Below are 57,671 nucleotides of genomic sequence, written 5' to 3' on the forward strand. Positions count from 1 at the left end.
TTCATAGTAATAGCTCCTCTCGTATTATAGCTCTGATTTGGGTTTCCTTTGTTTAATACACTATACCCAAATTAACCTACGTTTTTACGAGTAGGGGCTAGTTTCGTTCATAATAACTCCTGTGGGAGGCTCACCAGCCGCCGCAGGATGCGCGAATTATATTTCCGGAGCGGATTATTTTCGTCAATCATGTTCGGAGTTTATGTGATAAAAACACTTTTGTCTCAGTCTCTACATAAAGGAAAAAATCATTATCTTCCCCCTACCTTTAAATAAGGGATTATATAAACATATTATTTAAGAAAGTCCTCCAAACAGCAGAGACCAATCAGGTCATTTGCACATATAGTACTTCGAGGGGGGATCATATTGGATTCAACGTTGAATTTCCTGCAAGAGATGATACAATTGTACAGCATTGCACTGCTTGGATTTTTAGTCAGGAAATTTGGGATTTTTAATGAAAATACCAATCATGTACTGACACAGCTTATTTTATATATCACCTTACCAGCACTCATCTTATACTCTTTAAATATGCCGTTTTCCTATCATTTAATGAAAGATTTCCTTTGGCTTATTGCGATGTCCTCCTATGCCCTTCTTTTATCCATTTTTCTTGCTATTTGGATGCGGAATCGCTCCCAGCTGAACGAAAATCAGAAAAGCGTTTATGAGGGACTTATCATTTTCGGCAATCAAGGATATATTGGTTTCGCAGTTATTTTTGCTATTTTCGGGGAGCAAGGAATCGTTTATTTGACGATGTATAATATTGTTTTATTCATTCTTATCTGGACATATGGAATCTATTTATTTTCACGTTCGAAAGCAACGATCAATTGGAGCAAAGTATTCTTGAATCCTGGAACTTTTTCTACATTCGTCGGATTAATTATCTTGTTTCTTCCCATCAGTATGCCAAGTGGGATCGCAAACACATTGGAAAGTCTCGGAAAAATGACTGTGCCGCTTTCCATGATTTTAATTGGCAGTTTAATCGCAGATGTGAAATACAACGATTTTCCGTTACTACTTAAAAATAAATACATTTGGAAAGCAGCGCTAGCGAAGCTGCTTATCGTCCCACTCCTTCTACTCCCTTTTGCTTTTCTTTCTGTACCATTACCATTACTAACCATTGCCGTTCTCGTCGCTGGGATGCCTTCTGCGCCTACTATTTCAATTTATGCTCAAGAATACAATGGCGACACGCTTTTTGCATCGATTGGGGTTATTGTTTCAAGCTTATTGTGTGTAATTACGATTCCATTTTTATATTTTATCCTATCTCTTTAAACATCCTAATGAAAAGGAACAGCTAAATTACAACTGTTCCCTTTGTTGTTTTTTTAATTCTAAGCGATACGGTCAATTTCGTTTTTCATATGCTCATCAGCAAATTCCTTTCCATACTTGGCCATTGACACATTATACAAGATGATTCCTAAAACAGACCATACACCGATAATAATCCACTCAGGACCACCAAGTGCTGATGGCATACCTGGCATATAAAGGGTGGCGATTCCGCCTGCCATCACAGCTGCAACCCAGCCTAGTGTTGTGCCACCAGGTAGTTTAAATGGCCGTTTCATTTCTGGATCTTTTTTACGTAAAATAATGAAGGATATGGCTACCATAAGCCACGCTACGACCAGTCCAAGTCCTCCTGCATCCACAAACCATACTAATGCAGGCCTGCCTAATAATGGTGCAGCAGTTGACAGGAATGCAATTAACAAAATAGCTTTATGCGGTGTTTTATACCTAGGATGAAGTTCACCTAAACTTTTTGGAAGCATGCCGGCATTAGCAAGTGCATAGATAGCGCGACTTCCTCCTACATAGAAACCAATCCAGCTTGTCAAAATCCCGCCAATACCACCGAGAACAAGAATATTAGACATCATTTGACTGCCTCCAAATGCCTTACCCATTGCATCGGCAGTGACCAGGGTCGATTCATTTAACTCTGCAGGCGTTAGAATACGTGACACACCAAATATAACGGAAACATACCAGACAATCGCAAGCACCACCGAGAATATTAGTAATTGTCCAATTCGCTTTTGTGGTAAATTAATTTCTTCAGCTGATTGCGGAATAACATCAAATCCAACAAACATAAATGGCGTCATAATGAGTACTGTTAATAGCCCTGCCATCCCATTGTCAAACAAAGGCTCCATATTTTGCGTACTTCCGCCAATCGTACTGCCTGTAATCAGCAAGATACCTGCAATAATAATTAACAATGTTAGAATGAACATAATCGAGGTCGAGAACTTTATTCCTCGATAATTTACCCAAGCAATTAAAATAGACCCTAGAATCCCAACACCTGCCCATGTAAGTGTGACATCCCACTCTGCAATTGTGTACAAATAGCCCTGACTGTAATTTGGAATTAAATATTCAAAAACAGTAGGAAGGGCAACTGCTTCAAATGCTACAACAGAAACATATCCAAGAATAATTGCCCATGTTGTAATAAATGATGCCATCCTCCCCATTGCTTTAAAACTGTATACATGTTCACCTCCAGCTAAAGGTAGTGCTGAAGCTAGCTCTGCATAGGTGAGCCCGACAAATATTACCATCAATCCACCGATTGCAAAAGCAAGAATTGCCCCTAACGAACCTGCACCCGTTATCCACAAGCCAGCAGTTACAACCCATCCCCAGCCAATCATAGCTCCAAATGCAAGTGTAAGTACATCTCGATTCCCTAGTATCTTTAACAGCTTCTGTTCATTTTCCAACATGCATCCCCCATTTACTTCGTGATTTCAACACGCATTAACCAGCTGTAATGCCCCCTGCATCAGGTATAAAAAAGACATGAAGGTGGGGGCATTATAGCCCGTAAATCTCTGATTCTGCTAAAAGTTCTGCGGTTTTCCCTTTTGGTGCCAGGATTTGCAGGTAAGGAAAGGATTTCCTGCTAAATAAAATTTCATTTTATGTTAAATCTTAATGCATGAGCTATTTGCTATTATTCATTCACCATATGAGGAATAAGTTGTTTTTGAACAGATAAAATAGCATCATATAATTTTTCTACCATGCTATCAATTTGTAATTGATCCATAATTAAGGGTGGTGAAAAACAGATAATATCCGTATTTTCATACGTAACAGCCCGGCAAATTACACCTCTTTCATGTAAAGCTTCTACGACTTTCGAAGCCACTTGCAATTTTGCAGAAAAGCGCTTATTGTTAGCCGGATCTTGAACTAGCTCGACTGCTCCTAATAAGCCAATTGCTCTTACATCACCAACAATTTTTAATTGTTCTTTTATTTTTTTAAATCCTTCGAGTAAGTATGCCCCCATTGCTTTAGCATTAGCTACCAGCCCTTCTTTTTCGATAATATCAATATTTCTCAATGCTACAGCTGCTGCTGTCGGGTGTCCGCTATAGGTAAAACCATGGAATAATGTCCCTTTTGATTTATCCTTCAATACGTTGTGGATAGAATCGGACACAATTACCCCACCCATTGGGATATAGCCACTTGTAACTCCTTTAGCAAACGTAATTAAGTCTGGTGTTACTCCCCAATTTTCAATACCAAAGAATTTTCCAGTTCGTCCAAATCCAGTAATCACTTCATCTGCAACAAACAAAATCCCATATTCATTACATAAATTACGGACTTCTTTAAAATAATTGGATGGGGGAATTAATACACCACCCGCACCTTGTACTGGTTCGGCAAAAAAAGCAGCAATATTCTCAGCTCCTTCTTCTTCAATCACAGAACGAAGCGATGCAATAGCCTTCTCTGTTCCCTCCCAGTAAGGGGTGTCTGCATGGAGAAAGTCATTCATTAAATGGCCAGCCATATCCCAAAACTCAGGAATTCCTGTGACACTTGTTGAAGCCGCAGCAACTCCGTGATAACCTCGCTTTAATGCTACAATTTTCCTGCGTTGCGGATGTCCTTGTATTTTCCAGTAGTGGCGCACTAATTTAACAGCAGAATCATTGGACTCCGAACCTCCTGACGTAAAGAAAACAGCATTTAAATCTTCTGGAGCAAGTGAAGCAATCTTTGCTGCTAGTTTAATAGCTGGTTCATGGCTAAATGTTGAAAAGGCAGAGCTATATGCCAGTTTTTTCATCTGGTCTGCAGCAGCTTCCGCAAGTTCATTTCTGCCATGACCAATATTTACATTCCATAATGATGACATCGCATCTATGAATACGCTTCCATTTATGTCAGTTAAATAGATCCCCTCTCCCTTTTCTACAATCAATTTAGCTCCCTTTTCCTGTTGCTGCTGGATAGATGAAGTTGGGTGAATGAAATGTCTTTTGTCCAGTTCGATTAAATTTTTCATTATGATTCCTCCCTGATTTGTGCCCATTTTGGAGACTTCTTCATTTTGTCTTGTATAAAAACGAAAAAACCAGAAATATGGACAGATTTATAAGTTTAGACTGTCGATATAACTGGTTTTCACCTAGGTAGTGCGTCGCTTCGTCAACAACGTCATTTAGGTGAAGCAGTTATTTATTATCTTATTATTTTTAATTTAACAAAAACTACACTAATGGTCAACTTCGAATTTTAGATTGATTACCATTATAACGAAATCGATCATGACAAAACTTCTTAACTATATTAAACTTTGAAATTCGATAACCCATACGATACATATTCCGTCAACGTATTAATATCAAAAATTGGCAAACTCGTAACCTCTCTCAACGCACTTTTGTATGGTGGCATATTCGTACACTCTAAAACAATTGCCTTAACCATCGGGTTTTCAGCTAGCAGACTTGACGCTACCTGCTGCATTTCGCATGCTATTGCTTTTCTATCTAGATCAATTGTTTCCTTCACAATGGCATTTGTGAATGCTGGCATATCGTCCATACCAGCAATTGCAATTGGTGTGTGATGAGCTTCAACACCTTGTAAATGCGTTTGCGTCAGACTTGTCCTGCGAGCCGTAATAACCCCTACTATCCCGCCAGTTATTTGCTGTACCATCGGAATTTGAATTAAGCTTGATGAATAAAACGGTACGCGCAATTCACGTTGAATCTCTTTTTGAAATAATGCAAGAAAACCACAGCTCGTTGTGATTGCTTTTACCCCTTTATTTTCTAATTCCTTAGCTCCTATAACAAAGGGTTCAATTAAACGCGTATCACCCAATTTAACAACACGGTCTGTTGTTGCATGATCAACAACTTGGTATGCAACTGGAAAAGAATATGTCTCTGGATTACCAATATCACCCTTTAGTCTGTAAAAATTTGTATTCAACATCAGTATGCCAATAAGTGGTTTCTCACCCATTAGATAAACCACAAGATTAAACCTATTATTAAAAAATAAAAGGAGTTTGGTAATGCTAATGTCATCACTTTAATCGGATCCACCTTTTTATTTAATATCCCACCAATTAACCCACACACAACAAATGCGGTTAATCCTACCGGCGGCATGTTTTGCCCAGCTGCTGCAATATGGGAAGCACCCAATGCAATTAATGTTGGGTCAACATGCATTGATTCTAGTATCGGGCCCAAGAATGTAACAACGACAGATTGAGCAGTAGTTTGAGAACCAGTTAGCATCCCGACAACTACCATAGCTATAGCTCCTCCCACTTTTATCATCGAAGAAGCTAACCCTTCTGTCATAAGTTCAACCTTTTCAATTAAACCTGAAGCATAGAACACTCCTACCATAACGCCGGCAGAAAGTTGGATTTGGACGGTTTGGTTCACTTTTCCTAGTCCGTTTTTAATTACACCTTTTGTTTGCTTTCTAACAGACGGGAATAAGAAACCGACAAGCAGTGCGATAATAATTGCTGCTACAATTTGATTGGTTAACCCCTGTAAAATAGGTATCCCGATAAGCGGTTCGAGAATATAAACAAAAATTGCGATTTCAGTAAAAATATTATAGTCAAATAAGGTGTTTGCGATAACAATGGCAATTAGAACAAAGAGAGGTATGAGCGTCTTCCAGTTTTCTTTCAGGATTTGGAAAACAGATTGATTGGGAATTAATTCTGGTGGCATTTTTTTCCCGCGGACAAAACGAAATGATTCTAAAATTGCTAGAATTCCACCAATGGACACAGTTATATACGCAAGCTTGGCAACTGGTCCTGGATCGATACCGATAAGGGATGCAGACAAGAAAACGCCTTGTGTAATAGGTGGCATAATGGAACCAATAGATGCGCCAATCAAGATAATCATTCCGATTTGCTCAGGCTTTAGTTTCAATTCAGTTAGTGCGTGGATTACGAGAAATCCAATAACCGCAGCTGCAGCGATAGCATCTCCAAGAAAAGACCCAGCCAAAATTAAAGTTATAAACACGGCGGCAATCAAACCTTTTGGAGAATTACCGAATGCAGCTCGTAAACTATTCAATGTTGTATCCATTGCACCTAATTTCACCTGTGATTCAGCATATAAACTGCCAAATATAGAAAGCATAATAACCCAAGATAAACGATCAATTCCATCAATAAATGCAACAATCATTTCATTAAAGTTCAAGCCTGAAATAAATGCCGATGAGAGTGCAGCAACGAGAAGCGCCGCCCTTATATCACCACCTACTTTGGGTATTTGTTTAACAAAAACAATGGTAAAAAGCAACACTAAAGGTATTATTATTTCCAACATCTTTATCACCCCTGTTTAGGTGAAGCATGGGACGCATTAAAACGATCGAGTTGTAATTGATCCAGAAAATCCTTGTACTTCAAATCTTTATTTACCAAGCTGGCAACTAATAAACCGGTAATTGGAGCAAGTGCAATTCCATCTCCTTCATGGCCTGCCGCAATAATAAACCCTTTTAAATGCGGCACTTCACTAATAATAGGAAGCCCGTCACTAGTAAATGGACGAAACCCTACCATTGCACGAATAATACGGACAGGTTCTAAGGATGGTGCTATTCGGCGAGCATGCATTGCAACAGCTGATAATATTTTCGGTTCAACCGCTTTATCATATCCTTTAAACTCCCTGCTTCCACCTATTAATAAATTTCCACTTTCCGTTTGTCCAAGTGAAAGTCCAATTCCATAAGATGGGACGTCTGTGTTATTGGATAGATGCTTCGCAGCAATGTACTGTGAACATAAAATATTCCCATGAACAATTGGTTTTACTTTTTCTGAAATTAGAATCACTCCGCGGCGCGGTATAATCGGCAGTCCAATCCCGACCATTTCCGCTATTTTAGGAGCAAAAGGACCAGCAGCATTGATAACAAGTTCCGTTTCGATTCTTCCATCATTAGTTTGTACTGCAATTACTCGACTATCCTTTGTTACAATCCCGGTTACTTCGGTATGCCTGCGAATGATTAACCCCTTTCGTTTTGCAGCTTCAGCAAAGGCTCGTGTTAATAGCAGCGGATTGACTTCTGCATCTACCGTACTATAGGTCGCACCAACAATTCCCGGGGATAAACATGGCTGAAATGCCAATGCTTCTTTTTGATCTACTAATTTTACATTTATATCTGCCTTATTTTGTTGCTTTACAAATTTTCTCATAAAATCAAGGTGGCTTTCATTCTCAATAACAATCATGCCGCCATTTTTTTGAAATTCAATATTCATTCCTAATTCTTCTTCCAGATTCTCATATACCATTCGGCTCTCCTGAGCTAGTTTAATAGGAAATCCAGGCTTTTTGGATTGTAAAAAAATTGCTTTGTCACAGGAACCAGAAGTCTCGGCACCAATTTCTCCTTTTTCGATTAACACTACCTTGCGATTTCCAGCAAGCCTGTAAGCAATCGATGTACCGATTACCCCGCCTCCAACAATTACAACATCAGCTGTTTCCATGAATCTCAACTCCTCAAACAGCTTTTTCATTCCATAAAGTGAAACTTCATTCAGTAATGATTTACCTCACTGATCCGGGATAAACGCTCTAGCTTTTCCCTGCCGTTTTCAAGCCCTGGGTGAAATTTAATAACAGCGTTCTTTCGCTCTAGGCTAACTTTTTCTTTTGCCTTTTTTATTAATTCTGGTCCGTCCTTTACTAATCCTATTTGATCACTAATGACGGTACCTACTAGTTCCCCTTGTGCCATGGCAACCTTTGCCCCCTCAATACCAGTGCTGTTTCCTGCCACAAAAACACCTGATTGTGTTGTTTCCAATTGGTCATTATACAAAGGTATAAGACCACCCAATTCCTCGATATGAACACACTCACAACCAGCTGCACTCGCAAGCTCCACTAATGGAAGGAGCCCTCCAGATATACAAACACAATCAACAGAGATTCGTTTTTCTTGTTTTCTTCCAAGCTGTCCATTTCGATCCACTGTTGCTATCTCAATTTCTTCCACTATGTCATTGCCAGTAATTTCAACTACTGCCTTTCTTAAATGTAACGGAATCCCCCATACTCTCATGCCAAATGGCGGATAGTAGTTTACCCCAAGTTTTTGCACAGATTCTTTCTGTCCTATCTTTCCAAGTAATTTAAGCATTGGATTTGGAGCTAAATGCGATAAACTAGAAAGATAGGCAATCATCTTTAATGGATTCGATTTATCCGATGAAAATGCATTTAATGGCGGAAGATAGATGCCAACAACATCAACTCCAGCCATTTTAAGGTCATAGGCAATTGTTAAAGAAAGTACATCAAGTCCGATGATGGCAACTCGGTTTCCTGGTTTTACACGCTGAATATTTGCCAATACTTGTGCTGCTCCAATCGCCATAACTCCTGGTTTTGTCCAGCCTGGAATTGGGATTGCTTTTTCCGCAGCACCTGTTGCAATTAAAACAAAATCTGATTCTAATTGTTCTCCATTATTCAACATCACTTTCCATTTTGGATAAATTCCCCAAACCTCACACTCGAGGAAACATGGAACACCTAATTGTTTTATTTTATTTTCCATGTTTCGTGCAATTTTCTCGCCAATCCACCATCCCGATTTAGGTTCTTTATAGATCTGACCTCTTAATTTTCCACCGGGAACTGGATTTTCATCGACCAATGCTACTCGTGCACCGTGAGATGCTGCAATAATGGCTGCCCCCATTCCTGCAGGACCAGCACCGATAACTACTAAATCATATTTCATCAGCATCTATCCCTTGAGAAATGATCTTCATCTGATCTTTTACACCTGTTACACATGCTCTTACACTTCTTTCACCATCAACTGTTACACGACATTCATAACAGTGACCAATCCCGCAATAGATTCCCCGTGGTTTTTTTCCCTTTTCTGAATACCGTAAAATCCGTATATGATTAGCAAGTAATGCTGCTGCGATTGTTTCTCCTTCAAATGCTGGGTAATCCACACCATTGTACGTGATTCGTACTTCTTTTTTGTCGATATAACCAAGGATGGGATGTTTTTCTATTCTCATTACGAAGGATCCTTTCTACTTTGAGATAGATCAGCTAAACTTATTGGACGTACTGGGTTCTTATATGATACATTATTGAATTCTCGGATATCTATATTTGTATAAAAAGTCATAGCCTGCTCCAACAACACGCGACACGTACGCCCTTGACAGATTCCCATTCCAGCTCGTGTTTCCATTTTGATTGCTTTTAAAGTTTCTGCTCCGTTTTGAATGGAAGTGATAATGTCACGTAACAATACTTCTTCACATCTGCAAATGATCATGTTTGAATCATCAACTCCCTCCATCAGCTTTCAATAAAGTGAAGCTTCATTCAGTGGTTTTTTTCATCTCCACAGAATGTTAGCACCACAAGGGTATGACTAAAGGCCCTTGAACAGAATCGGATTTTTACGGGCGGTTAATCCCCCATTTACATTGTTTTGATTACCTCACATTCTTGATGTGTGAGTTTTACTGCCCGTAAACTCGGAATATATGAGCTTCTATTAGTTCAATTTATGAAAACGGATACTAATTCATACATGAATAACAACAGATTACATTTAAAATTTGTTCCTTTTCGCGAGAGAAGAGAAGGTAATACTTATTGCAGAAGACTATATTTTCTTTACAAAGTAAGCGCCGTACCAACTCCTTTATCCATAGCCTTTTGATAGATTGTATTCGCAACGACTACATCAAATAATGCCATTCCAGTTGACTTAAATACAATTGTATTTCCAAGAGTTGGTTTTGGTTCACTTCGAATATAAGTAGAGATTTTTTGTACAGCGTCAGGTTCTATCAAGCCTTGAGCTAGAGGATAAATCAGGTCACCCGATTCAGCTATTGCATGTTCCGTATCTACTAAAATGGTGTCTGTAAGTTCATAGAGCGCTTCCGGAAATTCTTGCATGGATGGTTGATAGGAGCCGACCCCAATGATAAGCTTATTTCGAAGAAGATGCTTTTTATTTGGAAGAACGGGTTCACTTGAGCTTGTGGAAGTAATAATAATATCAGCGTTCTTTATCGCTTCTTCTGCAGTAACCATAGGATGCAACTGAATCGATGTACCGATCCAGCCCTCTAGCTGCGTGATAAAATTGGGAAGCTTCTCTGCACTCCGATTATAAAGGTAAATATCCGTAATCGACCTTTGGGAGCAGGCAGCCACAGCCTGGTAAAGACCTTGTACTCCTGTTCCAATAATCGCAAGTCTTGCAGCATTCTTTTTTGCTAAATGGCGCACTGCCGAGCCACCAACAGCGCCTGTCCGTAAACCAGTTAAAAAAGATCCTTCTAGAATACCTTTTACCTCCCCTGTTTCACTACTATTTAGTATGACAATCCCTTGAAGCATTGGTACATGCTTATTATTTGGAAAAAGTGTCACGAGTTTCGTTCCTATTGCTCCTGTAGTTATGCAGGGCATTAACAATAATGTGTTTTCCTTTTCTGAAACATGCATTCTATGCGGCATTTGAAATTGATTTTCTTCATATAATTGATAAGCTGAATCAACCGCGTCAACTACATCATTCATTGTAACTGCTTTTTGTATATCCTTTTCATTTAGAAATAACATACACATTCGTCCTCCTGCCTCCATTAGGTCTTTTTAAACATTTGAAAGCAATCCTAATTTCCTCTTCCTAATTCAACATTTGAATTGTTACATTTATATTATTTCTAGAAGAGATAAGACATTATATCTACTTGTTAAAATGATGTGGATTAAAAACAATCAGGAGCCTGATGCTGGTCAAGCTCCCAATCCATCCATGTTTATTCACATAATGCAATTTGCCACATGTATCGTTACTTCCTCATACATCAATCTGCGCACGCTGAAGTGTTCCACTATAATCAACATACACTGCCTTCCATTCTGTAAATACGTCGAGAGCCTGGACGCCAGAATCACGATGACCATTCCCCGTTCCCTTTGTTCCCCCAAACGGCAAGTGAATTTCTGCCCCAGTTGTACCTGCATTCACATAGACAATTCCTGTATCCAGATCCCGCTGTGCTTTAAATACACGATTGACATCATTTGTGAAAATTGAACTGGATAGACCATACTCGACTCCATTATTTACTTCAATTGCCTCTTCAAAGCTTTTTACAGGTATCAAGGATACAACAGGACCAAAGATCTCCTCTTGTGCAATCCGCATATCTGCTGTTGCATCGGTGAACAATGTTGGAGCAAAATAGTTTCCTTGGCGGTATTCTCCTTCCGTTAATTCATAGCCGCCAGCAAGCAGTTTAGCACCTTCATTTTTTCCAGTTTCAATATAGCTTTTTATCTTATCTATTCCGGCTTTGTTAATAATTGGACCAACCTTAATGGACTCATTTAAACCATTACCAATCGTTAAATTTTCCATCGCTGCTAGTAATCGTTCTTCCAATGTTTCTTTGACAGCTTCATGCACAATTACTCGGCTGCATGCTGTACAGCGTTGACCGCTTGTGCCAAATGCGCTCCATAAAATCGCTTCTACGGCAAGTTCAAGATCTGCATCATCCATAACAATCACAGCGTTTTTACCGCCCATTTCTAATGAAACCTTCTTCAATTGCTTTCCGCATGCTGCAGCAATATTTCGCCCCGTATCATTTGACCCTGTAAACGAAATAACCCGAATGTCTGTATGATGAACGAATGCATCACCAACTGTAGATCCAGAGCCAAATACAACATTTATTACACCTTTTGGCAAACCAGCTTCTTCAAAGATTTTGGCTAATTCATACGCCATAATTGGAGTTTCCGTTGCAGGCTTCCATACTACTGCATTTCCAGCGATGATTGCCGGAAACGATTTCCACGTAGCAATTGCAATTGGAAAATTCCATGGGGTAATAATTCCAACAACACCAACTGGTGCTCGCTGACTCATCGCGAATTTATTCTTTAATTCTGCTGGTGTCGTTTGGCCAAAAAGCCGGCGCCCTTCCCCAGCAATATAAAAGGCCATATCGATTCCTTCTTGCACTTCTCCACGAGCTTCTTCAATGACCTTCCCATTCTCCTGAGTTAAAAGCTGCGAAAGCCTTTCTTTCCGTTCTTTCAAGAGATAACCAACACGATATAGTACTTCAGCCCGTTGTGGTGCTGGAACTAGCGCCCATTCCTTTTGCGCTTCCTTAGCTGCCTGCACTGCTTTCTCTACATCGCTAGTATTAGAGAGTGGTACTTGAACAATTTCCTCACCTGTCGCTGGGTTAGTAACACCAGTAGACTCGCTTACTTCTACCCATTCACCATTAATGAAGTTTGCTAGTTTTCTTGTTTCTAATTGTATTGCCATTTTGACACTCCTCCCTAACTATTCATTTTCCACGTAATCCCGTAATTGTCTGTGAAACAGAGATTTGTTCCTTTTCGGTCATAATTTCAATCACAGCTACTCGCCCTTTCGTTAACGCTTTGTCAAAAGCAGATGCAAATTCCTCTGGAGAATTAACTACATATCCGTCTGCTCCCATACTGATGGCTAGATCTTTAAAAGAAACCTGTCCTAAATCTGTACCAATTACTTTTTCTGGGTAATGCATTTCCTGGTGCATCCGGATTGTTCCATACATATTGTTATTAAACACAAGGCAAATAATCGGAATCTGATAGCGAACCGCTGTCTCGAGTTCTTGCACTGTCATCATAAATCCACCATCACCTGATAAGGAGACCACCTGTTTCGTCGGAAAAGCAAGCTTTGCCCCAAGTGCTGCTGGCATGCCATATCCCATTGCACCCGATGTTGGTCCAATGTATGTATGCTTTTCCTTAAATGTATAAAATTGGTGCAGCCAGCCTGCGAAATTACCTGCGTCATTCGTTAATAAGGCATCATTCGATAGTTTGTCCTTCAAGATTTCGATTACTTTTCGATTAATCACGTCATTCCGACGAGCTTTTAAATCAGTTGCTTTTTCATAAGCTTGCCGTCTTGCTAATGTCCAATCCTCCCAATTTATAGGCATCGATAGTTCATTTAGTAAGCGTAAGGTCTCCTTCGCATCAGCTACAATCCCAACTTCTGGTGCATACACCTTGCCAATCGTGTCATAGTCAATATCAATATGGATTAATTTTTGGCTGGAGCTTATAATCGTGTAATCCTGTGTGGTCACTTCTGATAACCTTGTTCCTAGTGCGAGAATAACATCTGCTTCACGAACGGTTTCAAGTACTTCTTTTGGCGCACCTAGTCCAAGATGACCAGCATAATATTTGTTCTGATTTGGAAAGACATCATGCCTTCGAAATGCTGCAAGTACAGGTAGTTTGTTTTTTTCCGCAAAATCAATTAATAACCTTTCTGCCCGTGCGCTCTTTATACCACCCCCCGCAATGATGATTGGTTTTTTTGCCTCTAAGAGATGTGCCTTCACCTGGCTCAATTCCTGATTAGATGGTGCAGGTAAGGGCGGCGCTAGCTTCGGACCAAATTTCATGAGCGCTTTTACGGGAAGAATGTCTTCTGGTAAAGAAACAACAACGGGTCCTGGTCTTCCAGTTTGTGCGATTCGAAAGGCCCGGCTAACGATTTCCGGTGTCCGTTCCGGATCTGTAATTTCAACAGCCCATTTCGTAATTGGTTGAAAATAGCGATCTAAATCAACTTCTTGGAAGCCCTCTCTTCCTCTGAACTTACTGCTGACCTGACCAAGGAAAACAACCATTGGAGTTGAATCCTGATAAGCTGTATGCACACCTATCGCCAGATTACTTCCACCTACAGCTCTTGTTGCTAAAACAACGCCTGGCTTTAATGTTGCTTTCGCATATCCTTCTGCCATAAAAGCGGCACCCCCCTCATGCCTAGCAGAAATAAGCTGAACGGATTGTTCATCGTAGAGGGCATCCAGCACTGGCAAGTAGCTCTCACCAGGCACACAGAAAACCTTTTGTATTCCTTCTCGTTTCATACATTCAACAATCGCCCTAGCAGCCGTCATGTTTTCTTCTTTCCTAATCAAGATGGGTTCACTCCTCATCCAGCTAAGTTTTTCATTCGCTTGATTACTTCATCTAAACGCTCTTCTGATACGGACAAAGATATTCGAAAATGCCCTTCCCCACCAGGACCAAACGCAGTTCCCGGAGTTACAATGATACCTAATTCGTCTAATAGCTTATCGGCAAATCCAGCTGATGTAAATCCATCCGGAACGTCTACCCAAAGAAAAATCGTGCCTTTTGGCTTATATGCTGTCATCCCCATTTCAGCCAGAGCGTTGTAGAGTTTTTCCATTCTCTTTTTAAAAATTGCACTGTTTTCTCTAACCGTTCGATGATCACTTTGCAATGCAGCAGCTGCAGCTAACTGGATAGGAAGAAATTGACTTGTGTCAATATTGCTCTTTAATGTTGCAAGCGCTTGAATAATTTCTTTATTGCCAACAACATAGCCGATTCTCCATCCAGTCATGTTATAGCTTTTGGATAATGTACCAAATTCGATCGCAATATCTTTCGCATTCGGAACCTGAAGCACACTAGGTGATTTATACGTATCAAATGTTATAAGATCATAGGCAGCATCATGAGCAAGCAGGATATTATTTTTAGCAGCAAAATCAACCGCCTCGGTAAAGGTCGATAATTCAACCGTAGCTGCTGTCGGGTTACTTGGATAATTTAAAAAAAGTAGCTTTGCAGCTTCTCGCTCGCTCTTGGTTAGTGCATCATATTGTGGAACATAGCTGTTTTGCTTATCAAGTGGTAAAGATACTGCATCTCCACCAGCTAGATGAACGCCCATTCGATAAACGGGATACCCCGGATCAGGGATAAGCACTGTATCACCCGGATTGATTACTGCCTGAATAAGATTCACAATTCCTTCCTTTGTACCAACGAGTGTTAACACCTCGGTATTCGAATCCAGCTCGACACCATAATGTTTTTTATAAAAGGAAGCAACCGCTTCTTTAAATTCCTGATTCCCGCTGTATGGAGAATAACGGTGGTTCGCAGGGTGCTTTGCTTCTTTTACTAAAACATCATAAATAAACTCTGGTGTTGGTAAATCTGGTGCACCAATTCCTAAATCAATCACATCGACCCCTTTTTCTTGCAAGGCTTTTTTCTTCCTATTAAGCTCTGAAAATAAATATGCCGGCATATTCTTCACGACGTCGGATACAAAATCGTTCATTCTGTCTCCCCTTTTTAATACCATCATTTTTCACTGTTACAAATTCTTTTTAAACACAAAATAACCATCATACAATTGCCTCTTCAACAATCAATTTATTGTTGGCAAATCTTTCGAAACATAACGGAGTTAAATCTAGTGTTTCATAAGCACCAGTAAGAATGAGCTCTGATAATCCTTTACCTACCGCTGGAGCTTGTTGCATGCCATGCCCGCTAAATCCACATGCCAAATAATATCCTTGCAGCTCAGGATGACCTCCTATAATAGCGTTCTGATCAAGTGTGTTATGGCTATACATCCCTGCCCAGCCTCGAATTATTTTTGCGTTTTCAAAGTTTGGCACCCGATGGCTTAATACCGCCCATAAATGTTCATAAAAAAAATCGCGTGACCATTTGAAGTCAATACCCGGCTTTACTTTTTCGGAATAACCCGCGATCAGGAATTTACCTTCATGCCGGAAATAAACACCCGTTGGATCAATGGTTAAAGGCAATTCATTCGTTAAGGGTTCCGAAATATCAAATTGAATAATTTGGCGCTTTAATGGGACAACAGGAATCGGCAAACCAATTGTTTCATTTAATGCTGGTGCCCAAGGACCTGCACAATTTATAACAATTGGTGCATGGTATATCTCATTATTCTTTAACTGAACACCCACAACTCTGTTTCTTTCTTTAATAATTGTTTCAACTTCTACATATTCGTACACTCCACCAAGCTGCCTGGTTTTGCGAATGTATCCTTGCATAACAGAGTAAGGATCTAAATATCCATCCTCCTTACAATAAAGCCCTCCTTGTAAATCATCGATATGCAACTCAGGAATAATTGTTTTCAGTTCTTCACTTGATAACAGCTCGGATGGCACACCATATCTCGCTTGTAATTGCTGTTGCTTAATTAGTGGATTTCTATTTTCATTAGTTGATAGAAACAGGTAACCATTTTGCTTAAAATCAATTTCTGCTTTTTCAGAGTCAACAGCCATGTCTTCCGCAAATGTCACATACTTCTTTAAGCTATACCTGCTAATCTGAATATTAATTGCTGTCGTAAACAATTGCCTAATACCTCCTGCACTTCTTGGTGTAGAGGCAAATTCATACATCTTATCTTTCTCAAACAAAGTAATTTCTCCTTCAAACCCATCGTTTAAAAGGTTAAATGCGATACTTGATCCAATAACCCCGCCACCAACAATAATGATATCTGTCTTCTTAACCAAATCCGCACCTCCAAGCCCATTTAAAAATCATATAATTTATTTATAGCTTCGTAATATCAATAAATCTATAGGCAAGATGTACAAAAAATTAAGTTTTCTATATTTTCTTAATTATGTTACTGTGTTAATATGGTGTTAAATAAATCAAAAGAAAGGAGGTGGCGATTATTAAAGGTTTCGTGCAATTTGCACAGAAAATAGTTAAATCGACTTCAGATATATTACCTTTTCCCATCAGTTTAATTGATGAAAATGGCTGGATCATCGGATCAACCAACCCCGACCGGATCGGAACAGTTCATCCCCCTTCCAAAGAGGCTTTAAAGAAAAATACTGTATTAATATATGATGAGGAAAAAACAAAAAATATGAATAATGTTCTTCCTGGTGTCGTCATTCCACTGACATTTGAGAATAAAGCTGTTGGAGTACTTGGTATTATCGGTCCACCAGAACAAGTAAAGCCATATGCATACCTAGTGAAAAGCTATGTAGAAATAATGTGGCAGGATGCAATTCATCGACAAACAAAAGAACTAAGTGTGAAAGCGGCCGAAACATTCGCACAATATGTTTTATTAAATGATACACATAATCAGCAAACACTGGAGCAGTACTGTGACATGTTTCAGATAAATTATAATTCAAATTGGTTTTGCATTGTTATAGACATCGGAAATGCTTTATTAAAAAATACATCGATACACCATAATGTTGGGGATATAAAAGCAGAATTGCTGGAATCAACACGTCGAGTATTCCTATGCAAGCAGGATAGTCTTTGTACATTTTTAAACTCGGAAAAGATAATTTTATTAACTTCGGTCCTAAGCAAAGAGGCATATATAGATAAGCTTCGTTGTTTTGAAAAGCTAAGTTTAAAATTAATGACTGTTCTACGATCCTTTCAAATTATGCATACCTCTATTGCAATTGGCAGCCTATCACAAACAATTGCAGGAATATATCAATCATTCCGAGAAGCAAACAGCTTAATTCAATATGGTGGCCAATTGGACATCACACCTAAAATTTACAGTTACCATGATTGGAAAATGCTACTCGGTTTGCTTCCAGAACAAGTGAATGCTATTTACAATGATAAGCTTGCATTCAGGTTATCACCATTATTCCAGGATAAATCTGCTTCAGAGCTCGCAAAAACATTTATGACTTACTGTGAGGCAAATATGAATACGAGTAAAGCAGCAAAAAAGCTCTTTATTCACCGCAACACACTTATTTACCGGTTACAAAAGATTGAAGAAATAACATCACTTGATACAAAAAGCTTTGAACATTGTATGCTTCTATACTTAGGGTTAAAGAAACATTTTTCTTAACCACCCAACCCACCATTTAATGAAGGTGATTATTGTAATCGCTTTCATATCTTTTTGTGCAATTTATATAGATACATTAATTACCCTTAACCTCTTACCTGCATAAGCATGTTATCCATTTATTTATACATTCCAAATATATCGGTGGAAATGGTATAAATTTTTTGTGCAATTATGCTGTATTTTTTATTCTCTCATTCTTATATAAATAGAATAATATTATTAATCTATTTTCATAAACAAAATAACTCGTTCATCTATTGCAATCAACAGAAACGATTGAGTTACAGTTCCCTCAACACATGTTCTAGAAAAAAATATGCAACAGGAGTTGGTATATGACCAATAAATAGTACTGATTTCAACTTTTTGCAGTATTTGAATTTAACATTTGGAGGTTGTTATGAATACGATTATTTTAGTTGAATTTATTCTTTACTGTATTGTAATTGTTTGGATAGGCTACTATTTTAGTAAAAAAACGAAGACTCAAGCTGATTATTTATTAGGTGGAAAAAAACTGCCTGGCTGGGCTTTAGCCTTTTCTGAGCGTGCAACAGGAGAATCTGCTTGGCTACTATTAGGTTATACCGGCTTTGTATTTATGACTGGTTTATCAGGTATATGGGTGGCTGTAGGAATTGCATTAGGAATTATTTTTGCTTGGTTAGTTTTAGCAAAAAAATTTATGGCAGAAACAGATAAATATAATGTGATAACACTTCCCGATTATTTAGCTGTTCGCTTCGGTGAAAAAGCAACCATAATACGCTGGTTAACAAGTATTTTAATTGCTGGATTTTTAATGTTTTATATTAGTGCTCAGATGGCTGGTGCTGGAAAAATGTTATTTACAACATTTGATATCCCTCCGGTCATTGGTATTCTAATAGCAACAGCAATTATTATTTTAACGGCTTTTGCTGGTGGGTTTATTTCGGTTGTTTGGACAGATATGGTACAGAGTGTGATGATGTTAATTACATTGGTCGGCTTACCGATTGTCGCACTCGTTTACATTTATACAAATGACTTATCAATTAGTCAATCCCTAGCTGCTTCAGATCATTCATTTAATTCTTGGTTTGGTGGATTGACTGGGTTTTCATTAGGTGTTCTTTTTTTCAATAATTTTTCCTGGTTCTTCGGTTTTTTAGGTGGGCAACCACAACTTAGTGTACGCTTTATGGCCCTGAAGAATAATAAAGAGGCAAATCAGGGTAGTCTCGTTGCGATTGTCTGGACATTCCTTGCATATGGAGGCGCATTTTTAATTGGTCTAGCTGCAATAGCAATATATGATCAAGGAACATTCACCGATGTTGAAACCCTTTTGCCTGCAATGGTGCTTCATTTAATGCCACCGTGGATAGCGGGGCTTTTACTAGCCGGTGTATTAGCAGCAATTATAACGACTGCAAATTCACAGTTATTAGTAGTTACGAGCTCTGTTACAGAAGATATTATCCATAAAGCATTAGGTATTAAGCTTACGGATGGGCAACTTGTATGGCTATCCCGGCTGTCAGTTGCATTTTTTGGGCTTGTCGGTATGGTCATTGCGTTGGTATCAGAATCATTAGTCTATCTTATAGTCAGCTGGGCATGGGCTGGTGTTGGCTGTACCCTTTCTCCCGCTATTCTAATGACATTTTTCTGGAAACGTTATTCAAGTGCAGGGGTTATTGCTACAATTTTGTCTGGATTATTCGCAACAATCATTTGGATAAGTACACCACTTGAAGGAATCGTTACATCACGTTTTACAACATTCTTCATCGCAGCTTTCTTTGGAATTGTCTTTAGCCTTATAATTCCAGATAAAAAAGAAAACACATAAGCACTCCCTGCACTAAATAGTAGATTCAATTAATATTGATCAAACTATAGCATAATGACAACTAATATATTCCCTACACAAAAATGCTTGCAACATTTCAGCTGCAAGCATTTTTTCTATTTCTCTCTAGTGACTCACACCACTCCGCTTATAACCTGTATTTGCCTTCACCTTCACTTCTGCATAACGTTTCTTATCCGTTTCTTTCGATAATATCGTTCCTAAATATCCTCCCAGAAACCCAAGTGGTACCGATACAAGTGCTGGATTTGTAAGCGGGAAAATTGGTTCTCCTACAAATAATGCTGCACCTTCAACTGGTGAAAAAACACTTGGGCTAATCGATACAAGAAGTAATGCAGATAGTAATCCCGTCAGCATTGCTGTAACTGCCCCCGCAGTATTGAATCTTTTCCAATATACAGTATAAAGAATAACCGGTAAGTTTGCACTTGCAGCAATACAAAAGGCAAGTGAAACTAGAAATGCTACATTTAAATATTGTGCAAATAATGCTAAGACTATAGATAGAACAGATACGGCTAATGATGCGTAACGAGCTGCTCTTACTTGCTCTTTTTCCGTTGTTTTCCCTTTTTTTATAATTTGACCGTATAAATCATGAGCGAATGCCGATGCACCGGATAGTACAAGACCGGCCACTACCGCTAATATAGTGGCAAAGGCAACTGCCGAGATAAAGGCAAACAAGAAATCTCCACCGATTGCTTGTGCGAGTAGCGGTGCAGCCATATTCCCACCAGGGTTTGCTGCAATAATTGTGTCATAACCAACAAATGCCGCTGCTCCAAAACCGAGAAACAGGGTGAGAACATAGAAGATACCAATCACCCATGTTGCGATAACAACTGAACTTCTTGCTGTTTGCGCATCTCTAACCGTGAAAAACCGCATAAGAATGTGTGGTAATCCTGCTGTACCAAGAACTAACGCCAACATAAGTGATAATGTACCAAGTGGTTCTGTATACTGTAAACCAGGCATTAAATATGCTTCCCCATGTGCCGTTACAGACTTTACATCGGTAAACATCTGTCCAATATTAAAATTAAACTTCAATAATACGAGAAATGTCATGATGACCATCCCAGCCATTAGTAGTACAGCTTTTACAATTTGAACCCAACTCGTTGCAATCATACCGCCAAATAATACGTAGATTGTCATCATGACACCAACAATGAGTACAGCCATCCAGTAATCTATGCCAAACAATAGCTGGATGAGTGCCCCAGCACCAACAAGCTGTGCGATCATATAGAACGTACTAATAGTAATTGTGTTCAGCGCAGCCGCTCCTCGAACCTTCCTGGCATCAAAACGAGAATTAATCATATCAGCAAGTGTGTATTTACCAAGATTACGCAACGGTTCAGCAACTAGGAATAGCACAACTAAATATGCAATTAAAAATCCAATGCTATAGAAAAACCCATCAAATCCAAATAGTGCAATGGCACCCGCAATTCCTAAGAAGGATGCCGCTGACAAATAGTCACCTGCAATTGCTAGGCCGTTTTGCATGCCAGTGAGTCCACCGCCGGCAGTATAAAAATCACCAGCCGTTTGCGTCCTCCTGGCTGCAAAAAAAGTGATGATAAGTGTTAATAGAACAATTGCGAGAAAAAGTATTATGACTGTAGGGCTCATCGACCATCTCCCCCTTGATCCATTTCTTTTATAATTTGGTCTGCTTGCTTATCAAAGGAAGCAGCTTTTTTCACATAAACTGTGCATAACACCCATGTCATCACAAATTGAGCCAAAGCGAACAGCCATACCCAAGAAATATCTCCAATCACTGGTGTATTTAAAAAGGTCGTATAAGAAGTTAAAATTGGCAGTAAAAAGTAAAATACTAGGAAAAAGATTGTTAATGGTACAATAAATTTCTTCCGATCATGCATTAGCTTTTTAAAAGATTTACTTTCGGTTACTTGAACATAGTCTACCTCTTTTGTAACCTTTTGCTTATATTCTTTTTCTGCACCCATATGCATCCTCCTCGGATTTTGAGCTAGGAGGTTTTCTAAGCTCCCTGTCTTAGAAAACCTTTCCATCCCTAAAATAGTTTACTAACCTCTATTCTTCCATCGTTGATAAGTCACCTGTTGGCAAACCGAGATCCCATGCTTTTAAGACACGGCGCATAATTTTTCCACTTCTTGTTTTTGGTAAAAAGTCCCGTATTTCAATTTCCCTAGGTGCAGCATGTGCCGCAAGCCCTTGCTTAACATATAATCGAAGCTCCTCTTGCAATTCATCTGTTTTCGTATAGCCATCCCTTAAGGCAACAAATGCTTTAATAATTTCGCCGCGGACCGGATCAGGCTTTCCAATTACGGCCGCTTCTGCAACAGCAGGATGTTCAACGAGCTTGCTTTCGACTTCAAATGGCCCAACACGTTCACCTGAAGTTTGAATAACATCATCATCCCTGCCACCAAACCAAAAATACCCATCTTCATCCATTGAAGCCAAGTCCCCTGACTCAAACCAACCATCTACTGGAAAATATTGATTAAAGCGTTCTTCATTTTTCCATACCGCTCGAAGCATGGATGGCCATCCAGCTTTTACACAGAGCTTACCCATTTGCCCTTGTGGAAGTTCATTGCCTGCATCATCTAAAATTGCAGCTTCAATACCTGGAAATGGTTTGCCCATCGAACCTGGCTTCATTTCCATGGAGCGATAATTGGCAATGATAATGCCACCTGTTTCTGTCATCCACCAATGATCGTGAATCCTCAATTTATAAACTTTCATTCCCCAATGTACGACTTCTGCATTTAACGGTTCACCAACACTTAAAATATGCCGCAATGAACTTAGATCATATTCTTCTGAAACATTATCACCTACAGACATCAATCTACGAAATGCTGTTGGGGCACTTAGCCACACCGTGACACCGTACTTTTCAATCGTTAAATACCAATCTTCCGGACTAAAACGCCCACCACGAATGAGGTTGGATGCGCCGTTTAACCAAGGTCCAAAAATCCCATAGGAGGTACCAGTTACCCACCCAGGATCAGCTGTACACCAATAAATGTCCTCTTCCTGCAAATCCAATACCCATTTAGCGGTTTGATAATGCTGAATCATTGCATTATGAGCATGTAAGATCCCTTTCGGCTTTCCAGTTGAACCAGAGGTATAGTGTAAAATCATTCCGTCCTCACGGTCTACCCATTCAATTTCTAAATCACGCGAGGCTTTTTTCATTTCTGTTTCGTAATTGTAAAACTTAATATCTTCCGTGTTATCTGGCAGCTCATCTTCACCAACTAAAATAATCTGATTCAAATGAGCAAGCTCTTTATATGGCACACGCGGCAAAAGATCCTTCGTTGTAATCAACGTCGTCGCATCACTATTTTCTAACCGATCCCGTACAGCCTGCTCCATAAAAGCTTCAAATAATGGGCCAACGATGGAGCCATTTTTCAATATCCCTAGCAAACTAATATAAAGCTCGGGTGATCGTGGCATGAATAAGAAAACTCGGTCACCTTTTTCGACTCCAATAGTTCGCAATACATTCCCAAATTGATTGGATCGTAATTTCAAATCCCGGAATGTATATTTTTCGTCCCGATTTTGATCACTGTAATAAAGTGCAACTTTGTTCTTTCTCCAGCTCTCTGCATGGCGATCAATTGCTTCATAAGCCATATTTACTTTTCCAGTTTCGTACCAAGAAAAGTTCTTCTCTACATCTTTCCAATTAAACTCCTGATATGCTTGGTCATAATCTGGCATATTTACTTTCTCTTTAACGGCTGCAAATGTCTCAGTCACTCTGTATTTCCTCCCTTTATTATATTTCCAGCTTTTTGTAAGCGCTTACCGAGATTATAAAGGAAGTTGACATACAAGTGAGGAAATCCGCTTCAATGGTTTAAATTTACGATTGAATTGTTTTAATAGTGTTATTAATGGTTAATTTCCAAATAGATCAAAAAGATGTTTCCTCGCTGCCCGACTAACGGGAATTGTTGTTTGTTTTTTATCTTTTAATGTGACATTACTTGTTCCGTTGAACCAAGGTGTAATCTCCTGGACATGATTCAAATTGACAAGGTAACTGCGATGGGTCCGAAAGAAAGCATAGCCCTGAAGCTTCTTTTCCAGCTCTTGTAATGTCATCCTGCTGTGAATTATCTTATCCTCTGTATGTATCTCTAACATCCGCTTGAATGGAACGGCATAATAAATTGCATCCGGAGACAAAACAACCGTTCGATCGTTATCATCTATCAATAATTTCGTCGCCTGAGTCCTGCCTTGAATTGATAAATCCTGGCCATTTCTCTCTACTTGCTGCATTCGTTTGCGGATACGATTCATTGCTGTTTGAAACCGTTCTGTATCATATGGCTTCAGCATATAATCAATCGCTTCTATTTCGAAGGCTTCTACTGCATATTCATCATACGCAGTGGTAAAAACAAATAATGGGACTTTCATGTAAGCAAGCTCTGTTATTTTCTTCGCTGCTTCTACACCACGCATACCTGGCATATGGACATCAAGAAAGATAACATCTGGTTCATGTTCAAGGTACAGCTCTACTAATTGTTCCCCAGTTTCCGCACTTGGCAACAGCTTTACATCTTGTTCTTTTTCTAATAAATAGATTAATTCTTCACGTGCCAGTTGTTCATCCTCCGCAATTATCGTGTGAATTTTCATATAAAACCTACCTTTCTTTATATGGGATCGTAAAATAAACCTCACTACCACTCCCAGGTAAATTCCGAACATGTAAGCGTGCTTCCTCACCAAGCAGATTTATTAAGCGCTGATTCACATTATATAAACCGGTCCCGCCATGCTGGTTTTCCCTCAGCACAACATTTCCAACCTGAGATAGAATTTCTTCAGAAAACCCTCGCCCGTTATCTCGAACACTTATTTTCATTCGATCACCTTTTCGTTCCATCGTTACTTCAATTCTTCCTCCTTCTGTAACGTGCTCCAGTCCATGCCCGACACTATTTTCAACAAGTGGCTGGATTGATGACGGTGGAATAAGCAGATGGGAAATTCCTTCTGGCTGTGTAAATTTAATTTGCAAGCGACTCGTAAATCGGGTTTGAATAATCGCAATATATGCTTTGACATGTTCCGCTTCCTTTGTAAGTGGCACGAGATGTGTGGAGACAAGCTTCAAATTGAACCGCATAAAGTGCGCTAATTGAACGGTGATATGTCTTGCTTTTTCAGGGTCTTTACGAAATAATGCTGCAATCATATGCAGGGTATTAAATAAAAAATGCGGATTGATTTGCGCTTGTAAACTACTCAGCTCTGCATCGCGCGTATGTAATTCAATCCTTTCCGCTTTGATTGTTTTTAATTGATTTTCGATCAATTGTCCGAGACCCTCTGCTAGCATGAGCTCAACCGGACGAATATGCTGTGCTTTAAGAAAGTATAATTTTATCAGTCCAATTGTTTTACTCGCTTCTAATATTGGAATAATAATGACAGCTTCTAATGGGCAATTTTTATTGGAACATTGAATTTCCGACTGTGAATAAGCAACAAGCATCCCCTGGGTTTCCACTGCCCGGTGTGATAGTTTTGTCGTTAACTGGTTACCTTTCTTGTGATGGTCACTCCCTATCCCTTTATGTGCCATTACTTCTTTTTCATTTGTAACCGTAACCGCTGCTAATTTTAAACGGGCATAGAGAAGACCCGCAATCCCTTCAGCTTTTTTTTGAAAGGAATCTTCCTTTAAAAAAGGTAGTGCTTCTTCTGCTATCGTCAATGCTTGCTTTGTTGCAAATGCCGCTTCATTTTCCTGCTCTCGCATTACAATGGCAATCATTGCTGTAAAAATTGCAATGGCAATACTATTCGATAATACAACTGGTAATCCGATCGTATTAATCATGGCAATCATTTCCCTATCCTGCGAATCAAAAATAAGTAATAAATGCATAAGTAAAATGGGTGGGAAAATCCCAATAAATAGTGCTTTTATTGGTGAGATAACTCGTTCTTGTGAAAAAAATCGCGCCGTAAATCCTGCCATTATTCCTGTTAGGGGATTCACGAGGCTATTCGCTAAAAATCCTATCCCCCCTAGAAAAAACAAATGCGTACCAGTAATAATCCCAGCTCCAAGACCAACGATTGGTCCTCCTAATAACCCCGCAATTACAATAGCAACTAAACTAGAACTAACAACCATTTGATTATCCCTTACATCCCAAACAAATGCTTGGACTACCGTAAAGTCACTCCCGATAACGACTCCGGTTAGTGTCCCTGCAATTCCAAACAAACCAAACACACACGCATGAATAACTGCCATTTTAAAACTAAATTCACGATAAAGCAGTGACCTAAATCCAGGGCTTCTTGTAAGGACAAAGGCAATAATCAATAATAAACCTAAACGTTCGAATAAAACGATTGTCAAATACATCACGGACGATCTCTCCTTGCATCAATCCCTGTTTGTGATTTTAGATAGAAAGCATGGAATGGAACCGTATCTTCTTGTCCTTTACGAGATATTTCCGCTCCAAAATACGCCCCTAAAAATCCAATTGGTATTGCAATTATTCCTGGGTTATAGAGTGGTATGATGGCATCTCTTGCAATCCAACCTCCATCTAAATTCATCACGTGTGGTCCGACTAATAGCAGCAATAAAGATGCTGTTAAGCCACAGACCATTCCAGTAATTGCTCCAGTTTGATTAAACCGTTTCCAATAGATGGTTAATAAAAGTACTGGCAGATTACTAGATGCTGCAACAATAAATGTTAGCGAAACAAGAAACGTTACATTCATATTCCTTAACCCCAGTGCACATAACGTTGATAGAAGGCCAATAAAAAAAGCGGTCCAGCGCGCAGCACGTAAGCTTTTCTTCTCTGTTGTATTACCTTTTTTAAGGATATGAAAATAAATATCATGCGAGAAAGCAGTCGTAGCCGAAATGACTAAACCAGCTACAACCGCTACAATTGTTGTAAAGGCAATCGCAGCGATAAATGCCATTAGAAAGTCGCCACCCAAGTTCTCCGCTAATAATGGTGCAGCTAAATTTCCGGATGGATCAAGCAAAATCAATTTCTCAAACCCAACTAGTGCAACCGCACCCAGCCCTAAAACAAGCGCAATCAAATAAAACACACCAATAATCCAGCTCGCAGTTAAGAGAGATTTGCGCACTTCTACCGTATTACGGACGGTAAATAATCGAATTAAAATATGTGGCAAGCCGGCAGTACCAAGAATTAAGGCAAGATGAAGCGAAATCGTTTCAATCGGGTTATTAAATAAATGACCTGGTAACGAAAATTGATCACCTAATGGAGAACCGAGTGCAACTTGTTCTAAGAGGGCTGAAATACTCCAATTAAACCGAGAAAAAACAATGAGTGCGAGTAGAAATGTGCCAGATAAAAGTAATACTGTTTTGATGATTTGGACCCATGATGTGGCAAACATTCCACCAAAAACAACATAAATAGTCATTAATAATCCTATAATTAACACAGAAGTGGAATAATTAATATTTAACAATAAACGAATCAACAATCCTGCAGCGACTAATTGAGGAATCATATAGAGAACCGAAATGATTAATGCACCAACAGCCATCACTCCACGCATTTTATAACTCGGAAAGCGTGCGCAAATCACATCTCCTAGTGAATATTTGCCCAAGCGGTGTACTGGCTCAGCAATAAAGAACAATACAATTAAATATGAAACTAAAAATCCAATCGCATACAAGAAACCATCAAAGCCATTAATCGCAATGGTACCAACAATTCCTAGAAAGGAAGCTGCACTTATATAATCCCCTGCAATTGCCATCCCATTTTGTGTACCTGTTAAACTACCAGCAGCAATATAGAACTGGTTGGTTGTTTTACTTTGCCTTGCCGCCCAATAGGTAATAATTAAGGTACTAACGACAATACAGAGAAAAAATAGTAGATAGGTAATGTTCATCGGCTCACCCTCGTTTTTTTAAGGTAGAGGATCATTATTCGAGAGCTAAATCCTCATGCTGTATTGTTAAATGCACATTTTTTAAAATATGTAAAAATAAATTCAATTCTATATTTTTATTTTACTATAAATTTTATATGATAGGGGGTTAGAAGTAAAGGCTTGCGCGTAGGTTGATTCAGTGTTCTCGAACTACCTGAAGTCTTGGCAGCTCTCGTTCTCCTACTTCATAACATACAAAACGAGGTGTTATCAAGCTACAATATTACCTTGATAACACCTCATTCCATAAAGCTGACTAAGATCGAAGTTCAGTAGCTCTAACAGGCACTTCTTCTTTTCTTTTATTCTGTGAAACATAGACTAAAATAATAATTACGATACCAAGTGCGCTCGTCCATAGATTTGCATACATAGATAGCGCACCACTCACAACTAATAGAATCCGCTCCAAAACATTCGTCCGTGTTTTTAACCAGCCAATCACCCCTCCTGCTAGAGCCGTGACACCAATAACAGCAGTCAAGAGTGCCAGTAATACTTCTACAAAACTTCCGTCCATTAAGAGGGCGGGTTCTAAGACAAACATGAATGGGACAACAAAACCGACAATACCTAGTTTGACAGCCTCTAGTCCTACGCGGTTCGGGTTTGCCTCGGCAATTCCCGCTGCGGCATATGCGGCAACAGCAACAGGTGGGGTAATTGCTGAAAAAATTGAAAAGTACACAATGAAGAGATGTGCAGCTATCACTGACACCCCTAATTCGATTAAGGCTGGACCTGCAAGCATCGCTGTTAGGATGTATGCAGCAGCAACCGGCATTCCCATCCCTAATACGATACAAATCAGCATCACAAGAATTAATGTCGGAAACAACATCCCTTCTGTTAATCCAAGCACAATACTCGTTACCTTTCCACCAAGACCAGTTGTCATAATACCAGCAATAATAAGACCTGCGGCGGCACAGGCTGTTGTTACAGGAATTGAGGACCTTGCGCCATCCACTAATGCCTCATAAGTCTTTCGCACGCCCATTCGTGTCTTTTTGCGAAACCAGCTAACAATGATTACTGCAAGGAGGCCATAGAATCCTGTACGTGAAGCACTGTAACCTTGCACTAAGAGAACAACTAGTACAATTAATGGAATAAAATAAAACCAGCCTTCTTTAAGCACTTCGCTGACTTTCGGAATATCTTCCTTGGCAGGTCTTGGTAAATCAAGGCGCATGGCCTCAAAATGAACCATCGCAAATAAAGAAACATAATATAGAACGCCAGGAATCGATGCTGCAATTACAATGGACCCATATGACATTTGTGTCACTGCGGCCATTAAAAACGCCGATGATCCCATAATCGGAGGCAAAATGCTTCCCCCTGTAGAGGCAGCAGCCTCCACTGCTGCTGCAACCGCTGGTGTATAACCTGATTTTTTACTAACCGGAATCGTAAAGTTACCCGTAGTCACAACATTTGCTGTAGGACTGCCAGAAATAGAGCCGAAAAATGCACTAGCAAGAACTGCTACCTTTGCAGATCCTCCTCGCGTTCTTCCTGCAATAGCTGTTGAAATCCGAAAGAAAAACTCCCCGGCACCTGATTTTTGCAAGAACGCACCAAACAACATAAACATAAACACAAATGAAGCCGCTACAGAAATTGGCGATCCCCAAAGTCCATTAAAGCCGTATGTGAGCTTTTCAATAAACTCAACCGCAGACATTTCCCGATGACCAAATAGCCCATCGAAATGATGGCCCCACAATGTATAAGCAAACCCAATAAACACAAGAACAATAATTGGAAAACCAATCGTACGTCGTGTTGCCTCAATCGTTAAAACAATAAACACAAGTCCGAAAAAGAGATCCCAACCTGTTAATGGATTCATAATTGGTATTCGAACTGCAATCCGCTCAGCATGGAACGTGAAATAGATACCCGCACTGAATGCCAACACAACAAAGGAATAGTCAATCAAGCTAGGCTTATGACTTCGAACTGCTTCCTTTTTTGAATAGCCATAAAGTAAAAATGTAAGTGCAAGAATAAATGCTAAATGGATTGCCATTTGATTAAGTGGATCAAGATTCCCAAAAATTACAGACCAAATTTGGTAAACAGACAATCCAAAAGCAAAAAATATAAAAAGCTTCATTGGGAGGCTGGATAGATTACGCTTGTATCCTTCCACCAGCCATCTGGTTAATACTGCTTTCCTGTTCACAACGCAATGACTCCTTTCGAGAAAAAGCAAAACCTAGTAATCTTTTCTAAAGCAAGCAATCTGGCGCGCCCTCAATAGAACACAAAATAATATTATGGAAGCATTCCTTTCTCTCGGAAAAATTTTTCCGCACCTGGATGCAGTGGCACATTACCAACTTTCATCATGTTATCTTCTGATAGACTATTAAATTCCTTGTGTACCGTTCTAAGATAGTCAAAGTTTTCATAGATCGCCTTTGTCATCTGATAGACATCTTCTTCCGGAACATCTTTATGCGCAATAAGTATTGCCGGGGTGCTAACGGTCGCTACGTCTTCCTCTAAAAAGGGATATGCAGTAGCATTAATCGTTCCTGCATCCATGCCAAGCTTTTCGGATACACGCTCGATCACCTTTCCATTTAATTCAAGCATTTTCAGACGCATCAATGTTGACGCTTCGATAATATCGCTTGAAGGCGCTGACACCGCATCTCCACTAGCGTCAATCCGATTATCGGCCATCATTTCAAATGTTTTCGATCCAGATAAATAATCAATCGATCCTCCCCAAGAAATAATGTCACCATAGGAGATTCCATATGCTTCTAAAATGTTGCGGGTAATAATTTCACCGGCTGCTCCCTTTTGATCGACTGCCAATCGAATTGGAGCTTTTTGCTTAATCATCTCTTCAAAGGAATCATAGTAAACGTCCGCAGCAACTATAAATTGGTAGTAGTTTGCCGGGATCACAACACTTACAGATCGAATATCTTCATAGGGCTGATCATATGGCTCATCACCACTATATGCTGCGTAGGAAGTCATCGCATAGGATAATCCATACGGAACAGTTCCCGTAGCGACGGTTAGTGGGTTTTCCACGATTCCACCTGGTTCCACCGTAATAATAGCTCCTTCATGTTCCCTGCGAATTGATTCTGCGATTCCTTCAGCAAAAACAGACCAAGCACCACCAACCCTTCCACCAACAATCGTTGTGTGAAAAGTCGCTTCCGATTGAACCGCCCCTTTTGCTTCTTGTTCGTTATCTTTTTCACATGCAGTTAGGAAAACAAACCCAAAAATAATTGCAATAACGATGGTTTTGTTCATCAAACGGCCTCCTGTTGCTGGCTTTATTTTTTACTTCCTTTATTCACCTGCAAGCTAATATCCAATGCTTGAACAGAATGTGTTAATGCACCTAATGATATGTATTGCACCCCAGTATTTGCATACGTTGCTAGATTAGCAAGCGTAATTCCACCAGATGCTTCGGTTACGATAGAAGCGGGTACAAGATCGACAAATTCTTTTACTTCCTCTGGACTGCGATTATCGAACATGATAACATCTGCTTCTGCATCTACGGCTTCCAATACCTCGCTTTTATTCTCTGTTTCCACTTCAATCTTTATCATATGACCAAGTGCAGCACGTGCTTTTTCAACCGCTTGTGTAATTGATCCACAATAGGAAATATGATTATCTTTAATCATCACACCGTCATATAATCCATTTCGATGATTCTTCCCTCCGCCAGAAGTAACTGCATATTTATCAAACATTCTTAGACCTGGCATTGTTTTTCTTGTGTCACAAATACTGATCGATGGATCGTTTAAGGCTTCTGCACAGTGGTTCGTCATCGTCGCAATTCCACTCATACGCTGCAAAAGATTTAAGATTACACGCTCTCCAGAAAGTATGGAACGGACAGATCCATAAACTTTTGCAATCACCGTTTGTTTTTCAATTTTATCACCATCATTAAAATGTAGCTCCACCTCCACTTCAGAATCCAGTAAATGATAGGTTTCCTTAATAATAGAGAGTCCAGAAAGAACTCCCGCTTCTTTCACGATAAACAAGCCTGTTCCCAATTGTTCCCTTGGGAAAATAGAATCGCTCGTCAAATCTTGATCACCAATATCTTCGATTAAAAATGTTTCGAGTGCTTTTCGTAGTTTGATTGGATTCATAATCGTTACTCCTTCACTTGTTGTCAGTCTGATTGTGATTGTTTTCACATTAAAGACATTAGAATACGCTTACTTCTAGAAAGACTAGCAATCCTCTAGAGACAAATCTAGGTTCAGCTACTAGATAAATAGTCATCTGTCTTGACATCTATATTTACATAGAATTAATATATTATCAAGTACTACTTACAAAATCACACGTAATTGGACTAAATGTCACAGAAATGTTTAAGGAGGGCAATAAAATGCAGCACGAAAAAATGCCTTCAGCAAAAAGACAGCAGCTCATCATACAAAAACTAAAGCAATCGGATCAACCAATAAGTGGCAGTGATTTCGCCAAACTTACCAACGTATCCAGACAGGTGATTGTTCAGGATGTGTCGATATTAAAGGCGAAAAACGAACCGATTATCGCAACAAGCCAAGGGTATCTCTATCTTAACGAGCAAACAAATAATCAAAAGCAACAAGTAATTGCCTGTAAGCATGATGCTAGCCAAACACAAGAAGAGCTATACTTGATTGTTGACCATGGGGTAACGATCAAAGACGTTATTGTAGAACATCCTGTATATGGTGACATAACCGCTTCGATTCGGGTCAGCAATCGAAAGGAAGCTGACGAGTTTATCAAAAAGATCCAGTCCACGGATGCTTCATACTTATCTGCACTAACCAATGGAATTCACCTGCATACTCTTGAATCCGATTCAATCGTTAAAATTGAAGCTGCTTGTAAGGACTTAAAAAACTCCGGCATTCTAATTTAATTTGTTTCGGTCGAATCATGTTTGAAATGGAGCTACAACGGTTACAGGACTATATAGAAATACATCCTAGTTTGTCAGCGAGGTGATAACATGTCCAATCAAGACAAAGAAAAACAAAGCGATGACTCGCTAGAGCAAAAGCAAAAAAACAATGATCCAAACCAGGATATCGAGCCACAACGTGAAACAGATTCAAAACCTCAGGAAAGTAATAGAGAGTAAGGCTGGTAACCGCCTTACTCTCTTATTTCATTTAGTTTTACTCAATTGATCCACCGCGAGAATTGCCGTAGCAACATCATCTGGAGTAACATCCTGGGAAAGATTTCCCATTGTTTCTCCCTCCTGTGTAGCTGCTTCTCCAACTCTTCGCAAATCTTCGTAGGATACTTCTTCTAAATGCATTTCCTTTAATGTTGTAGGTAATCCAAGCGCTCGATAAAATTCAATATATTTAAGTATTTCATCTTGTGAATGCAATTCTAACACGAGCTGCGTTAATGTTCCATACGCTACCTTCTCACCATGTGTCAAATGGTGAATATCACCCTCGAGTACGGTAAAACCATTATGAATTGCGTGTGCAGCTGCTAGTCCACCACTTTCAAAACCAAGACCGGATAGCAATGTGTTCGCTTCAACAACGGCTTCCACATGCTTCGTGACCAGGCCCTTTTGCACTGCTTTATAAGCTGCTTGTCCATAAGCGAATAATGTTTTTTCACAGGCTTCAGCAATTGCTCGTGCGGCAATACTAGTCTTGCCGCCTGCCATTGCATCTCCATTGCTTTTAATTGTTGCTCTTGCCTCTACCCATGTTGCCATTGCATCCGCAATTCCAGAAGCAAATAGTCGTGGTGGAGCACCTGCAACCACTTTCGTATCTACGAGTACCAACTCCGGATTTTTATCATAAAATTTATAGGACTCGAACACACCTTCATCACTATAAATAACAGATAAAGCACTGGTTGGTGCATCAGTTGATGCTGTTGTAGGAACAATCACAACACTCACTGCCAGACCATCAGCAACTGCTTTCGCTGTATCAAGTGTTTTTCCTCCGCCAACTCCGATGACGCTATCAACTGCTTCGTTCTTCCCATCTTTTACAATTCTTTCTACTTCATTTAATGAAGCTTCTCCATTAAATTCTACGTAATGAAAATCTAAATCATCTGCTTTCAAGCTCTTCTCTATTGTGGAGCCTGTTATTTTCCAAACGGTTTCATCTGAAAGGATTAAAGGCTTTTTGCCAATTGACTTAACATGCTGTCCAATATCTTTTAATGCATTCTTCCCTTGAATATACTTACTAGGTGAGGTAAAAATAATATTCGCCATGTTTTCGCTCCTTTTTATGTAGTTTCATCTCTATTATGCCATACCTATTAAAATTTATTTTAGGTACGCCATGAACCATATATTCCCTTTATTCCTCTTTTTAAAACGCACCTATTCCTTATAGGTGTTAGCCAAAATTATACTAAACCATTTACATAGGGATAGTCGTACAAGCAAAATTGCTTCTTGGTAATAGAATACATTAGAAAACGTGGCATTCGTTGAAGGGATTTTAATAAGTTCCTGCTTTTAAGAATTCTCATACTTTGGATCGCGAGCTTCCTTTAGTAAATGCCTTCGTTTCACAAATCCGGATGGAGCTTATTGATAACTATAAATGGAGGGTAATCTTGATGTATAATGACTATTTTTATATTGCAGAATTAACAGGCTCACAAGAGTCACCACCAGTTCGGACATATGCTGATGGTACAACACTCTTTCATGTGAGTAGAAATGGGAATGAAATCCGCTATCGACTTGCTGCCAATAATATTAACAATATGACGCAAGCACATATTCATGTCGGACGCAGAAATATTAATGGACCTGTCGTCGCTTTTTTATCCAGTGAAGCTGCCAGTCTTGAAGAACAAGAAACTATTTTAGAGGGGTTCCTAACATCCGCTGATCTTACTGGACCACTCAAAGATAAATCAATCTCAGACTTAGTTGATCTAATGAATGCTGGAAAAGCATACGTCAACATCCATTCAAAATCATACCCGAATGGAGAAATCCGAGGAAAGATCACGCAACACTAAAAAATGCAAGATCATCCCATATGATACTACCTTAGGCTGATTTTTTATCAGCTTTTTTATTTTCTTGAAATTTATTAATCTTATCTAAGTCTAAATAGAAATTCTATTTTACCATAAGGATAAACGGCCAATATACCAATTAAAAAAAATCCATTTTGACTTTGACTAAGCTGTTGCAAAATGGATTTTTTACATAGTATACAAACAATGATTCATTCTTGGACTTTCAAACAGTTAATTATAGCAAACCTTCTTGTTCATACAAATAAGCATATGGAATATCTAAAAATACATACAACGTTTCTGAAATCGGGAACGAATAGGTTCTAATGCGTTCATCTCTTTCAATATCTGTGTATAAGTCAGATAAGAGCCCTTTTTTCTCGACATTCATACGCATCACATTTTCGAAAAAGTACGGGCGCCAGCTCCAGTTTTTATTCCTACCTTCATAATGCAGTTCCCACTCTCCTATAGCATTTTTCTCTGCATTTGATGACAGTTGAATCCCTTCCTCATTACAAATATAGATACGAAAAGCAAAGTTCGTGCATGCCTCACCAATTTTCAGGATAATATCATCATAAGAATCATCTGATTTTACAGATGGCAACATCATTTTAAATTGCTCATTAATCCAATTGGTTAATTCAAGCTGGGCTTTCATTTTTTTACGTTCAAATAATACAAACCGTTGAAAGTCTGTTTTAATCTTTTCTTGAGAACAATCTGCTTCGACAAAATTAGATTGTGGCTGTTTTAGATAACTTCCCTGGTAATAATGCCCACCATGACGCCATGCGTAGTTTAATTGACTATATGTAGTGATTCCCTTAAACAGGAGTGCTGCTCCAATTTTACGAGAAAGCATCGATAACGAATGATGGACATCGCCATATAGCTGCGGTAATAGGTCATCATCTAAAAATCCAGCATCTACTTTTACAATGTTTGGTTCTAATTGAACTAAACGTTCTAAACTAGCATTTCGTTGTTCAACATCAATGGCAATCCGAATACCAAGCGTCTTCATATATTTGATGAGCTTTCTTAAATCATTGCTTTGCTCCGTGATTGAAGCCTCCTTTATTTCTATGATAATTTTATGCAAATCCAGTCCTTTTTGGGCACTAGATTGTAAAAGAGTTAGCAATGATTCTCCATCATCTTTCATTAATAGTCTAGCATTATAATAAAATGTCAGATTCATTGACTGATCACTTTCCATAAACGTATGCAATGCCTTTTGTTGAACATCATTATTCAGTTCAAAGTGGAAATCTCCAGGGATTGAACCGTCATCAAAAAACCAGTCCAACTGCTTTAGATTGCCGTTTTCTTCTTTAAATAATGGAAGTACTTCATAACCAACAATCAATTGCGTATCCGCACTGATAACCGGTTGGTAATATGGTATTACCTGCTTCAGATTTAACATAACCTCTAAAGGATCCAACCCAATCACCTCCGTTAGACACATGCTGCTTCCCTATTACCTGTCAGCTTTCATTACGACATTTTTAGGGGATACTAAGAGTATACTCCAAAATTGATATTTTCTTAACTAACAACTTCAATTTACTTTTTTAAGAAGGAATGAAATAATAGATATATTAATCCAATCTGTTTTATAAGATTTAGAAACCAATTCTTTTATGTACAGGAGGATCACAAATGAAGCTTACAACATTAAATACTATGTCAGAACGAATAGAACTGTTAAAAAAAACAGTTGAACCTTTCAAAGTTCGCGCCCAGGTGCATGATGAAAACGGGACATTTCCTCATGAAAATTTTGAAGACTTAAAAGCAGTTGATTATCCTGCTTTAACAGTTCCAAAGCAATTTGGCGGAATGGAAATATCGCTAACTGAAATGCTGCAGCATCAAGAAGTCATTGCCCAGGCTGACGGCTCAACAGCACTTTCAATCGGCTGGCATATGGGCATTGTCAAGCATCTCGGTGAAAATGAACGTTGGCCTGAAGGACGCTACGCAACTGTTGCTAGAGATGTCGTTAAACATGGCGCATTATTAAATAACGCCGCTTCTGAGCCGGCAACCGGAAGCCCAACGCGCGGTGGCAAACCGGAAACCTTCGCAACGAAAACAACAGGTGGCTGGATTGTAAATGGAAGAAAAACCTTCACGACACTCTCACCCATTCTTGATTATTTTATAGTCAGTGCTTCCATTGATAGTGAAGATCAAGTTGGGAATTTCTTGATAAAACATGATAAACAAGGTGTGCGTGTTGATGAAACATGGGACTCAATCGCAATGCGCGGAAGTGGAAGCCATGACTTAGTCTTAGAAAACGTTCATGTAGATGCTGATGACCTTGTGGAACGAATCAAACCAGGTCGAAAAAAGCCCGCTGGTTGGCTATTACATATTCCTGCATGTTATCTTGGAATAGCACGGGCCGCACAAGCTTATGCAGTTCAGTTTGCAACAACTTACTCGCCTAATAGTATTACAGGAACAATCGCTGATTTACCAAATATAAAGCAAAAATTAGGCGAAATGGAGCTTGCTGTATTAGAATCGGAGCATTTCCTTTATTCTGTTGCAAGAAAATGGGATGAAAATGGAGATACAATCCGACAAACGATGGGACCTGAGCTTGGTGCAGTTAAATTATCTGTCGTAAATAAGGCGATTCATATTGTTGATTTGGCAATGCGAGTTGTCGGTGCACGCAGCTTATCGAAACAAAATCCATTACAGCGTTATTACCGTGACGTGCGTGCAGGACTCCATAACCCACCGATGGATGATATGACGATTATGCAGTTGAGCGGGAGATAAGGTTTTACTCACTTCAACATAAAAGTGCACATAATCAGCGCATTATGTGCACTTTTATCTTCCCCTACGAAAACTTAAAAGTTTAGCAACTAAATGTTGACAAACCTCATTATGTTGATTTATCGTTTCACATTCCACAAATAAAAGAGCTTGGTTCGGTTTCGTTTTAGAAGGTTTGATTTCTTTAATGGTGCTTTTCACATGTAGAACATCAGTTGAGCGAGTAGGACGTGGCCATTTGATTTCTCCTCCTGCTCCAATAACTCCATGCGCAAAAGGCAGGCTTTTTGTCAATAAACTCATCGTAATCGAAGCAGTGTGCCAACCACTCGCAGCTAAACCCTTAAAAAAAGTATCTTTTGCCAGAATTTCATCACAATGGAAAACTTGTGGATCAAACTCGTGCGCAAATGCTTTTATTTTATCTGTACTTAATTCATACGTTTCACTGATAAACACATCACCTACTTTTAAATCCTCCAGAAAAAGTGTTTGTTTAGCCAAACTAATCCCCTCCCTATAAGCGTATATTTTTGAATACGAATAGTTTTATATTAACTTTTCCAGCATAACCCTATGAATTGAATTGTTTATCTACACCTCTAATAGGCTCGATATAGCTTCACCCTTTTGCCATTATCAACCCCTTTTAAATGTCTTCTGTGCTATGTTCGGAATAAAATACTATGGAATGCGCTTCCAAATAAGCTTTTGGTTTGGATTTAAACCGTTGCGAATTCTAAGAATATCTCCTTCAATTGAAGCAATACGCGGCTGCTGTTGTCCGAGCCAAGTCGGATCCATACTTACTTCCATATGATGGGTTAACGTATTTGTTTCTTCGATCACCTCATATTTCCCTGCATAGGACATGTACCCTAACGCAGCCTCAGCCATTTCATCCTTCGTTCCTTTATGTGAATCACCTGATACATATGCCGGGCGTCTTTGTCGCATCAGCTGCGCCGACATGTAACCTTCTGGATGATACATAAGAAATCCTGTCGCATCTTTTCCCAGTGGGTATATGATATTCCCCTCCTTATCTTTGGACTGATAGGAAATAAGTGACCATACTCCTATTATTTGTTCTTGTAATGTCATAAACATTCTCCTTCTAAGAATTCAATATATGTATATACATATATTAATAAAAAATTAAAGTTCGATTACCATTGAAATTAATGTATATACATATATAATGGTATTAATAATTGCATTATCTGTCAAGAATTAATTTTCAGTTAATTATTGATACCTATTTTTAATTTACAGATTGAAAGGAGATCTACTTTATGAAAAATCTAGACAATGAGTTGGATTTTATTATTCAGACCTGCGCTTGTGCCAATATTAGAAAGGCAGCGCGAATCGTTACACAAGTTTATGAAAAGCAAATGGCATCGACTGGTTTAAAAATCACGCAATACTATATGCTAGTAAACATCGCTCGCCATCGAGAAATTTCCATTAGCAAGCTGGGAGACATCATGTTGCTTGACCAATCTACCATTACTCGTAATGTGAACATATTAAAGAAAGATGGATATGTAAACATTACAAGAGATAAAAATGATTCAAGAACTAAATTCGTTTCGATAACCGAAATGGGACTTAGCAAAATAGAAGAAGCAACTCCCATTTGGTTAGAATTGCAAGAAAAGGCGGAACATGAATTAGGTAAGAAAACGTATAACGATTTGTTAGAGAAACTCCAAAGGTTACAGCAATCCATGGAATGAATGCTAATACGTCCCCTCCCCATCTATGATATGGAATTATTTTTGTAAAATCATCTAGAAATAAAGCAGGGACTCGCCTCCTGGACTTCATCCCTGCTCGCATCAATTAATTAAGGATTTCACTTCTCCGGCATCCGCTTAACAATCAATAAAAAGAGCATAAACAATCCCAGATAGCCAAATAACGGATAGAGAACGGTCAGTAATTTCCCATAACCCGCTTGGCTTATAACAAAAATAACAAACAGAATAAGTAAGACCGCATGCTGATAACGCAGACCAAATGCTGCCTTTAATTGCCGCGTGATTCCGAAGACATTCCCAACAACGGTATTAAATATCTCCCCAAAAATAATGAGCAGAAAAAAGACATGAAGCACAGTCCCAAATAACTTAACGATTTCCGCCATCGGAATATCATATGAGAATGTCGCTGGAAAAGCAGACAATGAAAAATGACTCATGATTAATATGAGAAATAGACCGAATCCACCTAAAAATCCGCCCCATTTTAAAATACGCTCATCTCGAATCTCATTCCCTAAAGGCACAAGCACAACAAGTGCTGTCATTAAATTAAACGAAGAATAAGTTAGTGGTGAAATAATCCACTCCCAGCTTTCTGAATGAAGGATTGCCATCACTTGTCCAACCAGACCATCTGTTTTCCCACTAAAAATAGAGATAAATACAAACAGACTAAATAAAATCATTAGTGGAACAATATAGGAATTAATTGCAAAAATACCCCTCATTCCTTTTAACACGACAATATAACAAAGAATAATCGTTATTATAATTCCGAATTGGAAAGAAAGACCAAGCTGTTCGTGGAAAACCGCTCCAGCTCCCGAAAGCATAACCGAGGTGACGCAAATGACAACAATAAACATAAATATATTAACGAACTTGCCGCCTTTTGAACCAAATAAATATACATTTAAATCCTGATACGAGTAAGCCCCAATGCGAGCAGATATAATCATAATTTTCGTGCCGACAAAGATAAATAAAAAGCCCGTGATAACAATCCCGATTGCTCCAAATGTACCGTGCACACTAAAAAATGTAACAATTTCCTTCCCCGTTGCAAACCCCGCTCCAACAATCGTGCCAATATACGTTGCAGCAACTAACAGAATCGAAAAAATCTGCTTTGCCAACGCCTCACCCCCGTTTTATATATATGATGGGAACCTCAATAAAAGACGAGCATCTCGCATTGGGTCGTCTATTATCACGAAGCAGATAATGTATTATTGGCTGGGGATCTTTTTACATCAAAGCGTGGAATGATTCAACAACCAATGGCTCTTTTTACAGGTGATATGCATGAAGCCGTAAAAAGCAGCACAATTCTAGAGCAATTACAGCCAGAACGGTTAGAAGTATGTCATGGTGATTCCGTTTTATATCCTGCCGATCAACTGAAAACTTACGTGAGCAAAATGGAAAGAAAGCTAAGGTTAAATAGTTGATCGTTGCCTCCTTAAAAATTTCATATATGAGGAGTTGCGTCAATGACCATCATGCCATATGTTTTATAAAGTATTCTATTTTTATTGGAATTATTTGCGCTTGTTGCCTTTTCCATTTTGGGCTTCCAACTTATGAAGCCCCTATTTTTAAATTTTATTTGGTATCGGAATTCCCTCCTTCATCGCAACGTTCTGGGGATTGAACCTTTCCCCAAAAGCAGCAATTAAACTTCCTTTTTCAATAAAGCTTATACTTCAGTTTACTATATTCGTCTTAGCTGCACTTTCCCTGCACACCATCGGAAAAAGCGGCATTGGAATTGTATTTTTCTTGACTATTGTGATTAATAAGATGCTGTTATTTTTATTAAGTGACTAAACTGCTGGGGTTTTCTGCTGTTGAGGTGTTCATTCTTCCGATGAGTGACCGATATTCTGAGATTTACTGCTTTTCGGGCTTTCATCACATCTATGAGTGACCAATAAACTTAGATTTACTGCTTTTTGGGCTTTCATCACACCTATGAGTGACCAATAAACTTAGATTTACTGCTTTTTAGGCTTTCATCACATCTATGAGTGACCAATAAACTTAGATTTACTGCTTTTTGGGCTTTCATCACATCTATGAGTGACCAATAAACTTAGATTTACTGCTTTTTGGGCTTTCATCACATCTATGAGTGACCGATATTCTGAGATTTACTGCTTTTTGGGCTTTCATCTCATCTATGAGTGACCAATAAACTTAGATTTACTGCTTTTTGGGCTTTCATCACACCTATGAGTGACCAATAAACTTAGATTTACTGCTTTTTGGGCTTTCATCACATCTATAAGTGACCAATAAACTTAAATTTGCTGGTTTTCGGGCTTTCAATTGCACTTACTTTTCAAACTCATTGAATTAGATCCTAATGGCATAGCAATCGCTTCATCATGCAAAAACCCCCTAGCTACATTTTAACGTAGTAGCAAGGGGGTTATATTTCATATTAAGCAATCGTATCTCCAGCTTTTACATTTGCTTTTTCCGGAACTGCTATCGCTTGTCCATCAGGAACACTTGTAAATACAATCGGTGTTACAATGGATTTTGCCTTTCTGCCAATAACGTCAAGGTCTGCTTTTAATATAGCTTGTCCAGCTTCGACAATATCTCCTTCACCAACGAGCGTTTCAAACCCTTCACCTTGTAGATTGACCGTATCAAGACCTACATGAATCAGAATTTCTTTTCCACCATCGGATAGAATGCCGATTGCATGCTTCGTAGGAAATACAGTCATGATTTTACCGTTTACTGGTGAAACAACAGTACCTTCTTCTGGAACAATCGCAAAACCATCACCCATCATTTTTCCAGAAAAAACTTCATCCGGTACTTCTGTGATGGAAATGATTTCGCCTTTCATTGGTGAGACAATTCTTTCATCGAAGTCAGTTTTTACAGCTGCCTCACTAGCTTTATTTTCTTCGACTTTTACAGGACGTGGTGTTTTTCCTGATATTATATCCTGCATTTGACTTTTAATGATATCAGATCGTGGTCCAAATATTGCTTGAATATTATCACCTACTTCAAGTACACCAGCAGCTCCCAACTTTTTCAATTTACCTTTATCAACATTCGCTACACTGCCTACAGAGACACGCAAACGCGTAATACATGCATCTAAATGCGTAATGTTTTCTTGTCCGCCCATCGCTTCCAATACATTATAAGCAAGTTCACCAGCATCTGCTGCTTCACTTTCGTCCTGCTCCTCAACCTTTTCACGACCTGGAGTCATTAGATTGAATTTTTTAATGAAGAAACGGAATAAGACGTAATAAATAACGGCAAACACAAGACCAGCTAATATCGCGAGCCACCATGGCTCTTGTCCAGGTAAAATACCAAATAACGCAAAGTCAATGGCTCCACCTGAGAACGTATAACCGATATTAACACCTAAAAATGTCATGAGTACAAATGATAACCCATCTAAGAATGCATGCAGTACGAATAACAGTGGTGATACAAACATGAACGAGAACTCAAGTGGTTCAGTAATACCGGTTAAGAACGATGTTAATGCACCAGATGCAAGAAGACCTGCCACTAACTTTTTCCTTTCTGGACGTGCAGCGTGGTACATTGCAAGCGCTGCTGCCGGCAGACCGAACATCATAATTGGGAATTCACCAGCCATGAAATTACCAGCAGTAATTTCCACACCATCTCTTAACTGCGCAAAGAAAATCGTCATATCACCACGGACAATTTCTCCTGCAGCTGTTGTATATGCACCAAACTCATACCAGAATGGTGCATGGAAAATATGATGCAATCCAAATGGAATTAATAAACGTTTAATAAAACCAAAGAAAAATACCGCTAAATACGTACCTTCTTCAATTAACCAGTAAGATGCGCTGTTCATTGCCTCTTGTACAGGCGGCCAGATGAATAATAGTACTAAGCCTGCAACAAAGGATACTGCCGCTGTCATTATTGGCACAAACCGCTTCCCTGCAAAGAAGCCAAGGAATGATGGCATTTCAATATCATGATAGCGATTATAACAAAACGCCGCGATTAACCCGACGACAATACCACCAAAAACTCCTGTTTGCAGCGTAGGTATTCCTAGCACCGCCGCAAATCCTGGGTCACTTTCAATCATTTCTGGCGTAACTGCCAACCACGATCCCATTACTTGATTTAAGACAAGGTAACCAACAATTGCTGCCAAAGCAGCTGCTCCATCACCAGCAAGTCCGATTGCAACACCAACTGCAAAGATAAGTGCGAGATTCGCGAAAATAATATTTCCGGCATCTTCCATAACTAAAGCGACTAATTGAATCCAATCAGCGCTTAGAAACGGAAGGTAATTTAGCATGGTATCCTGCTGCATTGCATTACCTATCCCAAGCAAAAGACCAGCAGCTGGTAGCAATGCTACCGGCAGCATTAACGCTTTTCCGACTTTCTGCAACACACCAAAAGCCTTTTTAAACATTGTTATCCTCCTCCAATTTTTACTATCCAACAAACACTTTTGAAGAACAAAAAAGACATGAGTAGAGATCACGATAAACGAATGGCAAGGAGCTTGTAACCCTTGTCATTTATTCATGTGATTATCTCAACTCATGCCTGATCGAATCAGTAACACGTAAGATAGCATTAATCTATTTTATTGTTTAGCCGCTGGAGATGCATCGTTAAGTAAACAACTTCTCCATCGTAAACAGAAGTATTTAGTGTTTGTTGCATAATTTTAATTAGCTTCCATGCAAGATTATAGCATACTGGATATTCCGTTTTCAAGAGGTTTGCTATTTTTTCTGGTTCCTCAATAAACTCATTGTTAGTTATTCGTTCAATTGTATAACGCAAATGCCTTACAAGACGTAGGTAATGAATGCTTTCTCTATCAATCTGTATTTCTAATTGGTCTTCAATCACATTAATCAGTTTCGTCACAAGCTGAGAATATTTATTTAAATCAGCAATTGCTTTATCTGTAATTGCACTATGAATATGCAATGCAATAAAACCAATTTCCCCTTCTGGCAGTTCGACCTGCAGCGATTGATTAATATAATCAACAACATCAGCGGCAATTTCATATTCTGCAGGATAAAGCGCTTTTGTTTCTTTTAAAAACGGATTTTTAATCGCCATTCCTTTTAATAAACGCGTAATTGCAAATGCGGTGTGGTCCGTGAGTGCAACATGCACCTTTTCATGTAAAGGTGTATTTGATCTTGCTTGAATGATATTAATTGATTCAATAATCGTTTTTAATACCGCTTCATCCACCTGAGGCAAAAGCTTAATATAATTTGCTTGTTCCCTTTCATTTCTTAATACAAATAGCTTTTCAATCGCATCCTCCGTAATTGTATCATTCTTTTTCCGGTTAAATCCGATACCTTTCCCAATTAAAACTACTTCCTGCCCCTCGTCATCACTTGCAATCAACACATTGTTATTCAATGCCTTTTTTACTGTATATAAGACCAAGGTCTTTCTCTCCTCTTCCTAAGGGCTTCTATCTGTATTACTGAATCCTCGTTCCTCAATTGTTTAATATAGCACAATAGGAAAAGAGTTTCATCCATTATACTATCGAAACAAGGAATAGCCGCACTATTCGTTATGCGACGAACAGCGCGATTCCCTTTATTCCTTCACATCATACAACTCTTTCGGAACAAGTTTGATAAAAGGAGATATCTCTTGTCGACAGAGTATTGTCAAAGCATGCATTGCCCTTGTACAGGCAGTATAAAATAAGGATTTATCCGATTCCAATGAATAGTGATCTGCTGATGCATCAGGTATGATGACAGCATCAAATTCAATTCCCTTCGCCAAATAGATTGGCAAAACAAGCACACCTTTTTCAAATGTATAGGTTTCTTCATTTACCAAATGGATGGGTAGCTTATCTTGTAATAAATGATAAATCTGTTCACTTTCCTCTAATGTCTTACATATTAATGCAATTGTCTCGTTCCCCTTCTTCAATTGCTCCTCCACACACGTCAATACAGTTGTCATCCATTCATTTTCATTTTGCAGGTTGATCAGTTCTGGCTTACTTCCTTCACGATTAAACGGTTCAATTGGTTCATGGCCAGGTGCAAAATACGTTGTAAAATCAACAATTTGTTTTGTTGAACGATAGCTTTTTGTCAGTGTAATTCGTTCATGGCTTTCTACATGCTCCACTGGTATGAGCGGGTTTTCTTTCGCAACATGCGTATAAATAGCTTGATTAACGTCTCCTAATAGTGTCATTCTCGTATAAGGAAAAAGATGCTTAATATAGGCAAATTGAAAGGCAGAGTAATCCTGTGCTTCATCGATAATCAACTGCCGGACAGAACGATCGGCACTGTCCCCTAGCAATCTCCCTTTAAAATAGAGATATGGTGTAGCATTCTCCCACGTTAGAAACTTCTGAGATAAATCCGTTGCAATTTGGGCACGGATATCCTGCCAATTGTTTGGTAGCTCTTTTGTATTCCATTCAGTAAACAACTGTTGATAAGTGGCTAATATATTTACAAACGCGAACTGCTTCACACGTTTTTTCAGCGGTTGAAAAAAACGCTTCACCATATATCTTCTTAATATTTTCTCTTCATCTTGAACTGTACTCGATTGCATCTTTTCTTCTGCTCGCTGATATGCACGCATATAATCCTCTTTATCCAGCAATTCGATTTGCTCCATTACCCAGTCCTCAGCAATTTCCTGCTGCTGATATTTACTTAGTTCCTGCAGCAACCATTTCGATACCATTTCCATCTTATTTGGGATTGCTATCTCTTTATCCAAGGAATAAAAATATTCTCCGATTTGCCCCTGATCGATGAGTGTTCTTCCACGAAATTTAATAGGTTTAAATTGAATACCGCTACCATTCAGATCCGAAGTAAAAGCATCAATTAACTGCATAAAATCAATGGTCGATAAATAATCCATATTCTTCATTCGAATAGGATAATGTTCACTCTCTGTTTGCGTTAATACATATTCCATCTGCTCAAACGGTGATTCAATTGTAAGGTTGCCGCCAATTCCATTTTTTAAGTAATCCAAAAACGTCATTTGTCTAACATTCGTTTCGCCTAACTCAGGAAGCACATTGGAAATATAACTGCTAAATAACGGATTCGGTGAAAATAATACAATATTATCTGCATGTAACTCCTCGCGGTAGCGATACATTAAATATGCAATTCGCTGTAAAGCTGCAGACGTCTTTCCGCTTCCTGCTACCCCTTGAACGATTAAAAGCTTACTACGCTCATTTCGAATAATTTTATTTTGTTCTTTCTGTATTGTTGCTACAATGTTTTTCATAGACGTACTCGCATTATTCCCCAACGCTTGCTGAAGTAGCTCATCACCGATTGTAATGCCTGTATCAAACATCCCCTCAATGACACCTTGTTTTATAATGAATTGCCGTTTCAATGTCATTTCACCAGATATAGTGCTATCCAATGTTTGATAATGGGCTGGTCCTGGAGAGAAATCGTAGTATAGACTCGAGATCGGTGCACGCCAATCATACACAAGAAAGTCCTCTTCATCTTGATCCATCAACGAGGCTATTCCTATATAAAGCGACTCTTTCTCAGTTCCTGGCTCTTCAATAAAATCAAATCGCCCAAAATAAGGAGCGTTCCTGAGTCTTTGTAATGTTTGTATTTCTGCACTTATTTTCCCGTGGAATTGCTCTTTCTGGGATAATATTGCAGCTTGCTGCTTAATACTTTCCTGCGTTTCTATGATATCATCCATTTCTTCAAGATTAACCGTTACATCATCCCAAAATGTTTTACGCAGCTCAACAACGCTTTGTTTTAATCCTGCAGATCGTGCCTCAAGATTTTCTTCTTTATTGTTGATCACTTCTACTACCTTCTCAACCCGACGCTGTTCATATTGGCGATTTTCAGTATCGTGACTCATTGCATCCATCCCTCTCTCAATAAATTTCATTTTTTAGTTGACAACAGCAGAAATTGTTTGATATAATATAGTTGGATAGTTATGATATCACAAAATGATATTTAATAACTAAGTTAGTATAGCATATTTATTTACCTGTGACAATATATTATTTACTTATTTTATAACACGTTATCCGAGAAGCAGCGCGACACACGCGGCTTCTTTTTTTGCACTTATAATAGAGAACAATCATCTTTCCCCTCCATAATTATGAGCTTTAGAAGGACTATCAGCATTTTACAAGTAAACGGCAATTAATCAAACTCAAGCTGCATCGATCGCTAAAAATCAAACAGTGACAGGCACCTCTTTCATATAGTATGATAAAAGAATCTTTAAGAACAGAAGGGATTATTGGAATGGCAATACATGAAGAAGTAAAAAAACGAAAAACATTTGCGATTATTTCGCATCCCGATGCAGGAAAAACAACAATGACAGAAAAGCTGCTATTATATGGGAATCTGATTCGTTCAGCTGGTACCGTAAAAGGGAAAAAATCAGGGAAATTTGCAACATCAGACTGGATGGAGATCGAGAAACAACGTGGGATTTCCGTTACCTCCAGTGTAATGAACTTTTTCTATGAAGGCTATCACGTGAATATTCTCGATACTCCTGGACATGAGGATTTTAGTGAAGATACGTACCGCACATTAACAGCTGTCGATAGTGTTGTGATGATTATTGATTCCACTAAAGGAATCGAGCCCCAAACAATCAAGCTGTTTAAAGTATGCCGTATGCGCGGTATTCCTATATTTACGTTTATAAATAAATTAGACCGTGAAGGTAAAGAACCACTTGAGTTATTAGAGGAAATTGAGCAGGTGCTTGAAATTGAAACATATCCAATGAATTGGCCAGTTGGAATGGGCAAACAATTCCTTGGCATATTCGATCGTTATGGTAAGCAATTTGTGAAGCACCATACCAATGAAGAAGAAACCTATATTCCATATGCTGAATTAGATAATGTCGAGCATAAGGAGCTGACAAGGAACCCGACGTACGAAGCAGCCAAGGATGAGCTGGAATTAGTCGCTGAAGCAGGCGATCAATTTTCACTTGATGCAATCATGAAAGGTGAGCAAACACCTGTCTTTTTCGGTAGCGCCCTTGCTCCATTTGGTGTCGAGCTCTTTTTCAATACATTTATCTCGATGGCACCAACACCAACACCTAGAAAGACAACAGAGGGAATTGTCCAACCAGACCATGAAGATTTTTCTGGATTTATTTTCAAAATCCAAGCCAACATGAATCCTGCTCACCGTGATCGAATTGCATTTTTAAGAGTTTGCTCCGGGAAGTTCGAACGTGGGATGAGCGTCAAATTATCACGAACAGGGAAAATATTCAAACTTTCCCAATCTCAACAAATGGTTGCTTCAACTAGAGAAACTGTTGAGGAAGCATATGCGGGCGATATTATTGGCATTTACGATCCAAATGCTTATCAAATCGGTGATACATTAATAGCTGGCAAGGAAACAATCGAGTACGACGAACTGCCAGTATTCCCTCCAGAATTATTTAAAAAAGTGGCTGCAAAAAACGTTATGAAATCGAAGCAATTTAGAAAAGGAATCGAACAGCTCGTTCAAGAAGGAGCTATTCAATTATTCCGCGACCGGCTTACCGATTCCTTTATTTTAGGAGCTGTAGGCGAGCTACAATATGACGTATTTAAATATCGAATGCAAAATGAATATAATGCAGAGGTTTTATTTGAATCAATTGGGGAGCGAATTCCCCGCTGGTTAAAAGAAGATCAGGTTGATGAATCTTTATTTGATAGCGGGAATTTACTTGTTAAAGACCGTCACGGCAATCCACTCGTTTTATTCCGAAACGAATTCTCATTAAATTGGTTTCAAGATAAAAACCCCAAAATCGAATTAATTGACCTATTAAGCTGATTTAATTAGTAAGTGTGTGTCCATCAAATGGATCCACACTTTTTCTTTACATTGTCTATCCTTATATTGCCATGTATGAAGCAACCGCAGATAATCATAATAAGAAAAACAAAAATCAAGGGGTGAGTATAGAAATGGGTGAAAGCAGACAGTTTCGAGCTGGACAAAAAGCACCGAATAACGGGGTTTATATCGAAATTGGCGAAACTGGTGGGAATGTCAATGACCCTCAGAAGGTCGAATTAAATGCAGGAGACACATTTCCCGAAAACACGAATCATAATCGATTATGGACAAATAAACGCCACCTTACAAGACCAGGTAAACCAGGGGTCCAGTAAGTTCCATATCATTCCTCAATTCTCAGAAAATTAAAGCTCTGCAGTTCATCGTCTCCTGCAGAGCTTTAATATGTCTATTTATTCATTTGATAACTTAAGCGTATTGAACAATTTAAACAGTAAGCTGATCACAATTGCTACAACTGTCGCTAGACCCATACCTGTTAACGCTACTGTTCCGATTGTAATTGACGCACCACTAATTCCGATTGCTAGGACAACACAAGTCAGAATCAAATTTTGCGAGTTATTATAATCAACCTGCTGTTCTACTAACATCCGAAGTCCGCTAACCGCGATGATTCCGAAAAGAAGCAAGGAAATCCCACCCATTACTGGTGTCGGAATCGAGGAAATAAGTGCAGCGAGCTTTCCACAGAAGGATAGAATTACCGCAATGATTGCTGCCCCTCCAATTATCCAAGTCGAATAGACACGAGTAATCGCGAGTACCCCTATATTTTCACCATACGTTGTATTCGGAGTGGAACCAAAGAAACTGGAGAGCATTGTAGAAATACCATTACCGAATAAAGAGCGGTCCAAGCCAGGATCCTTTGTTAAATCTTTATCAACAATATTTCCAGTCACAACTAGATGACCTATGTGCTCGGGTATAAGTACAAGCGCTGCCGGCAGAATAATTAAGATATCAGACCAATTAAACTCAATTTGGTAGTACGTAGGCATCTGAATCCATGCAGCTTCCTTTACAGCTGTATAGTCAACAATACCGAATAGTGTTGCGATAATATAACCAGTTATAATTCCAAGTAAAATCGGAATTATTTTCAAGAAACCACGCATTGTTACCCAATAAATTATGGTCGCTCCTAGTGTCAGCAATGAAACCGTTACGTTAACCGCCGTATCTGTTGCACCTTCTGACGGTAATAGACCAGCCATATCCGCTGCTACTGGAACCAGCTCTAATCCAATTACCGCAACGATAGCCCCCATTGCTGCCGGGGGAAAAATAACATCAATCCAGGAAGTACCCGCATATTTCACGATAATACCGACTAGAACCAGCACGAACCCTACAACAAAGAATCCGCCTAGTGCCGCTCCATAGCCTCCCCCAACAGTTAATACTGCTGTTACTGGCGAAATAAAGGCAAAGCTAGAGCCTAAATAAGCCGGGATTTTTCCTTTTGTAATCAAAATGTATAGTAATGTCCCAACTCCATTCATGAGTAAGATTGTTGCTGGATCGACTCCAAATAAAATTGGTACTAATACAGTTGAACCGAACATTGCGAATAAGTGCTGAAAACTAAGTGGCAAACTTTGTAATAAAGGTAACCGTTCATCAACTTGTATCTCCCGCTGTTTCATTTCTTTCTCTCCTCTGTTTACCTTTTAAAATTCCAGTGTTTTCACATAAAAAAACACCTTGCCAAAAAGAACTGGTAAGGTGTTTGCTTTAGCAGCACATGATAGCAGGCCTAGCCCGCCACTAGTTGTGCATCCATATCCGTCTCATCCTTACCAGCCTCACAGGACTGATTTAAAGGTAATTCATTTTATTGTTAAACCTATTATTGCAAGAAAAGGCCTAATATGTCAAGCTATTTTTTAGTCCTTTGCCACTAACTCAAAAACCTCCCTTTTATCGTCCCATTCAACCGTAACCTCTATAGTTTGGTTTTCTCGAACAGTTATACCATTCCTTCCACCTGAGTTTGTAATCTCGTACCGACGAGAACAGTGATAACCTTCTTCCAATTCGACGCAAACAATTCGCCTTAATTTCCTTACTATTATTACAACAAAAAAATCATCACACCATATCATGCGATGACCTTTTTCGTATATTAAAAGCTTGCTTTACTGCGATAGATAACTTGTCCCTTCGAAGAGAACTTTTCCTCATATTCTGTCATGATATTCAATGGATCATTTATTGCATGAAGATCTAAGTTCACTTCTTCCAGCTTCATTCCAAAAGCATTGAAGCTGACTAAGGAATATTCAAATAAACCACGATTATCTGTTTTAAAAATAACCTTGCCAGTTGAATCAAGAATCTCTTTATACTGCTCTAAAAATGTATGATATGTTAATCTTCTCTTCTCATGGCGATTTTTCGGCCATGGATCAGAGAAATTTAAATAAATCGTTGCAATTTCATTTTCAGCAAAAATCTCTCGTAAATCAGCAGCATCTACATTTAATAGCAATAAATTATCCACTTCTGCATCTAACGCTTTCTGACCCGCTGTTACAATAATACTCTTCACTACTTCAATCCCAATAAAATTAATATCTGGATGCTGCTTAGCCATCCCTACAATGTACTGGCCTTTACCAGTTCCCACTTCAATGTGAATCGGATGATCGTTATTAAAGAGTTGTTGCCATTTCCCCTTATGCTCCATTGCATTTGGAACAATAAGCTGGCTATTTTCCTGCAAAAAATCATCCGCCCACGGTTTATGTCGTTGACGCATTGTCTAAACCCTCGCTTTATTACTTTTTGTATAGAAATATGAAAAGCCACGCCCAGTCCGCACTTCGCTAATCGGGCGCTTCCGCTTTTGTGTATAGAAAAAATGAAACAGACTAAACTAACCTTGAGGTGATTACAATGACGCTTTCTGTTAACAATCAATTAACATTATTATACGATATTTTAGATGAACAGCAAGCTGACTGCTGCGCTAGTGTCAGTGAATACGAGCAGATTATTCGTTTAGTTGAATCAATGGTAAGAAACAATAGCATTTCAAATGAACAACTGCTAAGTCTCTTACCAGAAATTTATCATTATGGCAGACAAGGTGTGTCCGCACAAAACATGCCAGATCACATTACAGCACACAAAAAAAATATGGATGAATGGATTAAAGCCTTACAGCATACTACTTTAGAATAAATTGGCGAATATGCTCATTCAATTCCTTCAAATCGCGTAACCGTTCCGCCATTTTCTCTGGTTCTTCACGCTCGGCATGCCAGCATAAGAACCGAAGTGCATCCTGCACCAAATACCAGTACATGCGCTCAAATAGGTTTTTATCTGGAGTAATCCCATATTTATACAACCAGTCATTCCAGTTCTCTTTTGGAATGTACCATTTAAGCAGCATACCAAAGTCTGTCACAGGGTCTGCAATCATCGCATTATCCCAATCCACTAGAAAAACATCACTGTCCTCGGTAAGAATAAGATTATTATGATTAATATCGCAATGGCAGACGACAAGGTTTTGATTCCGTGTTTTTGGGAGTAACTGTGCAAGATGCTTCATCGCCTCTTGAATTTCTTGATGCTTCATTAGACCCAAAGATGTTAATAGCTGCTTTACATAGCTAAAACTATCATCCGACGTGACAGGCTTTTTCCCCATCCGCATAAGCATATGCAACAGTTCAGACGAATGATGGATTTTATACAATATATCCGCTACTCGCTGATGCTGCATTTCATATGATTTTAGTGCTCTTCCTTCAAGCCATTCCTGCGCCGTAATAACATCGCCATTTTCTAATCGTTTTGTCCAAATAAGCTTGGGAACGATTCCTTCAGCAGATAATACAGCAAGAAATGGAGATGAATTACGTTTCAGAAAAAGTCTTCTATTATCCTTTTCTGCAACATATGCATCCCCAGTAAGTCCGCCCGCCGGTGTTATTTTCCATCCAACACCTAATACTTGTCCAAGCCACTCGATCATAATTCGTTCACATCTTTCAAAATTAGCATTCAATAATACATTTTATAGTGATTTCCATTAAAACACAAATAACTTTTTCTATAAATTTTATTTATTTTGCCCACGCTTCATCAATTCCAGTAATATGTACTGCTTCCTTTTGCTTCGATATCAAACTGGAAGAACATTTTCCCGTTTGTCCATCCGTTTGAAAAGGGATGCTCGTTTCCGCAGTTATTTTCAATGTCGTTGCTTCTAGTATCTCCACTTCTTTAAATCGTGTATGTATACCAAGGAAGACGGTTATAAACAATGCAAGCACCTTCCATTTCGAAATGGAATGGATAATTAATAATGGGAATACATTCGGTTGTATTACTGCAGTAGGTATAATCTTCATCCCGCCGCCATAATAAGGATGATTTGCAATTGTCACCATCCAGCAATCCTTTAGTATTCGTTTTTCATTATCGATTTCAAGCTCCATGGACATTGGTTTATAATACATTAAAACATATATCAATGCTATTACATAACTAAGCGTTCCAAGTCCAAGCGCGTTCAAAAACCTTCGATAACTTGATTGATTTGCAGCGTGTGCGATTGCAGCATCAAAACCAAAGCCGATACTGTTGACAAATTTACGCACTCCATACCCGTCTGCTGTGTAATTTCCAATCCAATATGGGCGTACCATATTATGTTCAATAATTTTTCGTAATATTTCTTCTGGCTTTCCTTTAATTCCACAACCTCTAGCAAAATCATTCCCGGATCCAGCCGGTATAAAGGCTATTCGAATTTCGGTCGATATTAAGCCATTCATAACCTCATGAATCGTCCCATCGCCACCAACGACGATAATGGTTTTCCCTTCTGGGTCTGCACTAATCTTTCTTGCAATAGCTTCTCCATGACCTTCATACTCAGTGAAGAAATACTGACTATCCATCTGCCTGTAAACAGCACTGTTCTGAATATCAGAAAATACTTTTAGAGCCCGACCAGAGCCTGCTTTTGGATTAATAATAAATATATACATATACTATTCCTCCAAATCAACAATCATTGTTGGACTCGTATCCACTTCCCATTCTGGACGTCTGAAGGAGGTTGAACTGCAATGCTTTAACAGAGCCTCTATAACCTTCAGCTGTGAGCTTTTTAAAGGAGATGTTAGCCTCCGCTTTTCTTGAAACCAATCTGGATATTTTGATTGGTCAACCAGCTTCGTTTGATATGGCTCTGTTGCAAAAACGATTGAATTTGTTCGCGATAGTACTGTCTTTTCTATCGGAAAATCAATGGAATAAGTTTGCAAGATACTGCGAATAAGTTTTTCAGTGCGCTTTAAAGCAATAATTGGACTTAAAATTTTCGTTTGCTTCTTCTCTTCTTCAACCAACCATGTTCGTTCATCCCAGGCCATAATAACCGCACTAGTTTGTTTTTCGACAAAATAGATAATCTCGATACCAATAGGACTAATCAAGATTATTTCCGTTTCAACTGGTGCGTTTTTTATCTCAAAAACAGGAAAATACATTACCAAATACGTATCTGGAAAACGTTGCAGCAAATAGCGTAATAGTGGATCTTGATAATATTCTCTATCTACTATTGATGTGTGTGTAATGGTGGAAGTGGCCCACTTCATTTGGAATTGAAACAGCTTATCTAAAAAATAGTGCTTCAGTTCCTCTTCCGATTCAGGTAAATCAGCGTATTGATTGCTTTCTTGTTTCGGCTTCGTTTCCTCCACCAGATCTTTACCTCGTTTAAATTTTGTTCTTAACTTCGAAAATACGGATCGCTCATTTCGATTCTGCTCAGCTGCTTCATCTGTTCCCGTGATCGACTCCCCGTTTTCTGGATTCTCCCAAATATAATATAGCTTATTCCAATTATCTTTTTTTAGTCTGATATATTGTGTTGGATAACGATAAGCATCCCATTCATAACGTGATAGATAATCCTGAAGCTTAATTAACTGCGCGATTGCTACCACCTCCTTTGATTTTACAAGATCGTCCCTGCTCGTTACTGCAAACAGTACCGTTTTACAACTTCATATTTTGGAGTTTGCTTGGGATGAATACGAATTAACACTATTTCTGCGACACTTATTGACCACGTTTCATTCCACGTATTCTTTAGATCTTTCAAGGTATCTTTGCCTAGATTATCCGTTCCGTCCCATTTTTTTGCCAATGTGATATGCGGGGTATACGCTCGTGTTTCTTTCGGAAAACCGACAGTCATTGTACACGATTCAACGTATCTTTGAAGCTGTGCCAATGCATTTGTCTTGTTAACCCCTGCCCACAGTACACGTGGCTTATTCGGATTACCAAATACCCCAACTCCACCGACCTCAATATCGAATGAAGATATACGTTCAATCTCCTCTAATGCTTTTGTTAATTGCCTTATTCTATTATCGTCCACTTCACCTAAAAATTGTAGTGTGATATGCAAGTCCTTCTGATGTGTCCATTGCTTATACACTAATTTCTTCTGTAGTTCATTTTGCCAGCTTGTGAAATATGCTTGTAGCCTCTTCGGCAGTTGAATTGCAATAAAATAATGAGCCATCCCTATTCCCTCATTTATTTTTTTAATGACTTACAATAAGCTAATTCGCTTTCTGTTAATGGACGATAAGCGCCAAGCTTTAAATCTGGGTCTAATTGAAGTTCCCCCATGCGCAGGCGCTTTAAATATATAACTCGCTTCCCAACCGCTTCAAACATCCGCTTCACCTGGTGAAATTTGCCTTCTGTGATTGTCAGTTCAATTTCAGATATTGCATCACTTTGTAAAATAGTAAGTTCACCAGGCTTTGCTTCATAACCATCTTCAAGCACAACTCCCTCACGGAAAACAGCTGTATCATCGACAGTTACTTTTCCATTTATTCGTGCAAAATAGGTTTTACCAATGTCTTTCTTTGGCGAAACAAGCTCATGAGCGAGTTCTCCGTCATTCGTAAGCAAAAGAAGACCCTCTGTATCTTTATCCAGCCTGCCAACAGGGAATGGCTTAAAATGTTGCACATCTTCTCCCAGGAGGTCAATAACCGTCTTCTCTCGCTTATCGGTTGTCGCCGAAATATAGCCAGGTGCTTTATTCATCATCAAATAAATATACTGCTGGTAACGAATGATTTCCCCATTCACAGCAATCTCATCTTTATTCGGGTCTATCTTTTCACCGCTATCTTTTGAAACAATACCATTAACTGTAACTTGTTTCTTCTTCAGTAACGCTTTAACTTCTTTTCTGCTCCCAACGCCCATGTTGGATAGCAATTTATCGAGTCGCATCTTTATTCTCCTTTTAGAGGCACATTTAAACAGTTATTTTATCTTCCTAAAAATCTTCCCACTACAGGGATTCTGCCCCCAAATATATGTTCAAGCAGGGTTGATTTATAAGCTAATACAAAATAAACAATTGCACCGCTGCCGGCACCTATACCAAGCATCACAATCGTAGCCCAACGTGATGTCTCATAAGGAAGAAAAAGTCCCATAACAGCTTTCAATGTCCAAACAACGATACACATGATTAGGGTGAAAATTCCAATCAATATCGTTCGTTTAATGGTTTGTTTTAATTTAAAATTGAGGGCTTTTTTTAGACGCCAAAGATTTAACGTAACTGCAATTCCTGCCGCTAGCGCCGTACCAAAGATTGCCCCTTTTGCTCCAAATACGTGAATCAGCTGACTATTGAGTAATACTTTTGCTAATACACCCGCCATTAAGCTTAACACTGCGTAATTTTGCTGATCGATGCCTTGCAGAATTCCGGCTGTCACTGTAAATAGAGCAAATAACAAGGCAACCGGTGCATACCATGCGAGCAATGAACCTGTTACTCCAATATTCTCCATGCCATATAATGCACCATATGCTTCGTTGGAAAGAATCGCAATGCCAACGGAAGCAGGAATAACAACCACTAAAATTATTTGCAGCGCTTGGTTAATCTGCTTCGTATACATGACCTCGTTTTTCTGCGTAAAGGACTCGGTTAGACTTGGCAACATAGCTAAAGAAAGCCCGGTTGCCACTGTCATTGGAATAATGACAACCTTATGT

At 38.9% G+C, this 57,671-nt stretch carries 51 protein-coding genes (1 of these 51 running past the window's edge); 13 read left to right on the plus strand and 38 right to left on the minus strand.

Features of this window, described 5'->3' with window-relative positions:
* Positions 1–369 precede the first annotated feature (369 nt).
* On the plus strand, positions 370–1,299 hold the full coding sequence (locus D1B32_RS21010; RefSeq protein ID WP_095307534.1) for an AEC family transporter: 930 nt from the start codon (positions 370–372) through the stop codon (positions 1,297–1,299).
* Positions 1,300–1,358: 59 nt separating this feature from the next.
* Here the strand turns inward: D1B32_RS21010 and D1B32_RS21015 are convergent, their stop codons facing one another.
* From D1B32_RS21015 to D1B32_RS21075, 13 genes are all read right to left on the minus strand, one after another.
* Positions 1,359–2,768, minus strand: a complete 1,410-nt coding sequence (locus tag D1B32_RS21015; protein WP_118890366.1) for an APC family permease — start codon at positions 2,766–2,768, stop codon at positions 1,359–1,361.
* A 230-nt stretch (positions 2,769–2,998) separates the two neighbouring features.
* Positions 2,999–4,351, minus strand: coding sequence for an aminotransferase family protein (locus tag D1B32_RS21020; protein WP_118890367.1), 1,353 nt, complete (start codon positions 4,349–4,351; stop codon positions 2,999–3,001).
* A gap of 284 nt (positions 4,352–4,635) precedes the next feature.
* Complete coding sequence (locus tag D1B32_RS21025; RefSeq protein WP_118890368.1) at positions 4,636–5,322, minus strand: aspartate/glutamate racemase family protein; 687 nt, start codon at positions 5,320–5,322, stop codon at positions 4,636–4,638.
* Positions 5,322–6,674, minus strand: coding sequence for a hypothetical protein (locus tag D1B32_RS21030; protein WP_118890369.1), 1,353 nt, complete (start codon positions 6,672–6,674; stop codon positions 5,322–5,324). The genes D1B32_RS21025 and D1B32_RS21030 overlap by 1 nt, the downstream gene beginning before the upstream one ends.
* Before the next feature lie 5 nt (positions 6,675–6,679).
* Positions 6,680–7,855, minus strand: a complete 1,176-nt coding sequence (locus tag D1B32_RS21035) for an NAD(P)/FAD-dependent oxidoreductase (RefSeq protein WP_158586308.1) — start codon at positions 7,853–7,855, stop codon at positions 6,680–6,682.
* Positions 7,856–7,905: 50 nt separating this feature from the next.
* Complete coding sequence (locus D1B32_RS21040; protein ID WP_158586309.1) at positions 7,906–9,117, minus strand: NAD(P)/FAD-dependent oxidoreductase; 1,212 nt, start codon at positions 9,115–9,117, stop codon at positions 7,906–7,908.
* The gene (locus D1B32_RS21045; protein WP_095307546.1) at positions 9,107–9,412 is read right to left on the minus strand and encodes a (2Fe-2S)-binding protein; all 306 of its coding nucleotides are present in this window, start codon (positions 9,410–9,412) and stop codon (positions 9,107–9,109) included. Before D1B32_RS21045 ends, D1B32_RS21040 begins: the two co-directional genes overlap by 11 nt.
* Positions 9,412–9,678 carry a (2Fe-2S)-binding protein gene (locus D1B32_RS21050; RefSeq protein WP_158586310.1) on the minus strand — a complete coding sequence of 89 codons (267 nt, stop codon included), beginning with the start codon at positions 9,676–9,678 and terminating at the stop codon, positions 9,412–9,414. The genes D1B32_RS21045 and D1B32_RS21050 overlap by 1 nt, the downstream gene beginning before the upstream one ends.
* Before the next feature lie 347 nt (positions 9,679–10,025).
* A complete protein-coding gene (locus D1B32_RS21055) occupies positions 10,026–10,985 on the minus strand; it encodes an ornithine cyclodeaminase family protein (protein WP_118890373.1) in 960 nt (319 codons plus the stop codon).
* 241 nt (positions 10,986–11,226) lie between these two features.
* Positions 11,227–12,717, minus strand: coding sequence for an aldehyde dehydrogenase family protein (locus D1B32_RS21060; RefSeq protein ID WP_118890374.1), 1,491 nt, complete (start codon positions 12,715–12,717; stop codon positions 11,227–11,229).
* Between the two features lie 22 nt (positions 12,718–12,739).
* Complete coding sequence (locus D1B32_RS21065) at positions 12,740–14,407, minus strand: thiamine pyrophosphate-dependent enzyme (protein WP_095307553.1); 1,668 nt, start codon at positions 14,405–14,407, stop codon at positions 12,740–12,742.
* Positions 14,404–15,570: an aminotransferase class I/II-fold pyridoxal phosphate-dependent enzyme gene (locus D1B32_RS21070; RefSeq protein WP_095307555.1), complete on the minus strand. Its 1,167-nt coding sequence runs from the start codon at positions 15,568–15,570 to the stop codon at positions 14,404–14,406. Before D1B32_RS21070 ends, D1B32_RS21065 begins: the two co-directional genes overlap by 4 nt.
* A gap of 67 nt (positions 15,571–15,637) precedes the next feature.
* On the minus strand, positions 15,638–16,804 hold the full coding sequence (locus D1B32_RS21075) for an NAD(P)/FAD-dependent oxidoreductase (RefSeq protein ID WP_118890375.1): 1,167 nt from the start codon (positions 16,802–16,804) through the stop codon (positions 15,638–15,640).
* A 158-nt stretch (positions 16,805–16,962) separates the two neighbouring features.
* Between D1B32_RS21075 and D1B32_RS21080 the strand changes: the two genes are divergently transcribed.
* Positions 16,963–18,147 (plus strand): CdaR family transcriptional regulator, encoded by a 1,185-nt coding sequence (locus tag D1B32_RS21080; RefSeq protein WP_095307559.1) that lies wholly within the window; start codon positions 16,963–16,965, stop codon positions 18,145–18,147.
* A gap of 403 nt (positions 18,148–18,550) precedes the next feature.
* Complete coding sequence (locus D1B32_RS21085) at positions 18,551–19,987, plus strand: sodium/proline symporter (protein WP_095307560.1); 1,437 nt, start codon at positions 18,551–18,553, stop codon at positions 19,985–19,987.
* Between the two features lie 126 nt (positions 19,988–20,113).
* Here the strand turns inward: D1B32_RS21085 and D1B32_RS21090 are convergent, their stop codons facing one another.
* The 9 genes from D1B32_RS21090 to nadC form a co-directional block, all read right to left on the minus strand.
* A complete protein-coding gene (locus tag D1B32_RS21090) occupies positions 20,114–21,658 on the minus strand; it encodes a solute symporter family protein (protein WP_095307561.1) in 1,545 nt (514 codons plus the stop codon).
* Positions 21,655–22,002, minus strand: a complete 348-nt coding sequence (locus D1B32_RS21095) for a DUF485 domain-containing protein (RefSeq protein WP_095307563.1) — start codon at positions 22,000–22,002, stop codon at positions 21,655–21,657. Before D1B32_RS21095 ends, D1B32_RS21090 begins: the two co-directional genes overlap by 4 nt.
* An 88-nt stretch (positions 22,003–22,090) precedes the next feature.
* Entirely contained in the window at positions 22,091–23,776 is a 1,686-nt protein-coding gene (gene acsA / locus D1B32_RS21100; RefSeq protein ID WP_118890389.1) for an acetate--CoA ligase, read from the minus strand.
* A 180-nt stretch (positions 23,777–23,956) separates the two neighbouring features.
* Positions 23,957–24,709 (minus strand): LytR/AlgR family response regulator transcription factor, encoded by a 753-nt coding sequence (locus D1B32_RS21105; protein ID WP_118890376.1) that lies wholly within the window; start codon positions 24,707–24,709, stop codon positions 23,957–23,959.
* Positions 24,710–24,716: 7 nt separating this feature from the next.
* A complete protein-coding gene (locus D1B32_RS21110; RefSeq protein ID WP_240033868.1) occupies positions 24,717–26,456 on the minus strand; it encodes a LytS/YhcK type 5TM receptor domain-containing protein in 1,740 nt (579 codons plus the stop codon).
* Positions 26,456–28,000, minus strand: a complete 1,545-nt coding sequence (locus tag D1B32_RS21115) for a solute symporter family protein (protein WP_118890378.1) — start codon at positions 27,998–28,000, stop codon at positions 26,456–26,458. The genes D1B32_RS21110 and D1B32_RS21115 overlap by 1 nt, the downstream gene beginning before the upstream one ends.
* A 298-nt stretch (positions 28,001–28,298) precedes the next feature.
* Entirely contained in the window at positions 28,299–30,236 is a 1,938-nt protein-coding gene (locus D1B32_RS21120) for a TRAP transporter permease (RefSeq protein ID WP_118890379.1), read from the minus strand.
* A 92-nt stretch (positions 30,237–30,328) separates the two neighbouring features.
* On the minus strand, positions 30,329–31,336 hold the full coding sequence (locus D1B32_RS21125) for a TAXI family TRAP transporter solute-binding subunit (protein ID WP_095307573.1): 1,008 nt from the start codon (positions 31,334–31,336) through the stop codon (positions 30,329–30,331).
* A gap of 23 nt (positions 31,337–31,359) precedes the next feature.
* Complete coding sequence (nadC, locus tag D1B32_RS21130; protein WP_095307575.1) at positions 31,360–32,205, minus strand: carboxylating nicotinate-nucleotide diphosphorylase; 846 nt, start codon at positions 32,203–32,205, stop codon at positions 31,360–31,362.
* 245 nt (positions 32,206–32,450) lie between these two features.
* Here nadC and D1B32_RS21135 point away from each other — a divergent pair, with 245 nt between their 5' ends.
* On the plus strand, positions 32,451–32,978 hold the full coding sequence (locus D1B32_RS21135) for a transcription repressor NadR (RefSeq protein WP_095307577.1): 528 nt from the start codon (positions 32,451–32,453) through the stop codon (positions 32,976–32,978).
* Between the two features lie 90 nt (positions 32,979–33,068).
* Complete coding sequence (locus tag D1B32_RS24490) at positions 33,069–33,200, plus strand: hypothetical protein (RefSeq protein ID WP_262366407.1); 132 nt, start codon at positions 33,069–33,071, stop codon at positions 33,198–33,200.
* Between the two features lie 27 nt (positions 33,201–33,227).
* Here D1B32_RS24490 and D1B32_RS21140 read toward each other — a convergent pair whose 3' ends face one another.
* On the minus strand, positions 33,228–34,322 hold the full coding sequence (locus tag D1B32_RS21140) for a glycerol dehydrogenase (RefSeq protein WP_095307579.1): 1,095 nt from the start codon (positions 34,320–34,322) through the stop codon (positions 33,228–33,230).
* A gap of 353 nt (positions 34,323–34,675) precedes the next feature.
* Between D1B32_RS21140 and D1B32_RS21145 the strand changes: the two genes are divergently transcribed.
* Positions 34,676–35,086, plus strand: a complete 411-nt coding sequence (locus D1B32_RS21145) for a CHRD domain-containing protein (protein WP_158586311.1) — start codon at positions 34,676–34,678, stop codon at positions 35,084–35,086.
* A gap of 238 nt (positions 35,087–35,324) precedes the next feature.
* Here D1B32_RS21145 and D1B32_RS21150 read toward each other — a convergent pair whose 3' ends face one another.
* Positions 35,325–36,542 (minus strand): EAL domain-containing protein, encoded by a 1,218-nt coding sequence (locus tag D1B32_RS21150; protein WP_118890380.1) that lies wholly within the window; start codon positions 36,540–36,542, stop codon positions 35,325–35,327.
* Positions 36,543–36,760: 218 nt separating this feature from the next.
* Between D1B32_RS21150 and D1B32_RS21155 the strand changes: the two genes are divergently transcribed.
* Positions 36,761–37,897: an acyl-CoA dehydrogenase family protein gene (locus D1B32_RS21155; RefSeq protein WP_095307585.1), complete on the plus strand. Its 1,137-nt coding sequence runs from the start codon at positions 36,761–36,763 to the stop codon at positions 37,895–37,897.
* Between the two features lie 54 nt (positions 37,898–37,951).
* On the opposite strand, the gene D1B32_RS21160 is transcribed toward D1B32_RS21155, so the two are convergent.
* Entirely contained in the window at positions 37,952–38,401 is a 450-nt protein-coding gene (locus D1B32_RS21160) for a MaoC/PaaZ C-terminal domain-containing protein (RefSeq protein WP_095307586.1), read from the minus strand.
* Positions 38,402–38,581: 180 nt separating this feature from the next.
* Positions 38,582–39,001, minus strand: coding sequence for a lipocalin-like domain-containing protein (locus D1B32_RS21165; RefSeq protein ID WP_095307588.1), 420 nt, complete (start codon positions 38,999–39,001; stop codon positions 38,582–38,584).
* 191 nt (positions 39,002–39,192) lie between these two features.
* Here D1B32_RS21165 and D1B32_RS21170 point away from each other — a divergent pair, with 191 nt between their 5' ends.
* On the plus strand, positions 39,193–39,639 hold the full coding sequence (locus tag D1B32_RS21170) for a MarR family winged helix-turn-helix transcriptional regulator (protein ID WP_095307589.1): 447 nt from the start codon (positions 39,193–39,195) through the stop codon (positions 39,637–39,639).
* Positions 39,640–39,758: 119 nt separating this feature from the next.
* On the opposite strand, the gene D1B32_RS21175 is transcribed toward D1B32_RS21170, so the two are convergent.
* A complete protein-coding gene (locus D1B32_RS21175) occupies positions 39,759–40,802 on the minus strand; it encodes a YkvI family membrane protein (RefSeq protein ID WP_095307590.1) in 1,044 nt (347 codons plus the stop codon).
* 96 nt (positions 40,803–40,898) lie between these two features.
* Here D1B32_RS21175 and D1B32_RS21180 point away from each other — a divergent pair, with 96 nt between their 5' ends.
* Both D1B32_RS21180 and D1B32_RS24635 read left to right on the plus strand, forming a co-directional pair.
* Positions 40,899–41,117: an MBL fold metallo-hydrolase gene (locus tag D1B32_RS21180; RefSeq protein ID WP_187393188.1), complete on the plus strand. Its 219-nt coding sequence runs from the start codon at positions 40,899–40,901 to the stop codon at positions 41,115–41,117.
* A 163-nt stretch (positions 41,118–41,280) separates the two neighbouring features.
* On the plus strand, positions 41,281–41,496 hold the full coding sequence (locus D1B32_RS24635) for a DUF2568 domain-containing protein (RefSeq protein ID WP_392391132.1): 216 nt from the start codon (positions 41,281–41,283) through the stop codon (positions 41,494–41,496).
* Positions 41,497–42,112: 616 nt separating this feature from the next.
* Here D1B32_RS24635 and ptsG read toward each other — a convergent pair.
* The 3 genes from ptsG to helD all read right to left on the minus strand — a co-directional run bounded on the left by ptsG (position 42,113) and on the right by helD (position 47,601).
* A complete protein-coding gene (gene ptsG, locus D1B32_RS21190; RefSeq protein WP_118890382.1) occupies positions 42,113–44,125 on the minus strand; it encodes a glucose-specific PTS transporter subunit IIBC in 2,013 nt (670 codons plus the stop codon).
* Between the two features lie 167 nt (positions 44,126–44,292).
* The gene (gene glcT, locus D1B32_RS21195; protein WP_118890383.1) at positions 44,293–45,135 is read right to left on the minus strand and encodes a glucose PTS transporter transcription antiterminator GlcT; all 843 of its coding nucleotides are present in this window, start codon (positions 45,133–45,135) and stop codon (positions 44,293–44,295) included.
* A gap of 159 nt (positions 45,136–45,294) precedes the next feature.
* Complete coding sequence (gene helD, locus D1B32_RS21200) at positions 45,295–47,601, minus strand: RNA polymerase recycling motor HelD (protein WP_118890384.1); 2,307 nt, start codon at positions 47,599–47,601, stop codon at positions 45,295–45,297.
* A gap of 401 nt (positions 47,602–48,002) precedes the next feature.
* On the opposite strand from helD, the gene D1B32_RS21205 reads away from it, so the two are divergent.
* Entirely contained in the window at positions 48,003–49,565 is a 1,563-nt protein-coding gene (locus tag D1B32_RS21205; RefSeq protein WP_118890385.1) for a peptide chain release factor 3, read from the plus strand.
* A gap of 134 nt (positions 49,566–49,699) precedes the next feature.
* A complete protein-coding gene (locus D1B32_RS21210) occupies positions 49,700–49,906 on the plus strand; it encodes a YjzC family protein (RefSeq protein ID WP_095307602.1) in 207 nt (68 codons plus the stop codon).
* A 78-nt stretch (positions 49,907–49,984) separates the two neighbouring features.
* Here the strand turns inward: D1B32_RS21210 and uraA are convergent, their stop codons facing one another.
* Together uraA and trmB are read right to left on the minus strand one after the other, a co-directional pair.
* On the minus strand, positions 49,985–51,244 hold the full coding sequence (uraA, locus tag D1B32_RS21215; RefSeq protein ID WP_095307605.1) for a uracil permease: 1,260 nt from the start codon (positions 51,242–51,244) through the stop codon (positions 49,985–49,987).
* A gap of 479 nt (positions 51,245–51,723) precedes the next feature.
* Positions 51,724–52,359, minus strand: coding sequence for a tRNA (guanosine(46)-N7)-methyltransferase TrmB (gene trmB / locus D1B32_RS21225; protein ID WP_095307608.1), 636 nt, complete (start codon positions 52,357–52,359; stop codon positions 51,724–51,726).
* A gap of 137 nt (positions 52,360–52,496) precedes the next feature.
* Between trmB and D1B32_RS21230 the strand changes: the two genes are divergently transcribed.
* Positions 52,497–52,784 (plus strand): YtzH-like family protein, encoded by a 288-nt coding sequence (locus D1B32_RS21230; protein WP_095307609.1) that lies wholly within the window; start codon positions 52,497–52,499, stop codon positions 52,782–52,784.
* Here the strand turns inward: D1B32_RS21230 and D1B32_RS21235 are convergent.
* The 6 genes from D1B32_RS21235 to D1B32_RS21260 all read right to left on the minus strand — a co-directional run.
* Complete coding sequence (locus D1B32_RS21235) at positions 52,771–53,586, minus strand: phosphotransferase family protein (RefSeq protein WP_095307611.1); 816 nt, start codon at positions 53,584–53,586, stop codon at positions 52,771–52,773. The two genes, D1B32_RS21230 and D1B32_RS21235, sit on opposite strands and share 14 nt — an antisense overlap.
* Positions 53,587–53,677: 91 nt before the next feature.
* Positions 53,678–54,607, minus strand: coding sequence for a diacylglycerol/lipid kinase family protein (locus tag D1B32_RS21240; protein WP_118890387.1), 930 nt, complete (start codon positions 54,605–54,607; stop codon positions 53,678–53,680).
* 3 nt (positions 54,608–54,610) lie between these two features.
* Entirely contained in the window at positions 54,611–55,573 is a 963-nt protein-coding gene (locus tag D1B32_RS21245; RefSeq protein WP_316246671.1) for an NERD domain-containing protein, read from the minus strand.
* A gap of 32 nt (positions 55,574–55,605) precedes the next feature.
* The gene (thpR, locus tag D1B32_RS21250) at positions 55,606–56,160 is read right to left on the minus strand and encodes an RNA 2',3'-cyclic phosphodiesterase (protein ID WP_095307615.1); all 555 of its coding nucleotides are present in this window, start codon (positions 56,158–56,160) and stop codon (positions 55,606–55,608) included.
* A 14-nt stretch (positions 56,161–56,174) separates the two neighbouring features.
* The gene (locus D1B32_RS21255; RefSeq protein ID WP_095307617.1) at positions 56,175–56,891 is read right to left on the minus strand and encodes a pseudouridine synthase; all 717 of its coding nucleotides are present in this window, start codon (positions 56,889–56,891) and stop codon (positions 56,175–56,177) included.
* A 38-nt stretch (positions 56,892–56,929) separates the two neighbouring features.
* Positions 56,930–57,671 carry the 3' portion of a putative polysaccharide biosynthesis protein gene (locus D1B32_RS21260; RefSeq protein WP_095307619.1) on the minus strand. Its footprint extends 875 nt past the window's final position, so only the last 742 of its 1,617 coding nucleotides appear in the window; its start codon lies off the right edge, out of view — the gene reads right to left on this strand; its stop codon occupies positions 56,930–56,932.

The organism is Oceanobacillus profundus (assembly GCF_003515705.1).
GTDB classification, from domain to species: Bacteria; Bacillota; Bacilli; order Bacillales; family Amphibacillaceae; genus Oceanobacillus; species Oceanobacillus profundus.

Coding starts and splice junctions, on each gene's coding strand:
- D1B32_RS21240 (WP_118890387.1), bottom strand. CDS start 54,607: ATGTATATATTTATTATTAATCCAAAAGCAGGCTCTGGTCGGGCTCTA.
- trmB (WP_095307608.1), bottom strand. CDS start 52,359: ATGCGTCAACGACATAAACCGTGGGCGGATGATTTTTTGCAGGAAAAT.
- acsA (WP_118890389.1), bottom strand. CDS start 23,776: ATGCCAGATTATGACCAAGCATATCAGGAGTTTAATTGGAAAGATGTA.
- D1B32_RS21165 (WP_095307588.1), bottom strand. CDS start 39,001: ATGACATTACAAGAACAAATAATAGGAGTATGGTCACTTATTTCCTAT.
- D1B32_RS21205 (WP_118890385.1), top strand. CDS start 48,003: ATGGCAATACATGAAGAAGTAAAAAAACGAAAAACATTTGCGATTATT.
- D1B32_RS21145 (WP_158586311.1), top strand. CDS start 34,676: ATGTATAATGACTATTTTTATATTGCAGAATTAACAGGCTCACAAGAG.
- D1B32_RS21140 (WP_095307579.1), bottom strand. CDS start 34,322: ATGGCGAATATTATTTTTACCTCACCTAGTAAGTATATTCAAGGGAAG.
- D1B32_RS21065 (WP_095307553.1), bottom strand. CDS start 14,407: ATGAGGAGTGAACCCATCTTGATTAGGAAAGAAGAAAACATGACGGCT.
- D1B32_RS21050 (WP_158586310.1), bottom strand. CDS start 9,678: ATGATCATTTGCAGATGTGAAGAAGTATTGTTACGTGACATTATCACT.
- D1B32_RS21070 (WP_095307555.1), bottom strand. CDS start 15,570: ATGAACGATTTTGTATCCGACGTCGTGAAGAATATGCCGGCATATTTA.
- D1B32_RS21020 (WP_118890367.1), bottom strand. CDS start 4,351: ATGAAAAATTTAATCGAACTGGACAAAAGACATTTCATTCACCCAACT.
- ptsG (WP_118890382.1), bottom strand. CDS start 44,125: ATGTTTAAAAAGGCTTTTGGTGTGTTGCAGAAAGTCGGAAAAGCGTTA.
- D1B32_RS21110 (WP_240033868.1), bottom strand. CDS start 26,456: ATGTATTTGACAATCGTTTTATTCGAACGTTTAGGTTTATTATTGATT.
- D1B32_RS21255 (WP_095307617.1), bottom strand. CDS start 56,891: ATGCGACTCGATAAATTGCTATCCAACATGGGCGTTGGGAGCAGAAAA.
- D1B32_RS21090 (WP_095307561.1), bottom strand. CDS start 21,658: ATGAGCCCTACAGTCATAATACTTTTTCTCGCAATTGTTCTATTAACA.
- D1B32_RS21085 (WP_095307560.1), top strand. CDS start 18,551: ATGAATACGATTATTTTAGTTGAATTTATTCTTTACTGTATTGTAATT.
- D1B32_RS21035 (WP_158586308.1), bottom strand. CDS start 7,855: ATGGAAACAGCTGATGTTGTAATTGTTGGAGGCGGGGTAATCGGTACA.
- helD (WP_118890384.1), bottom strand. CDS start 47,601: ATGAGTCACGATACTGAAAATCGCCAATATGAACAGCGTCGGGTTGAG.
- D1B32_RS21060 (WP_118890374.1), bottom strand. CDS start 12,717: ATGGCAATACAATTAGAAACAAGAAAACTAGCAAACTTCATTAATGGT.
- D1B32_RS21115 (WP_118890378.1), bottom strand. CDS start 28,000: ATGAACATTACCTATCTACTATTTTTTCTCTGTATTGTCGTTAGTACC.
- D1B32_RS24490 (WP_262366407.1), top strand. CDS start 33,069: ATGTCCAATCAAGACAAAGAAAAACAAAGCGATGACTCGCTAGAGCAA.
- D1B32_RS21230 (WP_095307609.1), top strand. CDS start 52,497: ATGACGCTTTCTGTTAACAATCAATTAACATTATTATACGATATTTTA.
- D1B32_RS21040 (WP_158586309.1), bottom strand. CDS start 9,117: ATGAAATATGATTTAGTAGTTATCGGTGCTGGTCCTGCAGGAATGGGG.
- D1B32_RS21095 (WP_095307563.1), bottom strand. CDS start 22,002: ATGGGTGCAGAAAAAGAATATAAGCAAAAGGTTACAAAAGAGGTAGAC.
- D1B32_RS21210 (WP_095307602.1), top strand. CDS start 49,700: ATGGGTGAAAGCAGACAGTTTCGAGCTGGACAAAAAGCACCGAATAAC.
- D1B32_RS21015 (WP_118890366.1), bottom strand. CDS start 2,768: ATGTTGGAAAATGAACAGAAGCTGTTAAAGATACTAGGGAATCGAGAT.
- D1B32_RS21155 (WP_095307585.1), top strand. CDS start 36,761: ATGAAGCTTACAACATTAAATACTATGTCAGAACGAATAGAACTGTTA.
- D1B32_RS21170 (WP_095307589.1), top strand. CDS start 39,193: ATGAAAAATCTAGACAATGAGTTGGATTTTATTATTCAGACCTGCGCT.
- D1B32_RS21125 (WP_095307573.1), bottom strand. CDS start 31,336: ATGAACAAAACCATCGTTATTGCAATTATTTTTGGGTTTGTTTTCCTA.
- thpR (WP_095307615.1), bottom strand. CDS start 56,160: ATGGCTCATTATTTTATTGCAATTCAACTGCCGAAGAGGCTACAAGCA.
- D1B32_RS21025 (WP_118890368.1), bottom strand. CDS start 5,322: ATGGGTGAGAAACCACTTATTGGCATACTGATGTTGAATACAAATTTT.
- D1B32_RS21055 (WP_118890373.1), bottom strand. CDS start 10,985: ATGTTATTTCTAAATGAAAAGGATATACAAAAAGCAGTTACAATGAAT.
- nadC (WP_095307575.1), bottom strand. CDS start 32,205: ATGAATCCAATCAAACTACGAAAAGCACTCGAAACATTTTTAATCGAA.
- D1B32_RS21045 (WP_095307546.1), bottom strand. CDS start 9,412: ATGAGAATAGAAAAACATCCCATCCTTGGTTATATCGACAAAAAAGAA.
- D1B32_RS21135 (WP_095307577.1), top strand. CDS start 32,451: ATGCAGCACGAAAAAATGCCTTCAGCAAAAAGACAGCAGCTCATCATA.
- D1B32_RS21105 (WP_118890376.1), bottom strand. CDS start 24,709: ATGAAAATTCACACGATAATTGCGGAGGATGAACAACTGGCACGTGAA.
- D1B32_RS21235 (WP_095307611.1), bottom strand. CDS start 53,586: ATGATCGAGTGGCTTGGACAAGTATTAGGTGTTGGATGGAAAATAACA.
- D1B32_RS21030 (WP_118890369.1), bottom strand. CDS start 6,674: ATGTTGGAAATAATAATACCTTTAGTGTTGCTTTTTACCATTGTTTTT.
- uraA (WP_095307605.1), bottom strand. CDS start 51,244: ATGAAACAGCGGGAGATACAAGTTGATGAACGGTTACCTTTATTACAA.